General features: G+C 72.2%; 51 protein-coding genes and 1 tRNA gene (1 of these 52 cut by a window edge). 23 read left to right on the top strand and 29 right to left on the bottom strand.

What is annotated here, in order from left to right; genetic code table 11:
- Nucleotides 1–856 carry the 3' portion of a glucosyl-3-phosphoglycerate synthase gene (locus ACGFRB_RS00700; protein WP_393238170.1) on the top strand. 89 nt of this gene lie to the left of the window's left edge, so 856 of the gene's 945 nt are visible here — the last part of the coding sequence; the start codon falls outside the window, past its left edge; the stop codon is at nucleotides 854–856.
- Between the two features lie 193 nt (nucleotides 857–1049).
- Complete coding sequence (locus tag ACGFRB_RS00695; RefSeq protein WP_393237186.1) at nucleotides 1050–2459, top strand: trehalose-6-phosphate synthase; 1410 nt, start codon at nucleotides 1050–1052, stop codon at nucleotides 2457–2459.
- Here the strand turns inward: ACGFRB_RS00695 and otsB are convergent.
- The gene (gene otsB, locus ACGFRB_RS00690) at nucleotides 2456–3313 is read right to left on the bottom strand and encodes a trehalose-phosphatase (protein WP_393237183.1); all 858 of its coding nucleotides are present in this window, start codon (nucleotides 3311–3313) and stop codon (nucleotides 2456–2458) included. The two genes, ACGFRB_RS00695 and otsB, sit on opposite strands and share 4 nt — an antisense overlap.
- A gap of 178 nt (nucleotides 3314–3491) precedes the next feature.
- Nucleotides 3492–3740, bottom strand: a complete 249-nt coding sequence (locus ACGFRB_RS00685) for a DUF3263 domain-containing protein (RefSeq protein ID WP_363002046.1) — start codon at nucleotides 3738–3740, stop codon at nucleotides 3492–3494.
- A 152-nt stretch (nucleotides 3741–3892) separates the two neighbouring features.
- Between ACGFRB_RS00685 and ACGFRB_RS00680 the strand changes: the two genes are divergently transcribed.
- From ACGFRB_RS00680 to ACGFRB_RS00660, 5 genes are all read left to right on the top strand, one after another.
- Nucleotides 3893–4804, top strand: a complete 912-nt coding sequence (locus ACGFRB_RS00680; RefSeq protein WP_393237179.1) for an SIS domain-containing protein — start codon at nucleotides 3893–3895, stop codon at nucleotides 4802–4804.
- Between the two features lie 276 nt (nucleotides 4805–5080).
- On the top strand, nucleotides 5081–6124 hold the full coding sequence (locus ACGFRB_RS00675) for an ROK family protein (protein WP_393237176.1): 1044 nt from the start codon (nucleotides 5081–5083) through the stop codon (nucleotides 6122–6124).
- A complete protein-coding gene (gene nagA / locus ACGFRB_RS00670) occupies nucleotides 6124–7275 on the top strand; it encodes an N-acetylglucosamine-6-phosphate deacetylase (protein WP_393237173.1) in 1152 nt (383 codons plus the stop codon). The genes ACGFRB_RS00675 and nagA overlap by 1 nt, the downstream gene beginning before the upstream one ends.
- A 353-nt stretch (nucleotides 7276–7628) precedes the next feature.
- Entirely contained in the window at nucleotides 7629–8573 is a 945-nt protein-coding gene (locus tag ACGFRB_RS00665) for a 1-phosphofructokinase family hexose kinase (RefSeq protein ID WP_393238167.1), read from the top strand.
- 88 nt (nucleotides 8574–8661) lie between these two features.
- Entirely contained in the window at nucleotides 8662–9507 is an 846-nt protein-coding gene (locus ACGFRB_RS00660) for a ketose-bisphosphate aldolase (RefSeq protein WP_393237170.1), read from the top strand.
- Nucleotides 9508–9605: 98 nt separating this feature from the next.
- Here the strand turns inward: ACGFRB_RS00660 and ACGFRB_RS00655 are convergent, their stop codons facing one another.
- The 3 genes from ACGFRB_RS00655 to cdgB all read right to left on the bottom strand — a co-directional run bounded on the left by ACGFRB_RS00655 (nucleotide 9606) and on the right by cdgB (nucleotide 13054).
- Nucleotides 9606–9956 (bottom strand): hypothetical protein, encoded by a 351-nt coding sequence (locus tag ACGFRB_RS00655; RefSeq protein WP_393237168.1) that lies wholly within the window; start codon nucleotides 9954–9956, stop codon nucleotides 9606–9608.
- A 184-nt stretch (nucleotides 9957–10140) separates the two neighbouring features.
- Nucleotides 10141–11145 (bottom strand): CBM35 domain-containing protein, encoded by a 1005-nt coding sequence (locus tag ACGFRB_RS00650; RefSeq protein WP_393237165.1) that lies wholly within the window; start codon nucleotides 11143–11145, stop codon nucleotides 10141–10143.
- 109 nt (nucleotides 11146–11254) lie between these two features.
- Nucleotides 11255–13054, bottom strand: coding sequence for a diguanylate cyclase CdgB (gene cdgB / locus ACGFRB_RS00645; protein ID WP_393237162.1), 1800 nt, complete (start codon nucleotides 13052–13054; stop codon nucleotides 11255–11257).
- A 429-nt stretch (nucleotides 13055–13483) separates the two neighbouring features.
- On the opposite strand from cdgB, the gene ACGFRB_RS00640 reads away from it, so the two are divergent.
- Nucleotides 13484–14002: a flavin reductase family protein gene (locus ACGFRB_RS00640; protein WP_393238164.1), complete on the top strand. Its 519-nt coding sequence runs from the start codon at nucleotides 13484–13486 to the stop codon at nucleotides 14000–14002.
- 249 nt (nucleotides 14003–14251) lie between these two features.
- Here ACGFRB_RS00640 and arfB read toward each other — a convergent pair whose 3' ends face one another.
- Nucleotides 14252–14680, bottom strand: a complete 429-nt coding sequence (arfB, locus tag ACGFRB_RS00635; protein WP_361232018.1) for an alternative ribosome rescue aminoacyl-tRNA hydrolase ArfB — start codon at nucleotides 14678–14680, stop codon at nucleotides 14252–14254.
- A 248-nt stretch (nucleotides 14681–14928) separates the two neighbouring features.
- Here arfB and ACGFRB_RS00630 point away from each other — a divergent pair, with 248 nt between their 5' ends.
- Entirely contained in the window at nucleotides 14929–15504 is a 576-nt protein-coding gene (locus ACGFRB_RS00630) for a TerD family protein (RefSeq protein ID WP_393237159.1), read from the top strand.
- Between the two features lie 216 nt (nucleotides 15505–15720).
- Here ACGFRB_RS00630 and ACGFRB_RS00625 read toward each other — a convergent pair whose 3' ends face one another.
- The gene (locus ACGFRB_RS00625) at nucleotides 15721–17136 is read right to left on the bottom strand and encodes a M1 family metallopeptidase (protein WP_393237156.1); all 1416 of its coding nucleotides are present in this window, start codon (nucleotides 17134–17136) and stop codon (nucleotides 15721–15723) included.
- A 310-nt stretch (nucleotides 17137–17446) separates the two neighbouring features.
- On the opposite strand from ACGFRB_RS00625, the gene ACGFRB_RS00620 reads away from it, so the two are divergent.
- Nucleotides 17447–18676: an FAD-dependent monooxygenase gene (locus ACGFRB_RS00620; RefSeq protein ID WP_393237153.1), complete on the top strand. Its 1230-nt coding sequence runs from the start codon at nucleotides 17447–17449 to the stop codon at nucleotides 18674–18676.
- 255 nt (nucleotides 18677–18931) lie between these two features.
- Nucleotides 18932–19432 (top strand): hypothetical protein, encoded by a 501-nt coding sequence (locus ACGFRB_RS00615; protein ID WP_363002024.1) that lies wholly within the window; start codon nucleotides 18932–18934, stop codon nucleotides 19430–19432.
- A gap of 28 nt (nucleotides 19433–19460) precedes the next feature.
- On the opposite strand, the gene ACGFRB_RS00610 is transcribed toward ACGFRB_RS00615, so the two are convergent.
- On the bottom strand, nucleotides 19461–20171 hold the full coding sequence (locus tag ACGFRB_RS00610; RefSeq protein WP_393238161.1) for a pentapeptide repeat-containing protein: 711 nt from the start codon (nucleotides 20169–20171) through the stop codon (nucleotides 19461–19463).
- Between the two features lie 152 nt (nucleotides 20172–20323).
- On the opposite strand from ACGFRB_RS00610, the gene ACGFRB_RS00605 reads away from it, so the two are divergent.
- Nucleotides 20324–21520, top strand: a complete 1197-nt coding sequence (locus tag ACGFRB_RS00605; RefSeq protein ID WP_393237150.1) for an FAD-dependent oxidoreductase — start codon at nucleotides 20324–20326, stop codon at nucleotides 21518–21520.
- A 77-nt stretch (nucleotides 21521–21597) separates the two neighbouring features.
- Here the strand turns inward: ACGFRB_RS00605 and ACGFRB_RS00600 are convergent, their stop codons facing one another.
- From ACGFRB_RS00600 to ACGFRB_RS00590, 3 genes are all read right to left on the bottom strand, one after another.
- Nucleotides 21598–21933: a hypothetical protein gene (locus ACGFRB_RS00600; protein ID WP_361232006.1), complete on the bottom strand. Its 336-nt coding sequence runs from the start codon at nucleotides 21931–21933 to the stop codon at nucleotides 21598–21600.
- A 9-nt stretch (nucleotides 21934–21942) separates the two neighbouring features.
- Nucleotides 21943–22671 carry a DUF6193 family natural product biosynthesis protein gene (locus ACGFRB_RS00595; protein ID WP_393237146.1) on the bottom strand — a complete coding sequence of 243 codons (729 nt, stop codon included), beginning with the start codon at nucleotides 22669–22671 and terminating at the stop codon, nucleotides 21943–21945.
- A gap of 110 nt (nucleotides 22672–22781) precedes the next feature.
- A complete protein-coding gene (locus ACGFRB_RS00590) occupies nucleotides 22782–23147 on the bottom strand; it encodes an SDR family NAD(P)-dependent oxidoreductase (protein ID WP_393237143.1) in 366 nt (121 codons plus the stop codon).
- Here ACGFRB_RS00590 and ACGFRB_RS00585 point away from each other — a divergent pair.
- The gene (locus ACGFRB_RS00585) at nucleotides 23146–23340 is read left to right on the top strand and encodes a hypothetical protein (protein ID WP_393237140.1); all 195 of its coding nucleotides are present in this window, start codon (nucleotides 23146–23148) and stop codon (nucleotides 23338–23340) included. The genes ACGFRB_RS00590 and ACGFRB_RS00585 overlap by 2 nt on opposite strands.
- Before the next feature lie 126 nt (nucleotides 23341–23466).
- Here the strand turns inward: ACGFRB_RS00585 and ACGFRB_RS00580 are convergent, their stop codons facing one another.
- The gene (locus ACGFRB_RS00580; RefSeq protein ID WP_393237137.1) at nucleotides 23467–23967 is read right to left on the bottom strand and encodes a GNAT family N-acetyltransferase; all 501 of its coding nucleotides are present in this window, start codon (nucleotides 23965–23967) and stop codon (nucleotides 23467–23469) included.
- A 19-nt stretch (nucleotides 23968–23986) separates the two neighbouring features.
- Entirely contained in the window at nucleotides 23987–24931 is a 945-nt protein-coding gene (locus ACGFRB_RS00575; protein ID WP_393237134.1) for an aminoglycoside phosphotransferase family protein, read from the bottom strand.
- Nucleotides 24932–25205: 274 nt separating this feature from the next.
- On the opposite strand from ACGFRB_RS00575, the gene ACGFRB_RS00570 reads away from it, so the two are divergent.
- On the top strand, nucleotides 25206–26603 hold the full coding sequence (locus tag ACGFRB_RS00570; RefSeq protein ID WP_393237131.1) for an NAD(P)/FAD-dependent oxidoreductase: 1398 nt from the start codon (nucleotides 25206–25208) through the stop codon (nucleotides 26601–26603).
- A gap of 37 nt (nucleotides 26604–26640) precedes the next feature.
- Here the strand turns inward: ACGFRB_RS00570 and ACGFRB_RS00565 are convergent, their stop codons facing one another.
- On the bottom strand, nucleotides 26641–26904 hold the full coding sequence (locus tag ACGFRB_RS00565) for a hypothetical protein (protein WP_393237128.1): 264 nt from the start codon (nucleotides 26902–26904) through the stop codon (nucleotides 26641–26643).
- A gap of 47 nt (nucleotides 26905–26951) precedes the next feature.
- The gene (locus ACGFRB_RS00560) at nucleotides 26952–27158 is read right to left on the bottom strand and encodes a hypothetical protein (protein WP_393237125.1); all 207 of its coding nucleotides are present in this window, start codon (nucleotides 27156–27158) and stop codon (nucleotides 26952–26954) included.
- A gap of 302 nt (nucleotides 27159–27460) precedes the next feature.
- Between ACGFRB_RS00560 and ACGFRB_RS00555 the strand changes: the two genes are divergently transcribed.
- Entirely contained in the window at nucleotides 27461–28933 is a 1473-nt protein-coding gene (locus ACGFRB_RS00555; RefSeq protein WP_393237122.1) for an FG-GAP and VCBS repeat-containing protein, read from the top strand.
- A gap of 230 nt (nucleotides 28934–29163) precedes the next feature.
- Nucleotides 29164–30726 carry an FG-GAP and VCBS repeat-containing protein gene (locus ACGFRB_RS00550; protein ID WP_393237119.1) on the top strand — a complete coding sequence of 521 codons (1563 nt, stop codon included), beginning with the start codon at nucleotides 29164–29166 and terminating at the stop codon, nucleotides 30724–30726.
- 97 nt (nucleotides 30727–30823) lie between these two features.
- On the opposite strand, the gene ACGFRB_RS00545 is transcribed toward ACGFRB_RS00550, so the two are convergent.
- On the bottom strand, nucleotides 30824–31294 hold the full coding sequence (locus ACGFRB_RS00545) for a hypothetical protein (RefSeq protein ID WP_393237116.1): 471 nt from the start codon (nucleotides 31292–31294) through the stop codon (nucleotides 30824–30826).
- A 365-nt stretch (nucleotides 31295–31659) separates the two neighbouring features.
- Here ACGFRB_RS00545 and ACGFRB_RS00540 point away from each other — a divergent pair, with 365 nt between their 5' ends.
- Together ACGFRB_RS00540 and ACGFRB_RS00535 are read left to right on the top strand one after the other, a co-directional pair.
- A complete protein-coding gene (locus ACGFRB_RS00540) occupies nucleotides 31660–33144 on the top strand; it encodes a peptidoglycan D,D-transpeptidase FtsI family protein (protein WP_393237113.1) in 1485 nt (494 codons plus the stop codon).
- 538 nt (nucleotides 33145–33682) lie between these two features.
- Nucleotides 33683–35875 (top strand): serine hydrolase, encoded by a 2193-nt coding sequence (locus tag ACGFRB_RS00535; protein WP_393237110.1) that lies wholly within the window; start codon nucleotides 33683–33685, stop codon nucleotides 35873–35875.
- 79 nt (nucleotides 35876–35954) lie between these two features.
- On the opposite strand, the gene bla is transcribed toward ACGFRB_RS00535, so the two are convergent.
- The 5 genes from bla to ACGFRB_RS00510 form a co-directional block, all read right to left on the bottom strand.
- Nucleotides 35955–36869: a class A beta-lactamase gene (bla, locus tag ACGFRB_RS00530; protein ID WP_393238158.1), complete on the bottom strand. Its 915-nt coding sequence runs from the start codon at nucleotides 36867–36869 to the stop codon at nucleotides 35955–35957.
- Between the two features lie 441 nt (nucleotides 36870–37310).
- On the bottom strand, nucleotides 37311–38432 hold the full coding sequence (locus ACGFRB_RS00525) for a homoserine O-acetyltransferase (RefSeq protein ID WP_393237107.1): 1122 nt from the start codon (nucleotides 38430–38432) through the stop codon (nucleotides 37311–37313).
- Nucleotides 38433–38632: 200 nt separating this feature from the next.
- Complete coding sequence (locus ACGFRB_RS00520; RefSeq protein ID WP_393237104.1) at nucleotides 38633–39652, bottom strand: 2OG-Fe(II) oxygenase family protein; 1020 nt, start codon at nucleotides 39650–39652, stop codon at nucleotides 38633–38635.
- Nucleotides 39653–39673: 21 nt separating this feature from the next.
- Entirely contained in the window at nucleotides 39674–40627 is a 954-nt protein-coding gene (locus ACGFRB_RS00515) for a CmcJ/NvfI family oxidoreductase (RefSeq protein ID WP_393237101.1), read from the bottom strand.
- A gap of 35 nt (nucleotides 40628–40662) precedes the next feature.
- Complete coding sequence (locus ACGFRB_RS00510) at nucleotides 40663–41376, bottom strand: CmcI family methyltransferase (RefSeq protein ID WP_363001990.1); 714 nt, start codon at nucleotides 41374–41376, stop codon at nucleotides 40663–40665.
- A gap of 562 nt (nucleotides 41377–41938) precedes the next feature.
- On the opposite strand from ACGFRB_RS00510, the gene ACGFRB_RS00505 reads away from it, so the two are divergent.
- Nucleotides 41939–42874, top strand: a complete 936-nt coding sequence (locus tag ACGFRB_RS00505; RefSeq protein WP_393237097.1) for a 2OG-Fe(II) oxygenase family protein — start codon at nucleotides 41939–41941, stop codon at nucleotides 42872–42874.
- Between the two features lie 151 nt (nucleotides 42875–43025).
- Here the strand turns inward: ACGFRB_RS00505 and ACGFRB_RS00500 are convergent, their stop codons facing one another.
- Together ACGFRB_RS00500 and ACGFRB_RS00495 are read right to left on the bottom strand one after the other, a co-directional pair.
- Nucleotides 43026–44183: an SGNH/GDSL hydrolase family protein gene (locus tag ACGFRB_RS00500; protein ID WP_393237094.1), complete on the bottom strand. Its 1158-nt coding sequence runs from the start codon at nucleotides 44181–44183 to the stop codon at nucleotides 43026–43028.
- A gap of 254 nt (nucleotides 44184–44437) precedes the next feature.
- Nucleotides 44438–44511, bottom strand: a tRNA-Thr gene (locus tag ACGFRB_RS00495).
- A gap of 182 nt (nucleotides 44512–44693) precedes the next feature.
- Here ACGFRB_RS00495 and ACGFRB_RS00490 point away from each other — a divergent pair.
- The 3 genes from ACGFRB_RS00490 to ACGFRB_RS00480 all read left to right on the top strand — a co-directional run bounded on the left by ACGFRB_RS00490 (nucleotide 44694) and on the right by ACGFRB_RS00480 (nucleotide 47314).
- The gene (locus ACGFRB_RS00490) at nucleotides 44694–45791 is read left to right on the top strand and encodes a sn-glycerol-3-phosphate ABC transporter ATP-binding protein UgpC (RefSeq protein ID WP_363001984.1); all 1098 of its coding nucleotides are present in this window, start codon (nucleotides 44694–44696) and stop codon (nucleotides 45789–45791) included.
- Between the two features lie 319 nt (nucleotides 45792–46110).
- Entirely contained in the window at nucleotides 46111–46569 is a 459-nt protein-coding gene (locus tag ACGFRB_RS00485) for a hypothetical protein (protein WP_393237090.1), read from the top strand.
- A gap of 31 nt (nucleotides 46570–46600) precedes the next feature.
- Complete coding sequence (locus tag ACGFRB_RS00480) at nucleotides 46601–47314, top strand: nucleotidyltransferase family protein (protein ID WP_361231964.1); 714 nt, start codon at nucleotides 46601–46603, stop codon at nucleotides 47312–47314.
- 318 nt (nucleotides 47315–47632) lie between these two features.
- On the opposite strand, the gene ACGFRB_RS00475 is transcribed toward ACGFRB_RS00480, so the two are convergent.
- The 6 genes from ACGFRB_RS00475 to ACGFRB_RS00450 all read right to left on the bottom strand — a co-directional run bounded on the left by ACGFRB_RS00475 (nucleotide 47633) and on the right by ACGFRB_RS00450 (nucleotide 54822).
- On the bottom strand, nucleotides 47633–49312 hold the full coding sequence (locus ACGFRB_RS00475; protein WP_393237087.1) for a DoxX family protein: 1680 nt from the start codon (nucleotides 49310–49312) through the stop codon (nucleotides 47633–47635).
- A gap of 349 nt (nucleotides 49313–49661) precedes the next feature.
- On the bottom strand, nucleotides 49662–50618 hold the full coding sequence (rlmB, locus tag ACGFRB_RS00470; RefSeq protein WP_393237084.1) for a 23S rRNA (guanosine(2251)-2'-O)-methyltransferase RlmB: 957 nt from the start codon (nucleotides 50616–50618) through the stop codon (nucleotides 49662–49664).
- Between the two features lie 142 nt (nucleotides 50619–50760).
- Entirely contained in the window at nucleotides 50761–52164 is a 1404-nt protein-coding gene (cysS, locus tag ACGFRB_RS00465; protein ID WP_393237081.1) for a cysteine--tRNA ligase, read from the bottom strand.
- A gap of 293 nt (nucleotides 52165–52457) precedes the next feature.
- Nucleotides 52458–53018: a 2-C-methyl-D-erythritol 2,4-cyclodiphosphate synthase gene (ispF, locus tag ACGFRB_RS00460; protein ID WP_363001973.1), complete on the bottom strand. Its 561-nt coding sequence runs from the start codon at nucleotides 53016–53018 to the stop codon at nucleotides 52458–52460.
- On the bottom strand, nucleotides 53008–53757 hold the full coding sequence (ispD, locus tag ACGFRB_RS00455) for a 2-C-methyl-D-erythritol 4-phosphate cytidylyltransferase (RefSeq protein WP_393237077.1): 750 nt from the start codon (nucleotides 53755–53757) through the stop codon (nucleotides 53008–53010). Before ispD ends, ispF begins: the two co-directional genes overlap by 11 nt.
- Nucleotides 53758–54339: 582 nt before the next feature.
- Nucleotides 54340–54822 (bottom strand): CarD family transcriptional regulator, encoded by a 483-nt coding sequence (locus ACGFRB_RS00450; RefSeq protein ID WP_003953493.1) that lies wholly within the window; start codon nucleotides 54820–54822, stop codon nucleotides 54340–54342.
- 909 nt (nucleotides 54823–55731) lie between these two features.
- Between ACGFRB_RS00450 and ACGFRB_RS00445 the strand changes: the two genes are divergently transcribed.
- A complete protein-coding gene (locus ACGFRB_RS00445) occupies nucleotides 55732–56346 on the top strand; it encodes a DUF461 domain-containing protein (protein ID WP_363001969.1) in 615 nt (204 codons plus the stop codon).
- Nucleotides 56347–56784 lie beyond the last annotated feature (438 nt).

The following is a 56784-nucleotide window of genomic DNA, read 5'->3' as shown; positions in this document are numbered from 1 at the left end:
CACGAAGGTCAGTGTCGTGCTGCCCGCGCTCAACGAGGAGGCGACGGTCGGCACGATCGTCTCGGTGATCCGCCGCGAGCTGATGACGGAGGCGGTGCCGCTGGTGGACGAACTGGTGGTGATCGACTCCGGTTCCACCGACCGAACGGCGGAGGTGGCCGCGGCGGCCGGCGCCCGGGTGGTGGCGCGCGACGCGATACTGCCGCGCATACCGGCCCTGCCCGGCAAGGGCGAGGTCCTGTGGCGGTCACTGATGGTGACGAGCGGGGACGTGGTCTGCTTCGTCGACGCGGACCTCAGGGACTTCTCGGCGGACTTCGTCTCCGGGATCGTGGGGCCGCTGCTCACCGACCCCGACGTGGCGTTCGTGAAGGCGATGTACGACCGGCCGCTCGGCGACACGCCCGGCCAGGGCGGCCGGGTGACGGAGCTGGTGGCACGCCCGCTGCTGAATCTGCACTGGCCGCGGCTGGCCGGGGTCGTGCAGCCGCTGGGCGGCGAGTACGCGGCCCGCCGCTCGCTGCTCGAACGGCTGCCGTTCCCGGTCGGTTACGGAGTGGAACTGGGCCTGCTGGTGGACGCGTTGCACACGGCCGGCCTGGACGCGCTCGCCCAGGTCGACGTCGGCGTCCGCAAGCACCGCCACCAGGACGGGCGGGCGCTCGGCCGGATGGCGGCGACGATCTACCGGACGGCCCAAGTGCGGCTGTCCCGGGGCCACTTGGTACGGCCGCGGCTCACCCAGTTCGAGCGCGGCGAGAACGGGTTCGCCCCGCGGACCTACGCCGTGGACACGGAGGAGCGGCCGCCGATGATCGAGATCGAGGAGTACGCGCGGCGGCGCGACGTGGCGTGAGGCGGGGCGACGTGGCGTGAGGCGGGGCGACGTGGCGTGAGGCGGGACGCGTGCGCGACGTACGAGCGGCAGACGCACAGCCGGCGGGCGAACGGCGGGCAGGCGGCGCGACCAGGAAGAGGTGACCGGCCGTGACGACGCACCCCTCTTATCCGTACGTTTGAGCGGTTACCGGACGGGCTAGGTTCGCCATATGGCTTCCGTACTCGTGGCTTCGAACCGCGGACCGGTCTCGTACACCGTGCGAGAGGACGGATCACTGGCCGCCCGGCGGGGTGGCGGGGGGCTCGTGTCGGGGCTCGCCGCGCTGTCGTCCGGGCGGTCCGCCGGGCAGACCGAGAACGCCGCCGGGGAGAGCCTGTGGGTGTGCGCGGCGCTCGGTGACGGCGACCGCGAGGCGGTACGGCGCGGGATCGCCGAGCCGGGCGTACGGATGCTCGCCATCGACCCGGACGTGTACGACGACGCGTACAACGGCATCGCGAACTCGGTGCTGTGGTTCCTCCACCACCATCTCTACGACATCCCGCGCGAGCCCGTCTTCGACGCCGCCTTCCGCCGCCGCTGGGCGTCGTACCGCACCTACAACCGGGCCTTCGCGAAGGCCCTGGCCGAGGCGGCGGACCACGGCGCGGCGGTACTCGTCCAGGACTACCATCTGGCGCTGGTCCCGGGGCAGTTGAGGGCACTGCGGCCCGACTTGAGGATCGGGCACTTCACGCACACGCCGTGGGCGGCGCCGGAGTATCTGCGGATGCTGCCGGAGGACGTCCACGAGGAGTTGGTGGAGGGGCTGCTCGGCGCCGACGAGGTCGGCTTCCACACCCGGGCGTGGGCCGCCGCGTTCCTCGGCGACCCGCTCGTGGAGCGCACGATCGGCGAGACCCGGGTACAGGCGCATCCGCTGGGTGTGGACGGCGACGAGCTGCGCACGCTCGCGCACCGCCCGGAGGTCGACGAACGGCTCGCCCGGCTGCGCGAGGAGGCCGGCGTGGACCGGGACGGCGGCCGGAAGACGATCGTCCGGGTCGACCGCACCGAACTCTCCAAGAACATCCCGCGCGGCCTGCTGGCCTACCGCGAACTGCTGACCGCCCACCCCGAATGGCGCGGCCGGGTGGTCCATCTCGCCTCCGCGTACCCCTCCCGCCAGGACCTGGCGGTCTACCGCGCGTACACCACCTCCGTGACCGAACTCGCGGACCGGATCAATGAGGAGTTCGGCACCCCGGACTGGCGGCCGGTCCTGGTCGGCGTCGAGGACGACTTCGTCCGCTCACTCGCCGCCTACCGCCTCGCCGACGTGGCCCTGGTGAACCCGGTGCGCGACGGCATGAACCTGGTCGCCAAGGAGATCCCGGTGGTCTCCGACGCGGGCTGCGCGCTGGTCCTGTCCACGGAGGCGGGCGCCTACGAGGAGCTGCGGGCCGACGCCCTGACCGTCAACCCGTACGACGTGACGGCGACCGCCGAGGCGCTGCACGAGGCCCTCTCGATGCCCGACCCGGAACGCGCCGACCGCACCAAACACCTCGCCGAGGCCGCCACGGCCCACCCGCCACAGCGCTGGTTCCGGGACCAACTGGACGCGCTGCGGGGTTAGTCGCCGGGCTTCTCCAGGGCGGCAGCCAGCGCGTTCAGGAAGTCGACCAGGGCCGCCGGGCCCGCGACGGTGAGGTCCGCGCGGGCGGCCAGGTCGGGGACGGCGGCGGATTCGGCGGCGGAGCAGACGAGGAGGCCGGGGACGCCTTCGGCGTCGCGGAGCCGCTCGACGGCGGCGTACGCGGGGATGTCGCCCAGGTCGTCGCCCGCGTAGAGGACGCAGCCCGCGCCGGTCTCGTGCAGGTACTCGGCGAGCGCGATGCCCTTGTCCATGCCCGGGGGGCGCAGTTCCAGGACCAGCCGGCCCGGTTCGAGGACGAGGCCGTGGGCGGCGGCGAGGTCGGCGAGCGGGCCCTTCAGGGCCTCGAACGCGCCCTCGGGGTCCTCGGCGCGGCGGGTGTGGACGGCGAGCGCGCGGCCCTTCTCCTCGATCCAGGTGCCGGGCCACGCGCCGGTGCGGTCGAGGAAGCCGGGCAGGGCGGCGCGGGCGGTGGCGACGCCCGGGTGCGGGGCGGCGGCCTGGACGGTGCCGGAGACGGCGTCCCAGCGCTCGGCGCCGTAATGGCCGAGGACGACGAGGTGTTCCAGACCGGGGACCCCGGCGAAGCCGCCGTAGCGCACCGCCACGCCCGCGGGCCGGCCGGTGACGACCGCGACGGAGGCGACGTGCGGGGCGAGGGCGGCGAGCGCGGGGACGGCGCCCGGGTGGGCGCGGGCCTGCTCGGGGTCGGGGACGATCTCGGCGAGGGTGCCGTCGAAGTCGAGGGCGACGACGGCCTTCTCGGGCCGGGCGAGGAGCGCGGCGAGTCCGTCGCGGCCGGCGGGGGTGGTCGGATGCGGAAGGCTGCTGACCATGCCCACGACCCTACCGAGCCGCGGCCGTCCCGTCAGCGGCGCGGGCGGGTCGGACGGCCCGGACGGCTCGGGCGGGTCGTGACCGGCGGGCAGGCGGCGTAGGGCCGGATGCCACCCGGATGTCACGCGGAGGGGGCCCGGGTCCGGGCACGGATGGCGGGTCCGGACGCGGGAAGCGTCACCTACGGGCTTGCTTGGCCGCGCGGACCCGGCGCAGCCGGTTGACGGTGACCGGGTCGTGGGCGAGGGCGCGCGGGTCGTCGAGGAGGGCGTTGAGCAGCTGGTAGTAGCGGGTGGCGGAGAGGCCGAGCTGTTCGCGTACGGCTCGTTCCTTGGCGCCGGGGCCCGGCCAGGAGCGCCGTTCCAGGGCGAGGACGGCCCGCTCGCGCTCGCCCAGCTCGCCCGGCCCGCCGAATTCGGTGGTCATACAGACCAATTTATTGCGCGTTCGCGAACCGTCCGACCCGCCCGTCACCGCCGTGGCCCATTGATCCATCCCACGGGGCGCTGCTACGCATGGGGTTCCGCAGCAGTTCGCAGTGGTTCGCAGCAGGCCAGGACCTTGAGGAGACACCCCGCATGTCCCGTACCCCCGCCGCACGCACGTCCGCCGAGATAGCCACCCAGCCCGCCTCCTGGCGCCGCGCCGCCGAGGCGGCGGCCGGCTTCGAGGGGCTGCCCCAGCCCGGTGAGCGGGTCGCCGTCACCGGCTGCGGCACCTCCTGGTTCATGGCGCTGGCCTACGCCGCGCTGCGCGAGGCCGCCGGCCAGGGCGAGACGGACGCCTTCGCCTCCTCCGAGTTCCCGGCCGCCCGCACGTACGACCGGGTGGTGGCGATCACCCGCTCCGGCACCACCACCGAGGTGCTCGACCTGCTCGACCGGCTGCGCGGCCGGGTGCCGACGACGGTGCTCACCGCCGACCCGAAGACCCCGGTCATGGCCTCGGCCGACGCGGTCGCGGTGCTGGACTGGGCGGACGAGGAGTCGGTGGTGCAGACCCGGTTCGCCACCACGGCGCTCGCCTTCCTGCGCGCCGGGCTCGGCCCGGTCGCCGGTCTGAAGCCGGTCGAGGAGGCCGCCGTCGACGCCGAGCTGGCGCTCACCGAGCCGCTTCCGGAGGCGGCCCTCGCCGCCGAGCAGTGGACGTTCCTGGGGCGCGGCTGGACGTACGGGCTCGCGCTCGAAGCCGCGCTGAAGATGCGCGAGGCGGCCGGGGCGTGGACCGAGGCGTACCCGGCGATGGAGTACCGGCACGGCCCCATCGCCATCACCGGCCCCGGCCGGGTGACCTGGGTCTTCGGCGAGCTGCCGGAGGGGCTGGCCGGCGATGTCGCCCGGGTCGGCGGCACCCTGGTCTCCCGGCCCGGTACCGATCCGCTGGCCGACCTGGTGCGGGCCCAGCGGCTCGCGGTCGCGCTCGCCGAGGCCCGCGGCCTGGACCCGGACCGGCCCCGGAACCTGACGCGGAGCGTGATCCTCACCCCGTGACGGGTGGGGTGGCCACGGTGGTGGCGGCTGTGACACCGGGGCGGTGAGGCGCGCGGAGCGTGCGGGTAGCGCGCGGTGGTGGGGCCGGGTGGGGCGTGACGCGATCGCCGTATCGCCCACGTACCCGACCCCACCACCTGTCCAGCGCCCGCCCGCCGAGGGCCCCGCCACCAGCCCTTCCCCAGCTCCGCCACGCGGAATCGAATTTGTATACGTCCGTAACAATCCTCCGAAGTGGACTAGACCTTTCTGGTCATCGCGGCGAGACTGTTCTCCGTGAAACACGTCATCGCCCTCGATGTGGGCGGCACCGGGATGAAGGCCGCCCTCGTCGGGGCGGACGGCACACTGCTCCACGAGGCGCGCCGCGCCACCGCGCGCGAGCGCGGGCCCGAGGCCGTCATCGAGACGATCCTCGGTTTCGCCGCCGATCTGCGGGCGCTCGGCAGCGAGCGGTACGGCGAGCCCGCCTCGGCCGCCGGAGTCGCCGTCCCCGGCATCGTCGACGCCGCGGACGGCATCGCCGTCTACGCCGCCAACCTCGGCTGGCGTGACGTCCCGTTGCGCGCCCTGCTCAGCGAGCGCCTCGACGGCATCCCGGTCGCCCTCGGCCACGACGTGCGCACCGGCGGCCTCGCCGAGGGCCGGATCGGCGCCGGCCACGGTGCCGATCGCTTCCTCTTCGTCCCGCTCGGCACCGGCATCGCGGGCGCCATCGGCATCGGCGGCGTGATCGAGGCGGGCGCCCACGGCTACGCCGGCGAGATCGGCCATATCGTCGTCCGCCCCGGCGGTACGGAGTGCGGCTGCGGCCAGCACGGCTGCCTGGAGCGGTACGCCTCCGCCTCCGCCGTCTCGCTCGCCTGGGCCCGGGTCTCGGGCGACCCGGACGCCGACGCCGCCGACTGCGCCAAGGCCGTCGAGTCCGGCGACCCCGCCGCCGTACGGATCTGGCAGGACGCCGTCGACGCGCTCGCCGACGGCCTGGTCACCGCCCTCACCCTGCTGGACCCGCGCACGCTCATCATCGGTGGCGGTCTGGCGGAGGCCGGGGAAACGTTGTTCACGCCCCTCAGGGCCGCGGTCGAGCGGCGCGTCACCTTCCAGAAGCTGCCCGCCATCGTCCCGGCGGCCCTCGGGGACACCGCCGGGTGCCTGGGCGCGGGCCTGCTCGCCTGGGACCTGCTCGCCGAGGGCCCGGCCGACCACGGACCGACCGCCTCACCCGTCCCGACCGCCTCACCCGTCCCGACCGTCCCACCCGTCCCGACCACCTCGCCCGTCCCCCCGCAGCCCGTCGACCCGGAGGTATCCGCCTGATGGCCGTTTCCACAGTTCTCGCCGGGGCCCGCGTGGTGCTGCCGACCGGGATCGTCGAGAACGGGCGTGTGATCGTCGAGAACGGCCGCATCGCGGGCAGCGCCCCCGAGGGCACGCCGGCGCCCACGCTCGACCTGTCCGGCCACTGGCTCGTGCCCGGCTTCGTCGACATGCACAACCACGGCGGCGGCGGCGCCTCCTTCACCTCCGGCACCACCGACGAGATCCTCACCGGCGTCCACACCCACCGGCTGCACGGCACGACCACCGTCGTCGCCTCCTTCGTCACCGGCGACATGGACTTCCTCGGCCGGCGCGCGGGCCTGCTCTCCGAACTCGCCGAGCAGGGCGAGATCGCCGGCATCCACTTCGAGGGCCCGTTCATCTCCCCGTGCCGCAAGGGCGCCCACGACGAGACCCTGCTGCGCGACCCCGACCCTGCCGAGGTGCGCAAGCTGATCGAGGCGGCGCGCGGCCAGGCCCGGATGGTCACCCTCGCCACCGAACTGCCCGGCGGCATCGACTCCGTACGGCTGCTCGCCGAGCACGGCGTGATCGCCGCGATCGGCCACACCGACGCCACGTACGAGCAGACCACGGCCGCCATCGACGCGGGCGCCACCGTCGCCACCCACCTCTACAACGCGATGCCCGGCCTCGGCCACCGCGCGCCCGGCCCGATCGCCGCGCTCCTGGAGGACGAGCGGGTGACCGTAGAGCTCATCAACGACGGCACCCATCTGCACCCGGCCGCACTGGAGTTGGCGTTCCACCACGCCGGTCCGGAGCGGGTCGCCTTCATCACCGACGCCATGGACGCGGCCGGTTTCGGCGACGGCCGCTACATGCTCGGCACGCTGGAGGTCGAGGTGAAGGACAGCGTGGCGCGGCTCGTCGAGGGCGGTTCGATCGCGGGCTCGACGCTGACGCTGGACCGGGCGTTCAAGCGGGCCGCGACCATCGACAGGCTGCCGGTCGAGTCGATCGTCCAGGCCATCTCCGCCAACCCGGCCAAGCTGCTCGGCATCGACGACCGGGTGGGCTCCCTGGAGCCGGGCAAGGACGCGGACATCGTCGTGCTCGACGCGGACTTCGAGCTCAAGGGCGTGATGCGCAAGGGCGCGTGGCTGGTCGAGCCCCGACTCGGCTGACCCCCGCCCTGCCGGTTCCGTACGGACCCCGCCCCCTCCCCGGGCCCCGGGACACCGCTCCCCCAGCCCCCACACCCCGGACCCGTACGGGAACCTACCTACCCCTCGTACGGGTCCGGCCCCACCCTCAGGTGCCCTCGGGGGTCCTCGGAGGCCCTCGGCTCACCGGATCCGGCGGGTGGGGCCACCCGGCCCCGCCCACCGGTCCGACCGGCCCCATCTACGCCGTTTTCGCCCGGACTTGACCCCTCTCGTCCCGCGGCGGACGGACGGGGGTCTGGGCCGACAGCCGTCTCTTTGGCATGATCGGGGCAGCCATAAGCCGGGGGCGGACGACGACGGGGGTGGCCCAGGTGATCCTCACGGTCACCCTCAACACCGCGCTGGACCTCACCTACCGCGTCCCCGCGCTCGTACCGCACGCCTCGCACCGCGTCGAGACGGTCCTCGAACGCCCCGGCGGCAAGGGCCTCAACGTCGCCCGCGTCCTCGGCGCCCTCGGCCATGACACCGTCGTCACCGGCTTCGCCGGCGGCCCCACCGGCGCGCTGCTGCGCGAGCTGCTCGCCACGAGCACGGACGGGTCGCCCGGCACGGTCCACGACGCACTCGTCCCGACCGCCGGCGCCACCCGCCGTACGGTCGCCGTCGTCGACGCCACGAGCGGCGACACCACCCAGCTGAACGAGCCGGGCCCCACGATCGCCCCGGCCGAATGGGCCGCGTTCACCGCCCGATTCACCGAACTGCTCGACGGGGCCCGGGCCGTGGCGCTGTGCGGCAGCCTGCCGCCGGGCATCCACGTCGGCGCGTACGCGGACCTCGTCCGACTGTCCCGCGCCGCCGGCGTCCCCGTACTCCTCGACACCAGCGGCGAACCGCTGCGGCGCGGCATCGCCGCCCGCCCCGACGTCGTCAAGCCCAACACCGAGGAACTGGCCGGGATCACCGGCACCCGCGACCCGCTCCGCGCCACCCTCGACGCCCGCCGCCGGGGCGCCCACGCGGTCGTCACCTCCCTCGGCCCCGAGGGCCTGCTCGCCGCGACCCCGGACGGCGTCTGGCAGGCCGCTCCGCCGTCTCCCGCACGGGGAAACCCCAGCGGCGCGGGCGACTCGGCGGTCGCCGCCCTCCTCGCGGGCCTGGTCGACGGCGCCGACTGGCCCACCCGCCTGTCCCACGCCGCCGCGCTCTCGGCGGCGACGGTACTCGCCCCGGTGGCGGGCGAGTTCGACGCGGACGCCTACGCGTCCCTGCTCCCCCGCATCACCGTCCACGAGCCCAAGCCGACCCCGTAGCCGCCCTTCCCCACCAAAACGCGGGCTTCCCACCACCCACCCCACGCCACGCCACGCCAAGCCGCCACCGCATTCCCAAGGACCTCACATGCCCCTTGTCCGCACCGGCGACCTCGTCACCGAAGCCCGCTCCGCCGCCCGCGGCCTCGCCGCCTTCAACGTCATCACCCTGGAGCACGCCGAGGCCATCGCCGCCGGCGCCGAGCAGGCCGGCGCCCCCGCGATCCTCCAAGTCTCCGAGAACGCCGTGAAGTTCCACGGCGGCCGGCTCTCCGCGATCGCCGCCGCGGCCACCGCCGTCGCCCGCGCCTCTGCCGCCCCGCTCGCGCTCCACCTCGACCATGTCGAGTCCGTGGACCTGCTCCACCAGGCGCACGCGGAGGGCTTCGGCAGCGTCATGTTCGACGCCTCACGGCTCGACTACGGCGACAACGTCAAGGCCACGGCGGAGGCGGTCCGTTGGGGGCGTGAGCGCGGCATCTGGATCGAGGCCGAGCTGGGCCGGGTCGGCGGCAAGGCGGGCGAGCCGCCGACGGACGCGCACGCACCCGGGGTGCGCACCGACCCGGCGGAGGCCGCCGCGTACGTCGCCGACACGGGGGTGGACGCGCTCGCCGTCGCCGTCGGCTCCTCCCACGCCATGACGGAACGCACCGCCACCCTCGACCACGACCTGATCCGCGCGCTGCGCGACGCCGTACCGGTGCCGCTGGTGCTGCACGGCTCGTCCGGGGTGCCGGACGACCAGATCCGGGCGGCGGTGGCGGCCGGCATGGTCAAGATCAATGTGGGTACGGCGCTGAACACCGCGTTCACCGGGGCCGTCCGCGCGCATTTGGCCGCTCATCCGAAGGGCGTCGACCCGCGCGCGTATCTGCGCCCGGCACGCGAGGCGATGGCCAAGACGGTGGCGTCGTTCCTGCGCCTGCTTTAGCAGGAGACGGCCCCGGCCCGGGCGAACAGGGCCGGGGCCAGGGCCGGTTGATCAGGGACGGGAGATCAAGCCGGCCGATCGGGGCCAGGCGGCCGGGCTCAGGCGATCCGCCCCAAGGTCACGCACTGGTCGGCGACCCAGCCCTTCTTGCCGTTGTAGAGCAGCGGCGTCCAGGTGTTGTAAGTCCCGCCACCGGTACTGCACTTGTAGGAGTCGCCGGTCTTCTGGCCACGACACTGGGGGTCGTGGCAAGCCACGGAGTCGGGCGTCCCCTTCCCCAGAGCGTGCACCCGGACGATGACCCGCGCGGTCGTCGAGGCCGAGGCGCGCAGGTTCCAGTCGGTGCTCCCGTAGGCACCGGCGACGTCCGCTTGGGCGGTGGGCACCACCGCCGTGAACAGGCTCGCCGTCAGCACCCCGACGGCGGCGATCCTTCCGAAGGTACTCATGCTTCGAGGCTGCCCGCCACGCCGGACCTGCCGACGCGACGTCAGCCGGAGAAGCCCCATTTCACCGGAAGGCGTGAAGGAGCGACCAGATGACCGAGCGACAGGCCGGCGACCGGCTGGCCGGTGGTCGGTGGTCGGCGGTCGGCGGTCGGCGGTCGGCGGCCGGTGACCTGTCGCTCCGTCGCTACGGCTGCGGCACCGTGACTTCGAGCCAGTCGAGCAGCACATCGCACTGGTTGCCGTCCTCGCACGAGATCTTGATCTCGTTCTCGCCCTTCTGGAGGGTGACCGGCGCCCAGGTGGTCTGCCAGTTCTTCTCCAGGTTCGGGTCCGAGGACTTGACGAAGTTCTTCAGGCCTATCGGCGAGGAGTTCGCCTTGCCGTTGACCGTCAGAGTGGCGTTCGCGTCGACGGCCGGGATCGTGTAGCGGACGGTCAGGTGGTACTGGCCGCCCTTCGGCATGTTCGCCTTCCAGGTCACCGAGGCGCCGGGCTGGTTGAAGCCGGCCACGTACGCGCCGCCGTCGCCCTGGGCACCCTGGACGTCCTTGGCGAGGACCGCGCTGCCGGCCAGCTTCAGGGTGGCCGCGTCCTGCTTGGGGAGTTCGGTCTCGGCCGTGGTGTCGGTGCTGGGAACGCTCGTCGGGGCCTCGGTGGCCTCAGTGGGGGCGCTGGTCGGGGCGGTGGTGGTGTCCCCGCCGCCCGCCGTGTCGTTCTCATTGCCCCGGTTGGAGATGACGGCGGCGGCGATGCCGAGCACGACGACCGCGACCACGGCCACCGCGCCGATGAGCAGACCACGGGTGTTGGGGCCGCGCCCCGAACCGCCGCCGTCGTACCCGCCGGGCTGGTGCTGCTGCGGGATGCCGGGGCGCTGCCCGCCGGGGCCGCCGGCGTACGTCTCGGGAGCCGCGTACTGCGGATGCGGCTGGCCGTACCCCTGCCCCTGCGGCTGTCCCTGCTGCTGCGGCATGGGCGGCTGCTGCGCGTGGGCGCCGTACTGGCGCTCGCCGACCGTGCGGACCTGGTTGTACGAGGTGCGCGGGACGCCTGGCTGCGACATCGGACCCGGGTAGCCGTAACCGCCGCCCTGGGGCGGCTGCGCCCCGGCGGCCTGTCCGTCCGCGTACAGATAGCCGAACGGATCGTCGTCCTCGGGCGTCTTCGCGCCGTCGTTGCCGGCAGCCATCCGGTCTCACTCCCTTTGCCTGCTCCGTCGGCCGTCGCCGACCGGCCGAGCCTACCTCGAACGGCCTTGCGCCGGTTTGAGGCCATGGGGGCAGGGTGTGAACGATCGGCTAACCCGCTCGGCGGTGCACCTTCGCCCGCGACCGCTTCTCGATGTACATCCGCTGGTCCGCGCTGTTCAGGACTTCCTCGACGGTCATCCCGCACTCGGCCCAGCCGATGCCGAAACTGGCCCCGACCCGCACGGCCCGCCCGTCCACCCGGATCGGCGGGATGATCGCGTTGCGCAGCCGTACGGCGAGATCGGCGGCGTCGGCCGCGCCGAGGCCGTCGGCGAGGACGACGAACTCGTCGCCGCCGAGCCGGGCGACGGTGTCCCCGTCGCGGACGCCGGTGGTGAGGCGGCGGGCGACCTCGATGAGCACGGCGTCACCGGTGTGGTGACCGAAGCGGTCGTTGATCGACTTGAAGCCGTCGAGGTCGCAGAAGAGGACGGCCAGGCCCTTGGTGCCGTCGTCGACCTCGCCGCCGGAGGGGGCGACGAGATGGACGTGGTGGTCGTACGCGCCGGCGGCGGCGCCCGCCGGCGAGAACCCGAAGCCGTGCTCGTGGTCGTAGTCGTATCCATCCACCGCGTACTCCACCGCGTACTCCGACGGGTGCTCGGGCGGGTACGCGGAGACGGATGCGGCCCCGTATTCGGATCCGTACGGCGACGGGGACGGGGACGGGGACGGGGACTGCTGGTGCGGCTGAGACTGCGGCTGCTGGTACCCGGACGACTGCGCCGGTATGTGTCCCGGAGCGCCGGCACCGGTACCGGCAGCGGGGCGGGAGCAGATCCGGGCCGAGAGCCGGGAGCGGAGTTCGGCGCTGTTGGGGAGGCCGGTGAGGGCGTCGTGCGAGGCGCGGTGGGCGAGCTGGAGCTCGTGGCGCTTGCGCTCCTCGATGTCCTCGACATGGGTGAGGAGGAAGCGGGGGCCGTCGGCGGTGTCGGCGACGACGGAGTTGCGCAGGCTGACCCAGACGTACGTGCCGTCGCGGCGGCCGAGGCGCAGTTCGGCCCGGCCGCCCTCGGCGGAGGTGCGCAGCAGGGTGCCGATGTCCTCGGGGTGGACGAGGTCGGCGAAGGAGTAGCGGCGCATGACGGAGGCGGGGCGGCCGAGCAGCCGGCACAGGGCGTCGTTGGTACGCAGCAGGCGGCCGTGCTGGTCGCCGCCCATCTCGGCGATGGCCATGCCGGAGGGCGCGTACTCGAAGGCCTGCCGGAAGGATTCCTCGCTGGCGCGCAGCGCCTGCTGCTCACGCTCAAGCCGGACCAGGGCACGCTGCATGTTGGACCGGAGCCGGGCGTTGCTGATCGCAATGGCGGCCTGCGAGGCGTACATCTGGAGGGCCTCCCGGCCCCAGGGGCCGGGGTGGCGTCCGTTGCGCGGGCGGTCGACGGAGATGACGCCGAGGAGTTCACGGGAGGAGCCGGAGGCGTACATGGGGGCGTAGAGCCGGTCGTGCGAGTGCCACTCGTCCTCGAAGCGCGGGGCGGGGCCCTCGGTGTGCCACTGCGGGACGTCGTCCTCGATCAGCACCCAGCCCTCGGTGTGCGGGATGAACCGCAGGTCGCCCCAGGACTCGCCCATGGAGAGCCGGCGCTCCCAGGAGGCGCGGGAGCCGACCCGGCCGGTGATCAGCGCCTCGGCGGCGGGGCTGCCGGCGAAGGCGGCGACGACCAGGTCTCCGTCGGGCCGGACGAGATTGACGGCGGCCAGCTCATAGTTGAGGCCGGTGACGATGCCGTCGGCGACGGCCTGCAGAGTGTCCGCAAGGCTGCGGGCGGTGTTGAGGTCCGTCACGACCCGGTGAAGCTGCCGCAGGGTCGCAAGACGGACGTACGGCTCCGACTCGGTCTCCATCGCTCGCTCTCCCCGAGACCTCGACAGCTGACTCCAGGATTCTCATCGGTTACGGCTACGGCTTTGGCTACGTAATGCACTGTCCCCGCCACTGAATCACAGCGCGCTGCGCACTCGGTACACAGGGTCAACAATTACCCGTCTCTGTGACTCAAGTCACAACAACCCCGGAATGGCATATTCCGTCCGGGGTCCTAGGACCCACGAGGGAATCGCCGCTGGTCCCCGGGCCCGATGCGGCGCGGGAGGGAAGCGGACTAGCGTGCGAGGGTGCTCCAGAAGACCCCCCTGACCTCCCCCGTACCGCCCGCCGTCCACGACCTCGCGATCCCCTCGGCCGCCGCGTTCCCCGGACTCCCCGCGTCCCCGGCGTCCCCCGGGACCCCGCCGGGCCCCGCGCTCGCGGCGGCCGGCCCCGGGGCTGCCGCGATCCCTCATGCTGAGGGGGTGAGCGACGACGAGTTCCGCGCGGCCATGTCCCGTCTGGCGGCGGGCGTGGTGCTGGTGACGGCGCACGACCCGGAGGACGGTCCGCGCGGCGAGGACATCGGCATGACGGCCACCGCCTTCCTCTCCGTCTCACTGGACCCGCCCCTGGTCCTGGTCAGCCTGCGCAATGACTCCCGGATGGACGACGTGCTGGCGGAGGTGCCGGTCTGGGCCGTGTCGCTGCTCGCCGAGAACCAGCGGCAGATCGCGGGCCGCTTCGCGATGCGCAACCGGGTCAGCGACCGGCTGCTCTTCGCCGACCTCCCGTACCGGCGCGGCGAACACAGCGACGCGCCCCTGATCGGCGGCGCGCTCGCCACCCTCGAATGCCGTACGGAGAGCAGGGTGGTGGCGGGGGACCACACCCTGGTGATCGGCCGCGTCCTCGCGACGGAGCTGCCGCGGGCGGAGGGCGGCCCGCTGACGTACTTCCGGGGGAACTACCGCACGCTGGGCTGAGCGGGGCGGCTCGGCTGTCCGGGCCCGCGCCCTCGCGAATGACGGCGGCTCGGCTCGCCCCGTACGGGATCGACTCGTACGGGATCGACTCGTACGGGATCGCCCCGTACGGGTTCCGCACCGCCCCGTACGGCCCGCCACGCCCCGACCCCTACGGGGGGCGGCGAAGCCCGGCCCTACGCGCGCGGGGAAACCGCAGGACGACCCGCGAGACTCCATACCGTCTGCGGCAACCGTCAGTGCCAGTCGTCAGTGCCAGTCGCGGCCCTGCCGGCCGCGCTTGGTGTCCGCGCGCTGTTTCTTCTCCCGCAGCCGTCGTTCGTTGATCCCTCGGGGGATCTTCGTCGGGCGGCGCGGCTTCGGCGGCGGTGCGCTCGCCTCGGCGAGCAGGGCGGCCAGACGTACGGCCGCGGTCTCGCGGTTGCGCCACTGGGAGCGGTGCTCCGAGGCGCGGACGACCAGGACGCCGCCCACCAGACGGCCCGCGAGCCGTTCGAGGGCGCGTGCCTTCCACACCTCGGGCAGGGCCTCGGTGGCCGCCAGGTCGAAGCGCAGCTCCACCTGGGAGTCGCTGGTGTTGACGTGCTGGCCGCCCGGCCCGGACGACCGCGAGAAACGCCAGATCAGCTCGGCCTCGGGAAGCGAGACGGAGCCGCGGATCGGATAGGGACCGGACATGTGTCCATGTTCCCCGCCCGCGCGACCGCACGTCACGCTCTTTTCCTCCGGGACTCCGGCGGAAGGCCGCCCGCACGGGAGGCGAGCACGGAAGCGGGTACTGGAATCAGCCATTCCGGAAACAGTGCCGGGTGCTGGAACCGACAGGCACCATCGCGCGTTATCGCTTTCGACGACCCGTCAGCACCTGGTGCCGCACCCCGTGCCGCACCCCGTGCCGCACTTCGTACCGCAGAAAGGGACTTCCCATGGCTGTAAGCCTGTCCAAGGGCGGCAACGTCTCCCTGACCAAGGAGGCCCCCGGCCTCGCCGCCGTCACCGTGGGCCTGGGCTGGGACGTCCGTACGACCACGGGCACGGAATTCGACCTCGACGCGTCCGCCATCGGCGTCGACGCCATGGGCAAGGTCGTCTCCGACGGTCACTTCGTCTTCTTCAACAACAAGTCGACGCCGGACCAGACCATCGTCCACACCGGTGACAACCGCACCGGCGAGGGCAGCGGCGACGACGAGCAGATCAGCGTCAACCTGGCGGGCCTCGCCCCCGGCGTCGACAAGATCGTCTTCCCGGTCTCCATCTACGACGCGGTCACCCGCTCGCAGAACTTCGGCCAGGTCCGCAACGCGTACATCCGCATCGTGAACCAGGCCGGCGGCGAGGAGCTCGCCCGCTACGACCTGTCGGAGGACGCCGCCGTCGAGACCGCCATGGTCTTCGGCGAGCTGTACCGCAACGGCGCCGAGTGGAAGTTCCGCGCCGTCGGCCAGGGCTACGCCTCCGGCCTGGAGGGCATCGCCCGCGACTTCGGCGTCAACCTCTGATCCAACGGCTGCCCGTCCGGCATCCGCACGCGGCCCGTCACCCTCACGAGGGGGTGGCGGGCCGCGTGGCGTCGGCGGTCATGTCCCGGCATATGCCAGGGCACGGGTCGCGGGCTGGGCATATGCCGGAACCGACCTCCGCGCCCCAGGCCCCAGACCCGGCCCCAGACCAGGATCAGGGCCAGGCCCAGGCCCAGGCCCAGGCCCCGGACCCTCTCAGGGTTTGGCGGGCTTCTTGTCCCCGTACAGCCAGACGCCCCACAGACCGGACAGGTCCTTGTCCGTCATCGACTCGGCGTAGTCCGTGAAGTCCCGGGTGCTCGCGGTGCCGTGCCGGTACTTCGCCGGCCAGCCCTTGAGAATCTCGAAGAAGGTCGCGTCCCCGACCCGCTGCCGCAGCTTGTGCAGCACCATCGCGCCCCGCTGGTACACGGGCGGCGAGAACAGGTCCTCCGAGGTCGGCGGCTCGGCCGGCGGGAAGTCCCAGACGGCGTCGTTGACGAAGGCGTGGTCGAAGGACTTCTGCGCCGGGAGGTGCGCGGTCCGCTCCTCGTACAGCCACTCCCCGTAGGTCGCGAACCCCTCGTTCAGCCAGATGTCCTTCCAGCTCGCGGGCGAGACGGAGTTCCCGAACCACTGGTGCGCCAGCTCGTGCGCGAGCGTGGGCGAGTTGAAGGAAGAGACGGGCAGGATCGGCCGGGTCTGGGTCTCCAGGGCGTAGCCGAGGTCGCCCTCGCGCTCGACGATCACGCCGGCGGACGAGAACGGGTACGGCCCGAAGAGCCGCTCCTGCTCCGCGAGGATGCCGGGAACCTTGGCGAGCAGCCCGGCGCTCTTGGCGGCGGCGGTCGGATCGACGGCGTTGAGCACCGGCACCCGGCCGCCGAGGGCGGTCGTGGTCGAGGTGTCGAAACGGCCGATCGCGAGCACCGCGAGATAGCTCGCCATCGGCTCGGCCGAATGCCAGACGGAGGTGACGCCGCGCCCGTCGGCGGTCTTCCGCTCGGCTGTGCGCACCCCGTTGGACAGCGCCTTCAGCCCGGCGGGGACGGTGACGGTGACGTCGTAGGTGGCCTTGTCGGAGGGGTGGTGGTTGCCGGGGAACCAGGCCATCGAGCCGGTCGGCTCGCCGACCGCGAGCGCCCCGTCGGAGGTCGGGACCCAGCCCTCCTCGTCGCCGTCCGTGTCGGTGATCGTCTTCGGGACGCCTTCGTAGGTGACGACCGCGACGAACCGCGCCCCCTTGTCGATGTCGCGGCGCGGGCGCAGCGTCAGCTCGTTGCCGGCCCGGTTGACGGCGGCGGGCGCGCCGTCGACGCTCGCGGAGCGCACGGGGGGACCGCTGAAGTCGAGGTTGAAGGCGCTCAGGTCCTGGGTGGCGGTCGCGGTGATCTCGGCCTTGCCGGTGAGGCGGCGGGTGGAGGGCTCGTACGACAGGGTGAGGCCGTAGTGGCCGACGTCGTAGCCGCCGTTGCCGAGCTTCGGGAAGTACGGGTCGCGCAGCCCGGCCGCGCCGGGGGTGCCATGGACCACGCCGCCGTCCCGACCCGCTCCGGCGGCGCAGCCGGCGGCCAGGAGGGCGAGGGCGACGGCCACGGCTCCAGCCCGGATTCGGGTACGCGTCGAGTTCACGAACCGATCCTAAACAGACGTACGAACCCAGGCGCCTGAAACGGGACCGATGGGACCGGCGCGCCGGAGCGGGGACCTCGGGTGCCCACACGACCCGGGCGGCCCGCACGCCCGCACGCCCGCACGACCCGCAGGGGCGGGTCCCGGCGGGTCCGGGTGGGCGCCGGATAACCGAAGAGGCTTCCGTAGGGGTCGTCCCTCCGGGCGGTCCTGGCCCGCCTCCCTCACCCGCCCACCCTCCCCCTGCTACTGTCCGTTGCTTTCCGGACGCACCGTGTCATATGCCCGATGAGGATCCGTGGGAGCGCACATGAAGATCTCCGTCGTCGGGGGCGGCCCCGGCGGGCTGTACTTCGCCATCCTGATGAAACGCCAGGACCCCTGCCACGAGATCACCGTCTACGAACGGAACCCGGCCGGTTCCACCTACGGGTGGGGTGTCACCTACTGGGCGGGGCTCCTCGACAAGCTGCGCGCGGGCGACCCCGAGTCCGCCGAGGCGATCGCCGCCGCGTCCGTCACCTGGACCGACGGCACGGCGATCGTCCGCGACGAGCGCACCACCCACCACGGCGACGCGGGCTTCGGCATCGGCCGCCGCCGCATGCTCGCCCTGCTCGCCGACCGGGCCCGGGAACTCGGCGTCCACCTCGCGTACGAGCACCCGGTCGACGGCCCCGGCGCGCCCGAGCTGGCCGGCGCCGACCTGGTCGTGGCCGCCGACGGGGTCCACAGCGTGCTGCGCGAGGCGCACGCCGACCACTTCGGCGCCGAGATCACCAGCGGCCGCAACCGCTATGTCTGGCTCGGCACGACGAAGGTCTTCGACTCCTTCAACTTCGCCTTCAAGGAGACCGAGCACGGCTGGGTCTGGTGCTACGCGTACGGCTTCAGCGGCGAGCAGTCGACCTGCGTGGTCGAGTGCGCGCCGGCCACCTGGACCGGCCTCGGGCTCGACCGGGCGAGCGAGGCGGACAGCCTGCGCCTCCTGGAGAAGCTCTTCGCCGACCTGCTCGACGGCGAGCCGCTGATCGGCCGCCACCACGAGGACGGCGACCCGGCGGCGCCCGCCCAGTGGCTCACGTTCCGCACCCTCAGCAACCGCGTCTGGCACCGCGGCCACACCGTCCTGCTCGGCGACGCCGCCCACACCACCCACTACTCGATCGGCGCCGGCACCACCCTCGCCCTGGAGGACGCCCTGGTGCTCGCCGCCGCCCTGCGCCGGTGCGGCCCCGACGGCTTCGGCTCGCTGGACCGGGCGCTGACCGCGTACGGGCGGCGGCGGCGCGCCGAACTCGTCCCGGCGCAGAGCGCGGCCCGGCACAGCGCGCGGTGGTACGAGAACCTGCCCCGCTATATGCGCCTGCCGCCGGACCGCATGTTCGCCCTGCTCGGCCAGCGCCACTCGCCGCTGCTGCCCTACGTACCGCCGCAGCTCTACTACCGCCTCGACCGCGCCGCCGACCGGCTGGAACCGCTACGCCGCCTCAAGCGCTGGCTCGGCCCGCGCCTGGCCCGCGCCGTCCACCGGACCTGAGCCGGGGCTCGGGCGCGAAAGCCCGCACAGGGCAAAGGGGGCGGGCGCGTGAGGACCGCACGCGGGCGGGGCGGACGTACGGGAGGCAGGGCGTACGAGGGAGCCGGGCGCCCCGCCCCGCGCGTACGCCCGCCCGCCCCGACCCGGCCCCACCCCCGGACCCGGACGCCCGCCCAGGCCCCGGCCCCCACGCCCACGTACTTCCGCGCGCCGCCCCCGCGCCGTACCGCCCTCCGGACGTGACACCATCGAGGCGTGCTCGACATCGGCTACTCGCTCTCCCGCCGCTTCCCCGACCCTCCGCAGACGGACTACCGCACGGCGGACGTCCACGCGCTGCGCCACGACCTGTTCTGCGGTGATGTGTACCTCGCGGACACCGACAAGGACGAGGAAGTATCCACAGCCTGGGGATGGGTGCCGGTGCTCGACTTCGCCTGGGCGCTGTGCGACATCGTCGAGCGGCTCGACCGCGACCCGCGCGGCAGCCGCGCGGCCCAGCCGCAGTACGCCGAACTCGACTTCACCGAGTCCTCCGACCGCATGCTGTTCGAGCGCCGTTTCGGCTGGGTGGACGTCGAGGCCGACTGGATGCCCGGCGACCAGCCGCCCCTCACCTTCAGCCACGCGGCGCTGCGCCGCGAGGCCCGCGACTTCCTGCACGACCTGATCGCCGACCTCACCGACATGCACGAGGACCTCGCCGGCAACCCCGCGATCTGGGACCTCCAGGCCCGCTTCCCCCGCGTGTCCTGACCCGGCCCTCCGCCCCTCCCCCGGGGGCCTAGTCGGCCACACGCAGCCCCAAGTGCGCGGCGAACACCGGTGCCAGATCGAGCAGTTGAGACGGCGAGATCACCGCACCGGCCAGCGCGTCCACACCGCGGGCGATCTCCAGGCGCCGTACCGTCCGCAGATCGACGTCCTTCATCCGCACCCCACTGAAGTCCGCGCCGATCAGCACACAGTCCCGGAACTCGACGCGTTCGAGGGTGGCGCGCGCGAAGTCCGGCTCGTTCAGCACGCAGCCGTCGAAGACCACGTCCTTCAGCCGCGCCGCCCGCAGATTCGGGAAGTCCGCCTTCCCGCCCCGGATCCACACCCGTTCCAGAACCGCCCCGTGCAGCTGCGCACCGCCGAGGCGCGCCTCCACGACCTCCACATCGCGCAACTGCGCCCCCGCCAGGTCGGTGCCCACGCCCCGCACCCCGTCCAGCACCGAGTCGAGGAAACGCGCCGCCGTCAGCCGGGCGCCGTCGAGCACACAGCCGCGCAGCGCGCTGTCCAGGAAACGGGCGCCCGCGCCGTCCTGCCCGGTCAGGTCGGCGCCCGTGAGCTCCACACCGTCGTAGTCCCCGTCCGGCTCCAGGGGCCCGCCGTGCGGGGCGAGCGGGGGCAGCCGGACCTCCGGCAGCCGCGCCGCCGCCACCGGCTTCGGCTTCACGCCCCGCGTGCCGACCCCGCGCCTGCCATCCCCGCCGTCCCCACCGTCCATGTATCTCACGCTCTCCATCGTGACGTACGCCACTGACAATCACCGGCCCGCGATGTCACGGACCCGGCCCCGTGACCCGTCCCTCGCATGACACCTCACGCCAGGCCACACCAGGCCACACCAGGCCACACCAGGAACAGAGAGCCGGAGACATGCCGAACAGCCGGAGCGTCCGGAACATCACCATCGTCGGCGGCGGATTCGCCGGACTCACGGCGGCCGTCACCGCCGCGGAGGCGGGCGCCGACGTCGTCCTGTACGAGGCCCATCGCGCCCTCGGCGGCCGGGCCCGCACCGCCGAGGGCCCGTATCTCACCAACGAGGGCCCGCACGCGATCTACAGCGGCGGCCCGCACTGGACCTGGCTGAAGCAGCGCGGACTGCTCGGCCCGCTCGCGCCGCTGCGCGCCCCCGACGCGGCCAGACTCCGCTTCCACCACCGGGGTGCGCTTCGGCGCGTGCCGCCGTTCGGCTTCCTCCGCCAGAGTTTCCGCAAGGCGGAGGCGGCCCCGGTCGACGTCGACTTCCGTACCTGGGCGACCGGGCTCGCCGGGCCGACGGCGGCCGAGGCGGCCGCCGCGTACAGCGCAGTCGCGGTCTACCACCACGACCCCGGGGCGCTGTCGGCGCGCTTCGTGCAGGAACGGCTGTACCGGGGCTCGTCGGTCCCGGCGGAGGCGCACTTCGTCCAGGGCGGCTGGGGGCGGCTCGTCGACCGCATGGCGGCCCGGGCCCGGGAGCTGGGGGTACGGATCGAGACCTCGGCCCGGGTCGACGCCCTGCCCACCGGGCCCGGCACCGGGCCCGTGATCGTGGCCACCGCCCTGCCCGCCGCCGCCCGGCTGCTCGGGGACCCGGCCCTGACCTGGGAGTCGGGCCGCACCGTCCTGTTCGACCTGGCGCTGCGGACCCGTAAGGGGGATCCGTTCGCGATCTCCGACCTCGACGCGCCGGGCTGGCTGGAACGCTTCACCACCCAGGACCCGACCCTCGCCCCCGCCGGCGAGCAGCTGATCCAGGCCCAGTTGCCGATCGGCCCCGACGAGGGCAGGGCCGACGGCGTCGCCCACGCCGAACGCCTTCTCGACCTGGGCTTCCCCGGCTGGCGCGAGCGCGCGGTATGGCGGCGCGAGGCGGTCTCCTCCGGCCGTACGGGGGCGGTCGACCGCCCCGGCACCACCTGGCGCGACCGGCCCGCGATCGACCGGGGCGACGGCGTGTACCTGGTGGGCGACCAGGTCGCGGCCCCGGGCGTACTCGCGGAGGTGTCCTTCACCAGCGCGGTGGAGGCGGTGTCCCTGGCGCTGCGCACGCGCCTGCCCGCGTACGCGCGTCATCGGGCGGCTTGATCCCTGCCCCCCGAGACCCCGGGCTTCCGGCCCCCGGCAACGGGCGCCGTTGCCGGGAGGCCGGAGGGCCGGGGGGATCAGATCCCCAGGACGTCCCAGGAGTGGCCCTTGAACTCCTTCAGGAAGTCGGGGTGGTCCTCCCACATCCGGGCGATGGAGCGCAGCACGTCCCAGTTGTGCTCCAGCGCCTGGTCCACGACCTGCCGCAGTTCCGGCGCCGAGTCCCGCTTCTCCAGCAGCCCGTTCACCGCCGACGCGGCCTGCACGGTGTACCGCAGCGCGCGCAGCGAGCGCGAGGTGTCGTCCATCCCGAACCCGTGGTCGCTGCCGTTCTCGGGGTCGAACAGCGGCGTGAGCCGCGCCTCGATGAATGCGGTGATGCGCTCGAACCGCTGCTGAATGTCCTTGTCCATGCTCTCTTCCTACACCCCGGAGGTCACCGGCCCGATGCCGGGAGGCATATGCCGAACGGCAGCCGCCACGGCTTCCGCGGCCGTGTCCGTCTCGGCGAGGGAGCTGCCCATGTACACCGCCATGAGCATGAACCGACCACCGCTGTACGCGCTCAGACACGGCCCCACGAGGGACAGCCTCGGCCGGGTGGTGGACGAGAAACGCAGCGTCCCGTGGCTGGTGAACGGGTAGAGCCCCCGCAACACCGGTTCGGCATATGCCGCTTCGATCAGCTCCCGATAGCGGGGACTCGTCGGCTTGCTCGCCGCCTCGAACCTCAGGTGCCGCCACTCGGACTCGGCCAGGAGCACGGGATCACCGTCGGGCACCTCGAAACGCCCCGTCGGCTCCACGAACGGTGCCGCCCGGCACACACCGTCCAGCTCCACCCCGTCCCGCCAGGCCCGCACGACCCGCGCGACCTGCGCCAGGTCCCGGCTTCTGCCCTCGACAAGGGCCAGGTCCTGGACCGATTCCTCACCGCGAATGGACCATCTGCGCTCGATGGCCCAGCCGCTGACGGCCAGGCTCCCCCGGTGGGGTACGACGCTCCCGAACGAGGCGCGGAGAAGCGACGCTTCGCCCGTCTCGCGCAGGGAGAAACCTTCCGCCTCCGCGGCGGCCCGGAGCGCCGCTCCGAGACTGCCGTGCGCGGCGATGTCGGGGTACAGCAGGGCGGGATCGGTGCGTTCGGTCATGAAAGGAGTGTGCCCGCGGCTCCCCCGCCGTGGACATGGGAGTCGCGACCCACGACCGGGGGCAGGGGGTCCCGCCCCGCACGGGCGGACCACCCCGCCTCCCGCCGACCTCAGTTGGTGACGCGCCCGCCGGCGACGTCGACCGTGAGGCCGGTGAGCCAGGAGGCCGCGTCGGAGGCGAGGAACAGGGCGGTGCCGGCGATGTCGTCCGGCGTGCCCATGCGGCTCAGCGGATGCAGGGCGGCGGCCTTGTCCCGTACGGCGGCGGGCATCCGGGCCTCCGTCGTCTCGGTCAGGATCGCCGAGGGCGCGACGCAGTTGACGCGGACGCCGTACGGGCCGACCTCGGTGGCCAGATGGCGGGTCAGCATCACCACTCCGGCGTTGGCGACACCGTAGGCGAGGTTGGCCTGGCTGGGCCGGCGCCCGGCGGCCGAGGACATCGTGACGACCGAGCCCCGGCCCCGTTCGACCATGCCCGGCAGGAAGGCCCGGACGGTGAGGGCGGGAGCGGCGCACGAGCAGCAGGTGTGCGAGGGTCTCTCCCCCGACGAACACGGGCAGTTGACCACCCTGCCCGGCCGGCTGACCGCGCGGCAGGGGCTCACCCCGGGTGCGCACCCCGGCTTCCGTTCGGTACGCGCCGACCGCCCGGCACGGGGGCGGTAGCCCGTACCCGGCGCACCAGGCACACCCCGGACATGCGAAAGGAGCTCGTTCACAGACCTGCGAACGAACTCCTTTGGACTACCGGCGGCCGGGGGCGGGCCCCCGACCTCCACCACGATCAGCCGATCACGCGCCCGAGCCCGAGCCCGAACCCGCGCCCGTCCCCAGCCGCTTCAGCGCGTCGTCCGTCAGCCGGTACACCGTCCACTCGTCCTGCGCCCCGGCGTCCAGGGACTCGTAGAAGGCGATCGACGGCGCGTTCCAGTTCAGGACGGACCACTCCAGGCGCTCGTAGCCGCGCTCCACGCAGATCCGCGCCAGCTCCGCGAGCAGCGCCTTGCCGTGCCCGCCGCCCCGCAGCTCGGGGCGGACGTACAGGTCCTCCAGGTAGATGCCGTGAACCCCGCGCCACGTCGAGAAGTTGAGGAACCACAGCGCGAAGCCGGCGACCTCGCCCGTGTCGGTCTCGGCGATGTGCGCGAAGGCGGCCGGGTGTTCGCCGAAGAGCGCCTCGCGCAGGTGCTCGGGCGTGGCACGGACCTCGTGCAAAGCCTTCTCGTACTCGGCGAGATCGCGGATCATCTCGTGGACGACGGGGATGTCGGCAGGTGTGGCGGTACGGATCATGGGCCCAGCCTGCACCCGCTCACCCCGCCCTGGCCAGCAGGTTCCGCGCAATGGACACCTGTGCCGGGTCGAGCGCGACGGCGCCGTCCTCGACGCTCCACAGACCGTTCTGGAGCACCCGGCCGAGCGTCCAGGCGCGCGCCCTCGCCCGGTCCAGGCCGAGCCGTTCGGTCAGCAGGTCGAAGCGCCACCGGGTCTCGACCGGATCCGACAGGGGGCCCGGGCCCCAGGGGCTCGTCAGCGCCGGCAGCAGTTCGAAGCCCGGGTCGCCGGCCAGCGGCTTGGGGTCGATGGCCAGCCAGGGTTCGCGCGCGGACGCCAGGATGTTGTCGGCGTGCAGATCCCAGTGGAGCAGCCGGTCGCCCGGTTCGCCCGCGACTTCCCGTACCGCCGCCGCGCAGTCCCGGAGCAGCGCGGCGTCGGCCGGATCCGCCAGGGCGGCGACGGCCGCCGGGGTGCGGGCGAGCATGCGGGGCGCGATGTCGCCGAGGCGGCGCAGGCCGGCCGGGGCGGGCACTGCGACCAGCCGGGCGAGGACGTCCGCCAGGATCCGTACCGCCTCGCGCGCGTCCGGGTGCGAGGACAAGTGACGGTTCTCGTCGGCCCGTTCCAGCAGCATGGTGCCGGTCGTTCCGTCATATGCCAGCAGTCGCACCGCCCCGTTCCCGCCCCACGCGCGCAGGGCGGACGCCTCGCCCTCGCTCTCCTCGTCGAGCAGCTGGAACTTGAGCGCCGCCGGGGTCCCGTCCGCCCGTACGGCCACCGGCAGCACCAGCGACGCGACCCCGTGCATCGAGGGCCCCGTCACCCGCAGTCCCCACCGCTCGGTGAACTCCGCCGCCAGACCCGGCAGCGAGGCGACGAACGCCCGCCCCGCCGCGCCGTTGCACTTCTCCTGGGACGCCACCAGCGCCGCCGGAATCACGACCGGACGGCCCGCCGGGCCACCCGCCGCACCACCCACCGGCTCTCCGCTTTCCCTTCCTCCCCCACCCGCTCCCCCGCGCGAATCTCCGACCGGACCCCTTACGGGCCCCTCCTCCGACGCACCCATCCTGTCAACTCCCCTTCCTCACCCAGCCGATGAAACAGCCCGGCCCACACCCACCGGGAACAACGAAATCCGCAGCCCGAAGGCTCCCCTGGAGACCACCCAAAGCTCCCCTCGAATCAGCCGTATCCACAGGCCCCGGGCCACCGGTAACCTCCCGCCCACGCACCCGGAAGAGGGATGGGACATGAGCACGAGCAGCACGGTCAACGGCGGCATATCGTTCTGGTACGCGCAGGAGGGCGCCCCCGCGCCCCGCGAGCCGCTGCCCGGCGACACGACCGCCGACGTCTGCGTCGTCGGCGGCGGCTACACCGGGCTGTGGACGGCCTACTACCTCAAGAAGGCCGCCCCCTTCCTCGACATCACCGTCCTCGAAGCCTCCTTCTGCGGCTACGGCGCCTCCGGCCGCAACGGCGGCTGGCTCTACAACGGCATCGCGGGCCGCGACCGCTACGCCCGGCTGCACGGCCACGACGCCGCCGTCCGCCTCCAGCAGGCCATGAACGACACCGTCACCGAGGTCGTCGACGTGTGCGCCGCCGAAGGCATCGACGCCGACCTCCACCGCGGCGGCGTCCTCGAAGTCGCCCTCTCCCCCGCTCAACTCGGCCGCCTCAAGGAGTTCCACGCCGCCGAGGTCGCCTTCGGCGAGAAGGACCGCGAGCTGTACGGCGCCCGCGAGACCGCCGAACGGGTCCGCGTCACCGGGGCCGTCGGCTCCACCTGGACCCCGCACGGCGCCCGGCTGCACCCGGTCAAGCTGGTCAAGGGCCTCGCCGACGCCGTCGAGGCGCTCGGCGTCACGATCCACGAGTCGACCCCCGTCACCGAGATCCGCCCGAAGCACGCCGTCACCCCGTACGGGACCGTCCGCGCGCCGTACGTCCTGCGCTGCACCGAGGGCTTCACGGCCTCCCTGAGCGGCCAGCGGCGCACCTGGCTCCCCATGAACTCGTCCATGATCGCCACCGAGCCCCTCACCGACGCCCAGTGGGAGTCGATCGGCTGGGACGGCCTGGAGACCCTCGGCGACATGGCCCACGCCTACATGTACGCCCAGCGCACCGCCGACGGCCGGATCGCGCTCGGCGGCCGGGGCGTCCCGTACCGCTACGGCTCGCGCACCGACAACGACGGCCGCACCCAGCCGCAGACCGTCGACGCGCTGCGCGAGATCCTGGTCCGCTTCTTCCCGCAGCTCGCGGGCGTCGGCATCGCGCACGCCTGGTCCGGTGTCCTCGGCGTGCCGCGCGACTGGTGCGCCACCGTCACCCTGGACCGGTCCACCGGTCTGGGCTGGGCGGGCGGGTACGTCGGCTCCGGTGTCGCCACCACCAACCTCGCCGCCCGCACCCTGCGCGACCTCATCCAGCAGGACTCGGGCCAGGCCGGCCCCACCGAACTGACCGCCCTGCCCTGGGTGAACCACCGCGTCCGCAAGTGGGAGCCGGAGCCGTTGCGCTGGCTCGGGGTGCAGACCATGTACGCGGCCTTCCGCGCGGCCGACCGGCGCGAGGCCGCCTCCCGTACGGCCGCGACGGACCGTATCGCGACCGTGGCGAACCGGCTCTCGGGGCGCTGAGCCGGGCACGGGCCTCTCCCCGCTCCGGCGGGGCGCGTCACCTCGCCGTGAACCGCGCCTCACCGGAGCCGGACCCGGCGTCCACCCGGAACGCCTCCGCCAGCTCCCTGAGCGGCCGCTTCTCGAATCCGTCAGGGACCACGAGTTCGACCACTCCCGCCCCGCCCGCTCCCTCACGCCGCTCGTCCCCGGGACCCACGCCCGGAGGCAGCGGCACACACGTGACACGCTCGCCGTCCTCGACGATCTCGGACAGGGCCATGATGCGCCCGTCCGCGTCGTACGCCGCATACACACGCATACGATCACTCCTCCTCGTCTCGCCTCATCACCCGCCTCCGCTCCGCGTCACGTCACGGTGATCAAACAGATGTCGAAGCTGGAGGCGTGGAACGCGCGAATGCGGACCCAGCGCGTCTGCGGTATCCCCTGGCTGTTGTCCCAGGAGATGGCCTCTTCCGTGTAGTACAGAGCCGCGGTCGCGTCGCTCAGCGGATTCTGACTGATGCACGGGCGCACCCAGAACCCCGCGCTCTGGTCATTGGGCCATCTCACGCTCCACCAATTGTCGGCGCCATCCGCCATGAAGAGCGCACCACTCGCTACCCGATAGACGTCCGAAGGCATGACACACGCTCCTGTCGCCTGGCCGACCCCTCATCCCAGAATGCCCCCATTCGGGTGCATCGCAAACGGAATCCAGTACTCCGCATATACGGCGCGACATAAGCCCGGACCGACTGATCGGCCGGCCGGCCGTACAACCACTGGGTGTACAACCATTGGGCGTACATACGAGTCACACGGGGCGACCGGCACGGCCTCCCCCTCCGTGTCACGACTTCCTGGAGTACGTCTTGCGCCCCACTCGCACCGCCACCGCCGTGGCGGCCGTCCTCGCGGCGGTGGCCGCGGGCCCCCTCGCGACCGCCCAGCCGGCGGCCGCGGCCCCGGCCCCCGCCAAGCTGTCCGACGACTTCAACGGCGACGGCTACCGCGACCTCGTCCTGCTCGGCGGCACGTACCAGAAGGACTACCGGGTCGACGTCGTCTACGGAACCGCGAACGGCCCCGGCGCCCGGGTACAGACGATCCACCAGAGCCAGGCCGCCATCCCCGGCACCACCGAGGAGGGGGACTTCTTCGGTCAGTCCGCCACCAGCGCGGATCTCGACCGCGACGGGTACGCCGATCTGATCCTGGCGTCCCCGGGCGAGGCGGTCGGCACCGCCACCCGACGCGGCGGGCTCACCGTCGTCTGGGGCGGTTCCGGCGGCCTCGGCTCCGGCACCGTGTTCCATTCCCCCGTGCCCGTCGCGGACACGGACCAGAAGCAGGGCGACGCCTTCGGCCGGGAGGTCTTGGCAGGCGACTTCGACGGCGACGGCGACCAGGACCTGGCGGCCGTCAGCGAGAGCCGGAGCGGTGGCGTCGTGCTGCTCAAAGGCCCGTTCACCCGGGCCGGCAAGACCTCCGGACACGCGCTGCTCGGCGGGAACTACGGCCTTCTCCAGGTCGACAGGCTGGTGGCCGGGCGGGTCACCGCCGACAGCGCCACCGACCTGTACATCCTCGGCCAGGACCTCACCCGATCCGACAGTGAAGTGCAGGCCTACTTCCACCGCGGCGGAAGCGGCTTCGCCACCCTGGCCTCGTCGGTGCGGCTCCCGGACTCCGACCCCACGGACGGGCAGCTCAGCCGCGGGCCCTTCGGCATCGCGCTCGGCGACTTCGACAAGGACGGCTACGGCGACCTGGCCGTCGGCCGCAGCGCCGAACCGTTCGGCAAGGAAAGCGGCTACGTCGTCGTGCAGTACGGCGGTGCCACCGGCCCGAACACCACCCGCAAGCCGGTGAAGCTCTCCCAGGACACGGCGGGCGTGCCGGGGACGTCCGAGGACGGCGACCTCTTCGGCTACTCCCTCGCGGCGGGCGACGTGAACGGCGACGGCTACGCGGACCTGGCCGTCGGTGCCCCCGGCGAGGACCTGGGGTCCTCGCGCGACGCCGGCGCGGTCACCGTCCTGCTCGGCCGCGCCGGAGGACTGTCCGGCACCGGCTCGAAGGCGTACGACCAGAACAAGCCCGGCATCGGCGGAAACGTCGAGCGTGACGACAACTTCGGCAACGAACTCCGGATGGCCGACTACAACCGCGACGGACGCGCCGACCTGATGGTCGGGACCGACGACTGGGTCGGGAACAAGCTCGGCATGGTCCACCTGCTCAAGGGGTCGGCCTCCGGCATCACCGGTACCGGCTCGAAGGACTACACCGCGAGCTCGCTGAAGCTCTCGTACAACACCTTCGGCGGCTGGTTCGCCCGCTGACCCGACGGACACCACCCGCCAAAACGGCGAAGGCCCCCGACCACGACCGGTCGGGGGCCTTCGCCGTGAGCCGGCCCGGCCCGGCGCAAGAGGTCAGGTGGCCCGCGCATCGGCCCCCGCGCCCGACCCCGTTCACCCGCTCCCCCACCCGTACAACCATCGGGCGTGGACATGAGTCAAACCCGCCAACTCAGCTTGCCCTCAAGCGCCTTGACTCCTTGGAGCATCCCTTGCGCCCCACTCGCCCCGCCGTCGTGACGGCCGTCCTGGCGGCGCTGGCCGCAGGCCTTTTCGCGGCCGCCCAGCCGTCGGTCGCGGCCTCTTCGGCGGCCTCGCCCCCGCCACCGCCCCTGCCCGCGTCCGAATCCGCGTCCCTGTCCGCCTCCGCCTCCGCGCCTCTGTCCGCGTCCGCGGCCCCCGCCAGGCTGTCCGACGACTTCAACGGCGACGGTCACCGCGACCTCGTCCTGCTCCACGGGACGTACCAGCAGGACCACCGGGTCGACGTCGTCTACGGAACGGCGAGCGGCCCCGGCACCCGCGTACAGACCATCTACCAGGACCTCCCCAACATCCCTGGTATCACTGAGCAGTTCGAAGGCTTCGGCCAGGCCGCCACCAGCGCGGACCTCGACCGCGACGGGTACGCCGACCTGGTGGTGGCGACCCCGCACGAGAAGGTCGGCACGGTCAGCGACCGAGGCGGGCTCACCGTCGTCTGGGGCGGACCGCGCGGCCTCGGCTACGGCACCGTGTTCCACTCCCCCGTGCCCCTCGAAGGCAAGGACAAGAACTGGGGCGACTCGTTCGGCAGCCTCGTCACGGCAGGCGACTTCGACGGTGACGGCGACCAGGACCTGGTGGCCCGCAGCGACTCCAAAGCCGGCGTCCTGGTCCTCCTCAAAGGCCCCTTCACGCGGACCGGCAAGACCGCCGGACACGAGTTCCTCGGCAAGAACTTCCCTCGCCCCGTGCGCGTCGACGGGCTGATCGCCGGACGCGTCGACGGCGACCGCGCCACCGACCTCTACATCCTCGGCTGGAGCGTCGGCGAAGGCGACGAGGACGAGCGCGTCTACTTCCACCGCGGCGGTGCCGGCTTCGCCACCCGGGCCGCCACCTTCCGTGTCCCGGACCCCACCATCACCACCATGGGATCCAGCCAGGCATTCGCCCTCGCACTCGGCGACTTCGACAAGGACGGCCACGGCGACCTGGCCATCGGCCGAGGCACCGAGCCGGTGGACAAGGGGCGTGGCTACGTCATCGTGCAGTACGGCGGTCCGGCCGGCCCGGACACCGCTCGCCCCATGGCGAGGTTCACCCAGGACACGCCGGGCGTGCCGGGGGACCCCGAGGACGGCGACTACTTCGGCATGGCCCTCGCGGCGGGCGATGTGAACGGCGACGGCTACGCGGACCTGGCGGTAGCCGCCCCCGGGGAGAACCTGGGGCCCTCGGGCCGTAACGCCGGCATGGTCACCGTCCTGTACGGCCGCGCTGGGGGACTGACCGGGGCCGGCGCCCGGGTGTACGACCAGAACAAGCCCGGCATCCTCGGAGTCATCGAGCGCAACGACTACTTCGGCAGGGAACTCCGGATGGCCGACTACACCCGCGACGGGCGCGCCGACCTGATGGTGCAGACCCGCGACGAGGTGGGGAAGACGTTCGGCATGATCCACCTGCTCAAGGGATCCCCGTCCGGCATCACCGGCACCGGCTCCAAGGTCTACAACGTGCCTTCGCTGAAGCTCCCTTACGACAACATCGGCGCCGCGTTCGCCGGCTGAGCCGATTCCGGCAGCCGGGCCCCAGGACCTCGACCGGTCCCCGACTCCACCTCGGCCCCCACGGCCGCGGGCGCCCCGGCAACTCGGCGTCGGCGGCCTACAGCGTCGAAGTCCCGCTGACAGCACCTGCCTTGCCGCCCACACTCTCCCGCCGGCGTCTGTTGACCGACGCCTTCACCGCTCCGGCCGCGCAGACCAGGAGCAGCAACGCCACCGTGACAAGAGTGGGATTGACGAAGGAGGGGACCATGTCGGCGTCCGCGTTGCACCGGTTGTGCAGGGGAAACCAGCGCCCGGGCTCACGCCAGTGCTCCGCACGGTAGGCGTCGTCGTAGACGGCACCGTGCTCCGCGCAGGTCTCCCGGATGTCCAGGCCGCCGGCTGTGATCCCGCTGAACCACGCGCCGCAGCCCAGGACAACGAGCAAGGTCGCCGGGAAGACCCACCATCCCGGCCGCGCCCAGCCGCGGGTGCGCACTCCTCGCGCGGTCTTCCAGAGGCTCACCACCAGGAGAGCCGGAAGCAGTACGAGACCCATGACGAGGGCCGGCTCCAGGATGGCGTTCACGTTCCGGCTCACTCTCCTTGCCCGGAGCACTGCCCGGCGGCGGGTCACGCGGGTCACGCGGGTCACGGCACACGATGCCGTGGACACGAAAGCGTAACCACCGGGCCCCAGGACCGGGCCCCAGGCCCGGAAAGTCCTCCCGGCCCGGAAGTCCGGGTGAAAGTAGGTTTCTTGCCACCGGCGCCATCGCGCCAAGGAGAAAGCGCGTCTTCAGCACGCGAAAATCGCGGCGGACACGGGTGTTCTATGGTTGCGGCCATGGCGATCGCGACGCATACCCCGCTCACTCTGATACCGCTGTTACGAGGAAAGCCGGCCGTGACGGTCCCACCGGCCGGGCCCACGACCTTCGAGAGCGGTGCCGCGTGAACAAGCCGCTGCGCCATACGGCCGTCTTCTGCGGGCTGTTGATGCTCGCCCTGCTGCTGCGGGCCAACTGGATCCAGTACGCCGAGGCCGACAAGCTCGCCAACGACCCCAACAACCGCCGTGTCCTGATCAGCCGTTACGCGATGCCCCGGGGCGACATCATCGTCGGCGACCGCGCGATCACCGGGTCGGTCCGTACGGACGGCGCGGAGTTCACGTACAAGCGCACGTACAAGAACGGCCCCATGTACGCGCCCGTCACCGGCTACGCCTCCCAGTCCATGGGCGCGACCCTGCTGGAGAGCACGTACGACAGCATCCTCAGCGGCACCGACGACCGGCTCGCGTTCGACCGGTTCACCCAGGTGCTCACCGGCAAGGAACGGCGCGGCGGGGATGTCGTCACCACTATCAACGCCAAGGCCCAGGAAGCCGGTTACAAGGGTCTGACCAAGCTCGGGGCGCGCGGATCGGTGGTGGCGCTCCAACCGAAGACGGGCAAGGTGCTCGCGCTGGTCTCGGCCCCGACCGCGGATCCCTCGCTCTTCGCGGGCAACTCCCTCAAGGAAGGCGAGCGGTTCACGAAGCTGAACGACGACAAGAGCAAGCCGCTGGCCAACCGGGCGCTTCGGGAGACCTTCCCGCCCGGCTCCACCTTCAAGATCCTCACCGCGGCGGCGGCCTTGGAGAACGGTGTGGTGACGGACGTCGACGCCCGTACCGACGCGGTGTCCCCGTACCCGCTGCCGCTGTCCACCAACAAGATCGGCAGCGAGGCCGGGGACGCCGTGTGCGACCGGGCCTCGCTGAAGACCGCCATGCAGCACTCCTGCAACAACGTCTTCCTCGACGCCGCCGTGAAGGTGGGCGCGGACAAGATGCGGGAAACGGCCGAGAAGTTCGGGTACAACGAGGACGTCTACTCCTCCGACCTCGGTGACCTGCGCGCCGTCAAGAGCCTCTACCCCGCCGGCCTCGACAAGCCGGGCACGGCGCTGACGGGCATGGGCCAGGGCAGTCTCACCAGTACCCCGATGCAGATGGCCATGGTGACCGCCGCCCTGGTCAACGACGGCAAGGTGATGCAGCCGTACATCGTCGACACGCTGCGCGCCCCCAGCCTCGACATCCTGGAGAAGCACGAGCCCAAGGTGATGAGCCAGGCCGTCTCCTCCCAAACGGCGGCCAAGGTACGGGAGATGATGGAGTTCACCGCCAAGGAGGGCAGCGCGCGGCGCGCGTTGATCGACGGCATCACCGTCGGCGGCAAGACCGGCACCGCCCAGCGCGGCGTGAACGTGCGCGACCAGGTCCCGTACGGCTGGTTCGTCTCCTACGGCGTCAAGCCGAACGGCGAGTCGGTCGCCGTGGCCGTCTTCATCGACCCGACCGCGATGGACATCTCCCGTGAGGACATCTCCGGTGGCTCGCTGGCCGCGCCGATCGCGCGCAAGGTGATGCAGGCGGTCCTCCAGGACTGACCCCGCCGCCCGGGACCGGCCCCGCCGCCGGCCCGCGCTCCGGCCGCCCGGGTGCTCCGGTGGTCCGCAGACGGCAGGCGGGGCGGCGGGCGGCCGGTTCGGATCGATCGAATTCGGCCGGTTCGCCCTGAAGGGCGCCCGGGTACGGGCGGGGGAAGCCCGGGCACGCCGACGGCTTCCCCCGCGCCGCCGACCCGCTTCCCCGGGGATTTCCGCACCGGGAAACACCAGGTCGGACAGGCACGACCAGCGGAAGTTCCCCCACCACCCCGAGCAGGTCCGGGAACGGGTTCGGCGAAGCGAAAACGGCCCCTTTGGTTCCACATTGATTTTCGGCCATTCGGGAGCGTTGTACTCCGCTATCCATGCAAAATGATCGGTTACGCTGACTGCGCCGCCGCGTGATGATCACCAGCCATCCCTCCAGGGCCACAGGTCGCCCGGCGAGAACCACCCGCACTCGCCTACAGGACGTGTGACGCGCCAGGTCCCCCGTCCTGCAGGACGTATGTGCCGCGACCGCACGAAGGAGACAGCGATGGCGGACCCGACTCCCGACGCCGGGGCCCACGGTCAGGACGACCCCCGGACGGAGCCCTCCGGGAAAGCGGCCTTGGAGACGAAGAACGACGCCGTCACCAGGCCGTCGGACGGCATGGCCGGCACGGAAGACATGGCCGGCACGGATGACACAGGCGCCCCCGGCGGCTCGGACACCCCTGACGGCACAGACCGGCCGAACGGGCCGAACGGGCCGTCCGGCACGACAGCACCGGCCGGGCCGGACGAGGACCGTCCGGTCGAGGACGCTCCGGACGCCTCGCGCGGCCGCACCCTGACCCTGGGCACCGGGCCGATAGTCGCCGAACTCTCGAAGACCGACGGCGGCTTCGACGCGAGGGACACGCGCCCCAAGCCGCCGACCACCGAGGACGACACCGAGGCCGACGGCGACGGCGCCACGGCCGCGAAGCCCTCCGAGACCCCCGCCCCCGTCCCGGCCCCCGCCAGGACGCCCGCATCCGCGCCCGCATCCGGCCGCGCGGCCGGCACCGGCACCGGCACCGGTACAGACACCGGCGCCGGCTCCGACGCCGGTTCGGTCTCCGCCGAGGGCTCCGGCCGGACCGCCGGGAGCGGGCCCGGTGCGCGTGCCGCCGCCGAGTCGTCCGAGACCACGCGAGCGATCCCGTCCTGGGCACTCGCGGACGAGGCCGCCGTCGAGTCCGGCAGAACGATGGCGCTCAGGGTCACCGACCTCCCCGGCGCCGGACCGGTCACCCCTCCCGGCACCACCGCCCCCGGCACCGAAGCTCCCTCCACCAAGTGGGCCGACGACCCGTTCTTCTCCGCCGACCCCTCCGCCGCCCCCGGCACCGACCGGGGCTCCGACCGGGACACCGACCGGGGCACCGACGGCGCGCAGCCGCCCGCCGCGCCGCTCACCCTGCTCGCCCAACTCACCAACACGCCCCCGCCGCCGCCCCGGCCGGCCCGCACCCTGCTACGCCGGCTCAAGATCTGGACGCCGATCGTGGGGCTCCTCGCCCTCGGTGTCGTCGGCGCCCAGCTGCTGCGCCCGCTGCCCGCGCCCGCGGTCGTGGTCGAGTCGTCCTCGGCCACGGTCGGCCAGGGCACATTCGACATGCCGTGGCCCGCGAAGGGACAGGCGGCGGTCATGGTCGCGGGCTCGGGCACCATCGGAACGTTCGGCGAGCAGAAGCCCGTCCCGACGGCGAGCGTCGCCAAGATCATGACGGCCTATGTCCTCCTGCGCGATTACCCGATCAAGCGGGACGAGCAGGGCCCCAGCATCACCATCGACGCCCGCACCGTCGAAGAGGGCAAGGCCAAGGACGAGTCGCGCATCGAGGGTCTCGAGGTCGGCCAGACCTTCGCGCTCCAGGACATGCTGAAGATGCTGATGATCCCGTCGGGCAACAACGTGGCGCGGATGCTGGCCCGTTGGAACACGAAGTCCGACGACGAGACCGCGTTCGTCCAGAAGATGAACGAGGCGGCCGCCTCGCTCGGCATGACGAACACCACGTACACCGACCCCAGCGGGCTCGACAAGGGAACCGTCAGCACGGCCGTCGACCAGCTCAAACTCGCCGACGCCGTCATGAAGTTCGAGACGTTCCGCGCGGTGGTCGCCATGCCCGACGCCGACATCCCCGGCGTCGGCCGCATCTACAACAACAACCAGCTGACCTCGGCCGGGCTGAGCGTCCGGGGCATCAAGACCGGCTCCAACACCCCTGCCGGAGGCACCCTTTCCTGGGCCTCCTACAAGACGGTGGACGGCGTGGACCGGCTGATCCTGGGCACGATGATGGACCAGCACGCCCCGGGACCCGACCTCAACGGCGCCGACAGCCTCGCGCTGGTGCTGAAGAACAGCAAGAAGGTCATCGAGGCGGTACGGGGCGCCCTCACCACCTCGACAGTGGTGCGCTCGGGCCAGGTCCTCGGCTACGTCGACGACGGCCTGGGCGGCCGTACGCCGGTGATGGCGACCAAGGACATGAAGGTGGTCGGGGTCCCCGGGCAGGAACTGACCCTCGCCTTCCGCGACAAGGAGATCGACCTCGGCGCGGAGAGGAAGGCCGCGACCGTCGTCGGCGAGCTTGTCGTGGGCAGCGGCAAGGAGGCGCAGCGTGTCCCCGTGGCACTCCGGTCCGAGCGCCCGGAGCCGTCCTACTGGACGCGGCTGACCCGACTCGGCTGACCGGGACGGGCGCCAGGCCCCTGGCCCCCGGCCTCCAAGCCCTCGGGCCGGGAGCCGGGGGCCGGCCGGGGCACACGGCTCAGACCAGCGCGGTCACGACGTGCCGGGTGGCCTCGGCGATCAGGGACTCGACGGGGTCGGCCTTGAAGTCGGAACGCTCGGACATGACGGCCAGGACCAGGGGCGCCGAGCGCGGCGGCCACACCACGGCGACGTCGTTGGCCCGTCCGTAGTCCCCGGTCCCGGTCTTGTCGGCGACCCGCCAGCCGCCGGGAACGCCGGCCCGGATGCGCTTGCCGCCGGTGGTGTTGCGCTCCAGGAGATCGTTGAGGAACGCGCGCCGGTCCTCGGACAGCGCGTTGCCCAGGACGAGTCGCCGGTAGTCGGCGGCGATGGCCTCGGGTGTGGTGGTGTCGGCCGGGTCCCCCGGGCGCATCGCGTTCAGCTCGGGCTCGTAGTGGTCGAGACGGCTGACGTGGTCGCCGAGCCCGCGCAGGTAGGCGTTCAGCCGCTCGGTACCGCCGAGGTCGTGGAGCAGCAGATTGGCGGCCGTGCCGTCGCTGAACCGGATGGCCGCGTCGCAGAGTTCGCGGATCGTCATGCCGTGCGCGACATGTTCGCGAGTGACGGGCGAGATGGAGTTGATGTCGCCCCACCCGTAACTGATGTGCTTGTCCAGGTGGCCGAGCGAGTTGCCGTGCAGGACGGCGGCGACGGCGAGCGTCTTGAACGTGGAGCAGAACGCGAAGCGTTCGGCCGCCCGGTGCGTGACCGTGGCGCCCGTTCCGGTATGCAGGGCGTACACCCCGATCCGGGCGTCGTGCTTGTCTTCGAGCGCGGCGAGCGCCGGGAGCTCCAGGGGCTTCGCGGCGGAGGGCGAGCCCGCCGGTGGGGCCGGCGCCCGCTTCGCCAAGGCGGCCGAGTCGTCCCGTCCACCGCCGCATCCCGCCAGGGACAGCAGGGCCGCCGCGGTGACGAAGCCGCGACGCGTCAGCCGGGTTCGCTCTAAGAGCGAGGGCGAGGTCGAGAACGAAGCGGAAGACAAGGACGGAGACGCGGACGAGGCCGGGGACGAAGGCGACGACAGGGGCGAGGACATGGCGCGGTACCTGCTTTCAACCAGCCGGGCCGCATCCGCCGCGCCCGGCGCGGGAACGGTGACTCGCCGCTGTTCTATGCCCCAGGGACAGAACGGTTCAACTCGGCTCATCCGATCGCGCGCTCTACTCGCGCAGACCTCCGAATGCCCGTACGTCCATGGCTCGCCAGTCCTGCCAACGCGCGTATATCCAGCGTCCGTCAGCCCTGGGAGAGTACGGTCCGCGCCTCACCCGCCAGGGCGCCGGCCGGCCGCTCGCCGGCCCGTATGCGGGTCAGCAGTACCAGGGGTGGGCATGAACGCGCCCACGAGCGGCACGGCGAGCCCGGGCCGGCTCTATCCCATGGTCAACCGCAGATACGGCTCGACCAGGTGGGGCGCCAGCATGAAGCCGTAATGGCCGAGGTCCGTCTCCAGTATGTGTGCCGTGGCGCCCTTGATGCCGGCGGCGAGTTCGCGCTGCGCGGCGGGCGGATAGGCGCGGTCGGTGGTGAAGCCGACGACGTGCGTACGGGCGGTCACCTGCGCAAGCGCGTCATCGACGCTCGCCCTCCCCCGGCCCACGGTGGCCCGCAGGGCCGTCTCGGAGAGGACCAGATTGCTGTTGGCGTCGAACCGTTCCCACAGCTTGTCGCCCTGCGCCAGCACATACGCGCGGAAGCGGTCGTGAGCGCCGTCCGGGTCCTGGTTCCATGCCTCGCCGCCGAAGCGGTCCTGCCAGTAACTCTCCGTGCCGTAGCGCATGTGGGAGAAGCTGCGGGCGAGTGCGCTGCCGGTGCGGGGGCCGCAGCCCTCGGGCAGGTGGTAGAACTCGCCGCCGTGGAAGTGCGGGTCGCGCTGGATCAGTTCCAACTCGATGTGTAACTGCCCGGCTTGCTCGATCCAGGTCCTCGCGGCGGCGGCGACGAGCAGCAGCCGGTCCACCCGGTCCGGCCGGGAGACCGCCCACTCCAGGGCCCGCGCCCCGCCGATGGACATGCCGACGACGGCGTGCCAGCGCTCGATGCCCAGCGCGTCGGCCAGCGCGGCCTCGGCGTCGACCTGGTCGCGTATCTCGAGGGCCGGGAAGCGCGAGGCCCAGGGCCGGCCCTCCGCGTCGAGGCTCGCGGGCCCGGTGCTGCCGTCGCAGCCTCCGAGGTTGTTGATGACGACGGCGTGGAAGCGGTTGGTGTCGACCGCCTTTCCGGGCCCGATCAGGGAGTTCCACCAGCCTTCGGCGCGATGCCCCGGCCCGGCGGGCCCGGCGGCGTGGCTGTTCATGGTGAGCGGCGGCAGGATGAGGACCGCGTTGCTCCGGTCCGGGGCGAGCGCGCCCCAGCTCTCGTACGCCATGGTCACCGGCCCCAGGTTCCGCCCGCAGCGCAGCGGCAGCGGGGCCTCGGCGGGGTGGGTGGTGATGAACCGGCGGTTGCCCGGCGGATCGCCGGGTTGCCAGGCACCGGTGTTGTTCAGTCGCATGCGCACTCCTTCTGCCGCCGGGGCGGGGGCCGGGGGCCTCCGCCGCCGGACCGGGGGGACGCGGTCGCCGCCGGACCGGGGCCTGGGTGATCGCTGCCGCGCGGCCCGGAGACGGGTGGATCGCCGTCGCCGGGCCGGTGTCGGTGTCGGTGTCGGTGTCGGTGTCGGTGTCGGGTGAGGCCGCCGGAAGAGGGGGCGGATCAGGACGCGGGAGCCGCGTGCATCGTGACGTAATTGGTCCCGATCCAGTCGCCGAAGGTCGCGGTCTCGCCGTCGAGGGTGTCGACTTCGAGGCCGTACTCACGGGCCTTGGGGACCGAGAAGCCGAATTCCGTCGAGGGGCGCAGGAAGAACACGCTCGACGTGCGGGCGCTGCCTTCGCGCAGTCCGGACTCCGGGGAGCGGACATGGTGCCGGGGCGCGGGCACGGCGCCCCGGGTGACCAGCGGCGCGACGGCCCCGCACAGCACGACCACGGCGTCCGGGACGTGCGGCAGGTCGACCATGCGCCCGTCCATCTCGGCTTGGAGGCTGACGAAGCCGTTGGCGCACGGGGTCTGGTGGATCAGGGTGACGAGGGACAGGTCGTAGTGCGGGGCCATGCGCCGCGGCTCGTGCTCGGCGACCCGGTGCTCGGGCACCTCGGGGAAGTACCGCAGGCGCAGCACGGGGGCGGTGTCCAGCAGTACGTCGCCGTCCCGGCGGCCGGCCCCTCCGTGCGTACCGCCGCCGGGCGCGTCCCCCGAGCCCTCGCCCGTCCCCCGACCCGGGCCGTCGTACGTCCCGGCCGCCTCCATGACGATCCGGGCGGCGTCCAGGGCAGCGGTGTGCAGGCCGGTGAAGTAGTCCGTCCAGACCTTCTCGAAGCGGTCCGAGGGGAAGAGATTGTCGTCGATCCCCATCGAGAACGACATGGAGTAGTCCGTGTAGGTGCCCGTCTTGGTCACCTGGGCCGTGCTCTCGGCTTCGAGCGCGGAGAAGCCGCGGCGCATGGTGGGATTCTTCGCCCGCATGGCCTGCTTCTCCTCAGGCGTGCCCTGTGCGAAGAACTCCATCGCCGTGTCGGTGGCGAGCCGGTGGTCCTGTTCCCGGACACCACAGTCGGTGAGGTAGAAGAACCCGGCCTTGGTCACCCAGGCCCGGAATTCCTCTCTTCCCTCGCCCTTCTTCAGCTCAGGGAGGCTGAACGTGGGTACGCGGAGCCCTGACGTGTCCGTCATGGTGGACCATTCCTTCCCGGATCAGTCGTAGAAAAGTACGGCGCGTATTTCGAGCGAGGTCCGCAGATGCCCTTCGGCGGGCCCGTTGTCGTCGTAGAACGCCGTGTGCGGGCACAGTCCCGCCACGTCGGCCGCCGCCCCGGGCGTCCCGGGCGGCTCGGCTCCCCCGTAGCCGGCACCGGCATCACCGGCGCCGGCACCGGCATCACCGGCGGCGAGTGCCAGCGAACGGCTCGCGCTGTCATAGCACTTGAAGAGGAGCACCTCGTCCGGCGACAGCGACCGCCAGTAGTGCCAGCGGTGCCGTGCGCTGTGCTTCACCGAGTAGCTCTCGCGGTCCTTGAGCCAGTCGGGGAAGTCCAGCCGGGTCGCCACCAGATCCGCGCGGACGTCCAGCGACCGGTAGTCGCACAGGGCGAGCGGATAGTTGCGGACGGGTTCCAGCAGGGGCCGCCAGACGTTCACGATCTGGAACCGGCCGTAGCGGCGCTCTTCCCCGCCGCGCAGGACGGCGCGCGCCCGGGCGCTGGACGGGGTCTGGTCGACATGGACCCGCAGGTGCGGCGTCTGGTTGGGGGCCGCCCCGGAGGGGGTGGCGTCCTGCCGCCTGAGGGTGGCGTCGAAGAGTTCGACGCGGGCGGCGCCCGTGACCGAGGTCAGCAGCTCGATGGTCTCCCGCCGGTACCGGTCGAGGGCGGGCCCGGATTGGCCGGCCAGGGCCCGCTGGTCGACCCGGGTCGGGGCGATCACCTTCTCGAACCCCATCGTGTCGAGGGTGGGCCGCACCTCGCTGTCCCGCAGATCCATGACGACCGTCTCATGCGGCACCATGCGGAAGTTGAAGATCACCTCGGGGGGCCGGGACAGGGCGTCGATGCACCAGGGCTCGTCCGGGGCGCCCGACGTCAGCGGGGCGGCGTAGTGCAGGACGGTCGACACGGCGGACGCCGGATGCACAGCGGGGCCGGCGGGCACGTCGGGTACCTCGGAGGCGGCGGGCACGGCGCCGGTCAGCCCTTCGCCGCGGTACGCCGGAAGACGCCCCGGTCCAGCTGGGGGCCGGCGTTGGCGTACACCATGTCCATGGTCAGCACGTCCTTGAAGGACGCCAGGTACTTCTCCAGCAGCGTGGGGCTGTACCGGTGCCAGTACGGGATCATGTCCTCGATGACGAAGTAGTCACCCTCGTGCAGCAGTCGGTCGACCGCCCACCGCATGACGTTGAACGTGTCGGCGTGCGCGTCGTCGATGAACAGCAGCGGGTGGGCGACGTCACCGAGGATCTTCTCCAGCGCCCCGAGGTCCGTGCAGTCGGCCTCGTGGAGCGAGATGCCCGCCATCTCGGCTTCCGGGATACGGCAGTTGGAGAGGTTCTTCTCGACGCCGATCACCTGGCAGTCGATGCCCATGAGCTTGGCCAGGTCGCGGAACCAGAGCAGGGAACCACCGCTGTACACGCCCAGTTCGACGATGGTGCGGGGGCGGAACTCCCAGAGCAGGTCGTGCAGGGCCGCCTGGGCCTCCGGGTCCTTGAGCAGCCGCAGCCCCCGCCACTGGTACCGGGAGAAGTCCGAGTAGCCCAGATCGCGCGGCGCCTGCGCCCATCGGTCGAGCGGCCAGTCACGCGGGCGGTCCGTCAGCACCGGCGGCCGGTGAAGCGGGTCCTCACCCAGCCCCCGGAATTTATTCAGGTCCACGAATTCTTCGCGAGAATAGTCGTTCAATGGATTCTCGACCTCTCCCTGTATTTCGCATCGCATTTCTCGTGTATCACGCTAACCCGCACCCCTCTTGACCTCCTCTCGCCACCCTCTCGGGTATCTCTCCAGTGAATTTTGGCGCATTCCAGGGGGTTTACCTTTTCCCGGATCCGGGGTTGCTGTTATCGTCCGATGCGTCGCTCGAATTCCGCCGGACCCGATATTCGTCCGTGTACCCGGGAGAGCACGCCACGGCCCTGGCCGGCCGGGACGGCACCCGCGGCCGCACACCGTCCACCCCCATCGGGGCCCGGGTCCCGCTTCTCGGCCCGAGATGGACGAACCGCCTCGAACCGGCATGGGCGGACCGCCCGTTCCGGACCCTGTCGAGACGGCCGCGACCGAGGGCAGAGGCGGCCCTCGCTGCGGATACCGATGAACTTCCGCACCACCGAGGCGGAGATCGAGCATCTGGCGGACGCATCACGGAAACCGCCCGCCGGCCGAGTCCCGGCCCCACGCCCGCGCCGGCTCCCCCTGCCCGCCGACGTCAACCACCCGGTCGTTCAAGGAGCACTGAGTACCGATGGACACAGTCGTCCCCGTTTTCAGCCTGCCGTCCCTCCAGTCCGGTCTCCACCAGGAGGAATTCCGTCGCTGCCTGGCCGAGAAAGGTGTGTTCTTCCTGTCGGACAGCGGCCTGACCGAGGCCGATCACAAGTCGTCCCGGGACATCGCCATCGACTTCTTCGAGCACGGCACCGAGGAACAGAAACAGGCCGTCACCGCCGCGGATCCGACGATCCGGCGCGGATTCACGGGACTTGAGTCGGAAAGCACCGCAAAGGTCACCGACAACGGTTCGTACACCGATTACTCCATGTGCTACTCCATGGGGACATCGGGCAATCTCTTCCCCACCGCGGAATTCAAGGACATCTGGACCGGTTACTTCGACCGCATGTACGAGGTCTCCCGGGAGGTGGCCCGCCAGGTCCTCAAGACGACCGGTTCCCGGCCGGACGGAGGCGTCGAGGCCTTCGTCGACTGCGAACCCGTCCTCAGGTTCCGGCACTTCCCGGAGGTCCCCGAGCACCGCAGCGCCGAGGAGGAGCCGCTGCGGATGGCCCCGCACTACGACCTGTCGACGGTGACGCTCATCCAACAGACCCCGTGCGCCAACGGGTTCGTGAGCCTTCAGGTCGAGATCGACGGCGCCTTCGTGGACCTGCCGGCCCGGCCGGACCTGGTGCTGGTCTTCTGCGGAGCCGTCGCGACCCTCGCGACGGGCGGCCAGGTGAAGGCTCCCCGGCACCATGTCGCCGCGCCGGGAAGGGACATGCTGTCGGGCAGCGGCCGGACGTCCAGCGTCTTCTTCCTGCGCCCCAACCCGGACTTCACCTTCTCGGTCCCGCTGGCCAGGAAGTGCGGCTTCGACATCTCGCTGGACGGTGCCACCGCCACGTTCCAGGACTGGATCGCGGGCAACTACGTGAACCTCCGCACGAAGACCACGGCGTGAGCCGCCGGGGGGGCATGACGTCGGGCGCATGACTCCGCCCCGGGACGCGGACCCCGCCGGCCACCGGTGACCCGCCGAGCCCCTCCCCGGCACCGAACGAAGGCCCAGGCCGGAACCATCCGGCCTGGGCCTCCCCGTCCTTCCGCCGCGCCTACACGGATCCCCGCGTCAGACCCGCGTGCCGGAACGCCGCGTGCATCTGGTCGGCCTGGTTCGCCGCGCCGCGGACGTTCGGGTGGACGAGGGTGCACGCCTCACCCTTGGGCACACCGGCCGGCAGCTCGTCGCGCTGCGGGCACTGGTACTCGGCCGGATCGGCCGGCTTGGTCTCGCCTGGCGGGATCACCAGGTCGTCGAACACCCCGTACATCCACTGCTCCTCGCCCCTGGCGCACACGCCATGCCCCTGGCTGGACCGGTAGGTGTCGACATAGGTCGCCCACTGCGGGTTCTTCTGCGCCTGCCGCTCGATCACCTCGTTGAGCCGCTGTTCAAGCCCGATGACGAAGTCGCCGTCCACGCCGAGGCGGAGAGTGCCGAGGCGCTTGAAGTTGCCCCAGTAGCAGGTGAGTTGATTGAACGGCTTGGACACGACCGTCGGGTAGCCCAGCAGGAACACCTTCGCGTGCGGAGCGTCCTTGTGGATCCGCCCCATCATGGTGGTGTACTCGCGGGTCAGGGTGGCGAACTTGGCCTCCAGCCACTCCTTGCCCGCCCCGCGCTCGTAGTGGTCGCTGCACCCCGGGCCCAGGCTGGGAGGAGTCCCCTGCTTCACCCCCATCTCCAGGCAGGTGGCCAGGACTTCGGCGAATCCGAGGGTGTTGCCGCCGATCCCGACGGTGACGACGTCCTCGTCGCCCTTGAGCGCGTCGATCTGCGCGGGCTTGGCCGGCCAGCCGCATTTACCCCGGTTGAACGGCGGCCCCAGGAGCAGTTCACAGGGCTGCTTGTCCAGCACACCCTGGTCGATCGCGGCGGCACCGCAACTGACGTCAGTGAGCCGGACCCCACGGGAGCCCTCGGCATCCAGCCGCCGGGCCAGCTGCCGCTCCCAGTTGTGGTTCGACCGGCCGCAGCCGTCACTGGGATCCCAGCGGGGAATGAGGGCCCCGGCACTGTACGAGTCGCCGAGCGCGGTCCACTTCAGCGGCGCGGCAGCCCGCTGCCGGGCCGCCGGGGCGGATGCCGCCACCTCCGTGTCCACGCTCCGGCCCGCGGCCGGAACGGAGTGGGCGGCGGGACCGGTCAGCAGACTCGCGGCGATGCCGGCGGCGAGGGTGACGCTCAGAGCGAGGGAAGGTAGACGCATCCCACTCCTTCATTGACCACGGAGAGCACTCGACCGCTTACCCATAGCACGCACCCCGCACCCCCGCGCCGCCGACGCCGACCCCGGGGCAGCACTTCACCCGACCTGTCCAAGACCTCCACGCCGCCCCGCCCTACCGCGGGCCCGACCCGCACCCGCACGCCCACCCACGCAAAACGGCCCCGGACGAAACGTCCGAGGCCGATCAGGGCGTCCGCCCCGGGGAGAAACCCCAGGTCAGAAATTCGCACCAGGGCCCCCTGTCGGGTTCGAACCGACGACCCCCGCTTTACAAGAGCGGTGCTCTGGCCAGCTGAGCTAAGGAGGCAACGGATGCAGTGTAACGAACGCCCGCGCGCCGGATGCGGGAAATCTCAGGGTCCCCCGGCTGCTGACAGATCGGACGGGGCCAGGTAGCGTCACACGCGGTTCACCCAGGTGGACTAGACCTCCATCCTTCCTTTACTCGGATCGTCCGGCACGTTCCTGCCGGTGAAGGGACGCATCACCATGGCTTCCGTCACGTACGACAAGGCGACGCTGGTCTACCCCGGCGCCGAAAAGCCCTCCGTCAACCAGCTCGACATCGAGATCGCGGACGGCGAGTTCCTCGTTCTCGTCGGCCCCTCCGGCTGTGGCAAGTCCACGTCGCTGCGCATGCTGGCCGGCCTGGAGGACGTCAGCTCCGGCGCCATCCGGATCGGCGACCGCGACGTCACGCACCTGCCGCCGAAGGACCGGGACATCGCGATGGTGTTCCAGAACTACGCGCTCTACCCGCACATGACCGTCGCCGACAACATGGGCTTCGCCCTGAAAATCGCCGGCGTCAACAAGAGCGAGATCCGTTCCAAGGTCGAGGAAGCCGCCCGGATCCTCGACCTCACCGAGTACCTGGACCGCAAGCCGAAGGCGCTGTCCGGCGGTCAGCGCCAGCGTGTCGCCATGGGCCGCGCCATCGTCCGCGAGCCGCAGGTCTTCCTCATGGACGAGCCGCTGTCGAACCTCGACGCCAAGCTCCGTGTCTCGACCCGTACGCAGATCGCCTCGCTGCAGCGCCGGCTCGGCATCACCACCGTGTACGTGACGCACGACCAGACCGAGGCCCTGACCATGGGCGACCGCGTCGCGGTCCTCAAGGACGGTCTGCTCCAGCAGGTCGACACTCCGCGCAACATGTACGACCGCCCCGCGAACCTCTTCGTCGCCGGCTTCATCGGCTCCCCCGCCATGAACCTGATCGAGGTCCCGATCACCGACGGCGGCGTGAAGTTCGGCGCGAGCGTCGTCCCGGTCTCCCGTGAGGCGATCGCCGCCGCGTCCGCCAAGGGCGACACCACGGTGACGGTCGGCGTGCGCCCCGAGCACTTCGACATCGCCGGCGCCACCAGCAAGGACGGCCTGGCCGTGCACGTCAACGTGGTCGAGGAGCTGGGCTCCGACGGCTTCGTGTACGGCACGACCCGGGTCGGCGGCGAGGAGAAGGAGATCGTGGTCCGCGTCGGCGGCCGCGAGGTCCCGGCGAAGGGCTCGACCCTCCAGGTCACCCCGCGCGCGGCCGAGCTGCACGTCTTCTCGACCACGACCGGCGAGCGCCTCTCCAACTGACCCGGCGGGCCCCGGCGGCCCCCACCGGCCCCAGTCGGCCCCCAGCGCCCCGGCGGCCCCAACCGACCGGCCCGCCCGGCCCGTTGACCGCCACAGCCGCACACGGCCCCGCCCCGACCACGGGGGCGGGGCCGTCGCCGTACGGCGCCACGCCATCCGGCATGAAATGCCGAACGGCCGAAAACCGTGGCGGAACTGGCCCTTCGCCCCCGCGCCGACTCCCGGGCGTCAACACGGAATTCGAACTACCCAAGAGAATCATCCCCCGCAAGGGTGACTAAATGACGTCGGGTCATTACCGACCGCTACGCTCGGCTCCGTGAACCATTCTGCCCGCCGTATCGGCCGCTCTCTCGCCCTCGTCCTCCCCGTCGTGCTGGTGCTCTCCGGAACGCTCGCGGTGTCCGCCGTTCCGTGGGCGGGCCAGGACGGGACCCAGCTGCTGACCGCGTCGACTGCCTCGTCGGCGATGAACGCGTCGGCGACGAACGCCACTTCCGCCTCCGACACCACCGGCGCCCGAGCCGTCTCCCGCGCCCCGCAGGACGTCCTGCGCGACCGGCTCCTCGCCGAACTCCAGGAGAAGGACCCCGGCACCGCCCTCACCCACCTCCAGCGCGAGGTGGAGAACCGCCCGTCGCTCGCCAAGCACTGCATGTCGATCGCCCGGTCCCTCGGCGCCGCCGCCGTCCGGCACTACGGCCCCACGCGCGCGCAGTCCTTCTCCCGCCCCGTCTGCGACACCTCCTTCGCGCTCGGCGTCATGCGCGCGAGCTGAGGCGCCGCCGGACCCGCATATCGTTCCCGGTATGCATACCTTCCCGACGCAGGCCGTGATCCTCGCGGGCGGCCAGGGTTCGCGGCTGCGCCCGTACACCGACGACCGCCCCAAGCCGATGGTCGAGATCCCGGGCACCGGGACCCCGATCATCGGCCATCAGCTGTCCTGGCTCGCCGCCGAGGGAGTCACGGACGCCGTCGTCTCCTGCGGCCATCTCGCCGAGGTGCTCCAGGAGTGGCTGGAGAGCGCCGATCTGCCGCTGCGCGTGACGACGGTCGTGGAGTCCGAGCCGCTGGGCCGCGGCGGCGGGCTCAAGTACGCGGCCGCGCACCTGCCCGAGCCGGGCCGGCCCTGGTACGCCACCAACGGCGACATCTGGACCCGTTTCTCGCTGCGCGAGATGGCCGAGTTCCACGCCGAGCGCGACGCCACCGCGACCCTCGCCCTCGCCCGGCCGCGCATCCCCTGGGGCGCCGTCGAGACCGACGCCTTCGGCCACATCACCGACTTCATCGAGTCGCCGCCGTCCCCGTATCTCATCAACGCGGGCGTGTACGTCTTCTCCGCGGCCTTCACCGGCCTGCTGCCGGACCTCGGCGACCACGAGCGCACCACCTTCCCCCGGCTGGCACGCGAGCGCCGTCTCGCGGGCTTCCCGCTGCCCCAGGGCGCGTACTGGCGGGCCATCGACACCGCCAAGGACCTCACGGAAGCGGCCCGGGAGCTGGCCACCCAGCGCTGACGCCGACGGTACGGCGCCCCCGCACGGCCACGGCAGCGCTCGCATACGTACGACGGGACTCCCGCGCGCCACGGCACCCCCGTGACTCCGTCTGCCGTACGTACGGCCGCAGCCCCCGCCCCCAGCCCGCCCTCGCAGGGCAGCCCCGCCCGGGCAGCCGTACGGAACTCCGCACCGCCGGCGCGCGCCCGCGCCTCCTCTCCCCCACGTACAGCCGCCGGAGCCACGCCACCCACGCGAAGGGGCCCCGGGTGTCTCCTGACACCCGGGGCCCCTTCCTTGCCCATTGCCCCCCTGCGCACGGGGCGGGACGGTGGTTCAGCCCAGCAGGCCGCCGATCGGGTTGTGCGCCCCGCCGGAGGACGAGCCGCCGTCCGAGGAACCGCCACCGCTGCCGCCGTCGCTCGCGCCGCCCGGGGCACCGCTCGTACCGCCGGCGCCCGTCGAGCCGCCCGCGCCGCCGGCGGGGGCACCGGTCGTCGAGGAGACGGGCGGCGGGACGACCGTCCCGCCGCCGGGCCGGCCGGGGGTGCCGGTGCCCTGCGTCGCGGTCGGGCTCTGCGAGGTGCTCTGCTGGGGCTCGCGCGCCGCCTCGGTCGGCTTGGCCTCCTGCGCGCTCTTCTCCTGCGTCCCGGCGGTCCCGCTCGCGCCGCTGGTCGCGGCCGGCTTCGGCGGGACCGTGGTCGTACGGGTCGTGTCGACGGCTCCGGGCTCGTGCGGGAGCGGCCGCCCCGGCAGGTGGTTGACCGGGTCGTCGTTCGGTCCGGGCACGGTGACCATCTCGGTGGAGCGCACCGCGCCGCCGAGCACCGAGCCGACGAGGAGGGTGACGCCGATGACGACCGCGGTGATGATCGTGCCGCGGCGCAGCACCCGGCGGCGCAGCTCCCAGATCTCGGAACGCGGTCCGAGGGTGCGCCAGGCCTCGCCGGCGAGCCGGCCGTCGAGTGAGTAGACGGGGGCGCCCGCGATGATCAGCGGCGACCAGGCGGCCAGATAGATGATGTCCGGCGTCTCGTAGGCGGGGACGGACTTCCAGCTGAGCGTCAGGATCAGCGCGGCCGACAGCACCGCGCCGACGGCCGCGGCGATCCGCTGCCACAGGCCGAGGGCGGTGAGGACGCCGACGATGATCTGGAGGAACGCGACGGTGAGTCCGGAGCCGACGGGGTGCTGGAGCGCGAAGTCCCGCAGCGGCTCGGCCGGCGGCCAGGGGTGCAGGGCGTGCAGGGTCTTGACCAGGGAGCCGCGCTCGCCGCCGTCGAAGTAGACGGGGTCGCAGAGCTTGCCCATGCCCGCGTAGACGGAGATGCAGCCGAGGAACACCCGCAGCGGCAGCAGCACCACCCCGAGGTTCATCCGGCGGCCGGGGTAGTAGGCGTGCCGGACCGGGTCGACGCCGTGCCGCTGGGCGGCGCGGGCGCGCGGATCGGCCCCGTCGTACTCAGCGTGCCCGCCGTGGCCGCCGTGCGCTCCGTCGTAGGAGTCGTAGCCCTCGTCGTCGTACGAGTCCTCGTCGTACGGATCGCCGGGGGCGGCGGCGTACAGGTTGTCGTACGCCCCCTCGGCGCGCCGCATCGGCGGCAGCAGCGGGGTGGTGGGCGGCGACGGCACCACGGGGTTCGGCATGGTGTCGTCGAAGCGCGGGAAGGCGCGGGTGCCGGGGTCCAGGGTGGTGACCCCGCCTCCGGCACCGGCGCCGGGGGCGCGCGGGGTGACGGTGTCGCGGACGGCCTGGAGCAGACCGGCGGCGGCCGGCGAGGACTTCCCGGTCCATACGACGGGCCTGCGCCGGGTGCCGACGGTGAGCCCGGCGGCTCCGGCGAGCTGGGCGATACGGGGACTCGCGGGGAACTTCGGCTGGTGGGCCGGCGCGAGGCGCACACGGAAGCTGGCGTGGTTCACGATCACCTGGGCGGGATCGCAATCCACCTTGAGCATGCTCAGCGCGGGCTGATCGTCGAACCCCGGCCGGGGCGTTCTGGTGTCCACACTCATCTAACCGAGTGACGCGCGGTTAGGACACTGCCTTGACGGCGCGGGAATGTCCGAGGCCCGTCAAGATCGGGGGCGGGGCGGACGCTGCCGAGGTCAGCGGGGGTGGGCGCGTCCGCGCCGGGCGTGCGCCGGGCGCGAACCCGCGCGTGTCGCGGGCTCGCGGAATCGGCCGGAGACGGGCGGGAGCGCGGGCGGAGACGGGCGGGAGCGCGGGCGGGGGCAGGCCCGGGTGTGGAACAGGAGACGGAACGGCCCGGCTGCGGGGTGGCATATGCCACCCCGCAGCCGGGCCGTACGTCTTCTCGGGTATCCGTTGGCCGGGATCCCGGACAACGGATACCTCTGGGCGTCAGCCCCTGCGGCGGCGGGCCGCCTCGTACAGCACGACACCCGCCGCGACACCGGCGTTCAGCGACTCGGCGCCGCCCGGCATCGGGATGCGGACGAGGAAGTCGCAGGTCTCGCCGACGAGCCGGGACAGGCCCTTGCCCTCGGAGCCGACCACGATGACGACCGGGCCGGACAGCGCGTCCAGCTCGTGCACCTCGGTCTCGCCGTCGGCGGACAGACCGACGACCGTCAGACCGGCCTTCTGGTACTGCTCCAGGCAGCGGGTGAGGTTGGTGGCGCGGGCCACCGGCGTACGGGCGGCGGTACCGGCGGAGGTCTTCCACGCGCCCGCCGTCATGCCGGCGGCGCGGCGCTCGGGCACGACGACACCGTGACCGCCGAAGGCGGAGACGGAGCGGACGACGGCGCCGAGGTTGCGCGGGTCGGTGACGCCGTCGAGGGCGACGATCAGCGGGTCGTCGTGGTCGTCGTAGGCGGCCTCGGCGAGGTCCTCGGGGTGCGCGTACTCGTACGGCGGGACCTGCAGGACGAGACCCTGGTGGTTCAGGCCGTTCGTCATCCGGTCCAGCTCGGGGCGCGGCGCCTCCATGATGTTGATGTTGCCGCGGCCGGTGGCGAGGTTCAGGGCCTCGCGCACGCGCTCGTCGTTGTCGATGAACTGCTGGACGTAGAGCGTGGTGGCGGGCACGCCGTCGCGCAGCGCCTCGAAGACCGGGTTACGGCCGACGACCATCTCGGACTGGCCCTTGCCGCCGCGGCGGGCGACGGGCTTGCGCTTGGCCGCGTTCCGGGCCATCGCGTTGGAGACGCGGTACGCCTTGTGGCCCTTGCGGTCCTCCGCCTTGGGCGTCGGGCCCTTGCCTTCCAGGCCGCGGCGCCGGTTGCCACCACTGCCGACCGTCGCGCCCTTCTTGTTGGACGTGCGACGTCCCCTGCGCTGGCTGTTCCCGGCCATGAGTGCTACCTGTTTCCTCTACCTGCGTACCTGATGTACGCGCGCGTACATGCGTAAGTCTGTATGTGTCTGTAAGTGAAGTGTGCCGCCCGGAGACCCGGACGGCACACTCATCGGTACATCGGCGGCTCGGCGAAGCCGCTCAACGGCCGGAGCCGGCGATCGACCAGCGGGGGCCGTCGGGGCCGTCCTCGATGGCCAGACCGGACTGGTTCAGCTGGTCGCGGATGGCGTCCGCGCTGGCCCAGTCCTTGCGCTCGCGCGCCGACTCGCGCTGCTGGAGCACCAGGCGGACGAGGGTGTCGACGACGCCGTGCAGCTCCTCGCCGCGGTCGCTCTCCTCGGCCCAGTGCGGGTCGAGCGGGTCGAGACCGAGGACGCCGAGCATGGCGCGCACCTCGGCGAGCCGGGCGATCGCCGCTTCCTTGTCGTCGGCGGCGAGCGCGCTGTTGCCCTGGCGGACGGTGGTGTGGATGATCGCCAGCGCGCCCGGCACGCCCAGGTCGTCGTCCATGGCCTCGGCGAACGCCGGCGGCACCTCGTCGGCGGGGGCGACGGGCACCCCGGCCTTCTCGGTGGCGCGCTGGATGAAGCCCTCGATCCGGCCGAACGCGGCCTCGGCCTCGCGCAGGGACTCCTCGCTGTACTCGATCATCGAGCGGTAGTGCGGGGTGCCCAGGTAGTAGCGCAGGACGATGGGACGCCAGTTCTTCACCATCTCGGAGACGAGGACGCTGTTGCCCAGCGACTTCGACATCTTCTCGCCGCTCATGGTGACCCAGGCGTTGTGCACCCAGTAGTGGGCGAAGTCGTCGCCGAAGGCGCGGGCCTGGGCGATCTCGTTCTCGTGGTGCGGGAAGACCAGGTCGAGACCGCCGCCGTGGATGTCGAAGGCGGAGCCCAGGTACTTGTGCGCCATCGCCGAGCACTCCAGGTGCCAGCCGGGACGGCCGCGGCCCCACGGGGTCTCCCAGTCGGGCTCACCGGGCTTGGTCGCCTTCCACATGGCGAAGTCGCGCGGGTCGCGCTTGCCGGAGACGCCCTCGTCGGGCTGGCGCAGGTCGTCGATGTCCTGGTTGGACAGCGACAGATACTCCGGGAAGGAGCGCACGTCGAAGTAGACGCTGCCGTCGGAGACGTAGGCGTGGCCGCGCTCGATCAGGCCTCGCATCATCTCGACCATCTCGGTGACATGGCCGGTGGCGCGCGGCTCGTAGGTGGGCGGCAGGCAACCCAGGGACTCGTAGCCCGAGTTGAAGGCGCGCTCGTTCTCGTAGCCGATCGACCACCACGGACGGCCCTGTTCGGCACCCTTGGCGATGATCTTGTCGTCGATGTCGGTGACATTGCGGATGAACGTCACTTCGTAGCCGCGGTAGGCGAACCAGCGGCGCATGATGTCGAAGTTCAGCCCCGACCGGATGTGCCCGATGTGCGGTGCGGCCTGCACGGTCGCGCCACACAGGTAGATCGAGACGCAGCCCGGCTTGATCGGGGTGAAGTCACGGGTCTGCCGGGCGCTGGTGTCGTACAGGCGAATAGTCACCACACCAGAGTAGTGGGCGAGCGGCGATGCCCCGAGACCCGCCAGGGGATCACGGCGACTTTCCCGACTGCGGACACCCGCCGACGCGCCCGTGGACACGTTCCTTGGGCGATTCCCGCCCGGGGGCCGGTTGGTCCGGCGGCCCCCTGGTGGCTCTGGCGGCCTGACGGCCCTGACGGCCCTGACGTACTGCGGTAGGGAAGTACGAGTACGTCAGAGCCGACGGTGCCGGGGTTCCGGGATGCCTGGGTTCCGGAGTTTCGGGGTTCCGGGGTGGTACGCCCGGGGCCGGGTCAGCGCTGTACGGGGTAGACCAGCGCGGTCGCGAGCGCGGCCAGGCCCTCGGCGCGGCCGGTGAGGCCGAGTCCGTCGGTGGTGGTGCCGGAGACGGAGACGGGCGCGCCGGCCGCCTCGCTCAGCGCCTTCTGCGCCTCGGCGCGGCGCTTGCCGACCTTCGGGCGGACGCCGACGACCTGTACGGCGATGTTGCCGATCTCGTACCCCTCGGCGCGGACGATCCGGGCGGCCTCGGCGAGCAGGGTGACCCCGGAGGCGCCGGACCACTCGGGGCGGGAGGTGCCGAAGTGGGCGCCGAGGTCGCCGATGCCGGCGGCCGAGAAGAGCGCGTCACAGGCGGCGTGCGCGGCGACGTCGCCGTCGGAGTGCCCGGCGAGCCCGTACTCCTCGCCCTCCCAGAGAAGGCCGGCGCACCACAGCTCGCGGCCCTTCTCGAAGGCGTGGACGTCGGTGCCGATGCCGGTCCGGGGAAGGACCGGCGCCTGGGCGGCCGCCGGGGAGCCTGCGGCGCGGGCGGCCTCGGGAGTGGCCTCGGGGGCGGTGCTGTCAGAAGCCATCGTTGGCCCTCCTGCGGGCGAGTACGGCCTCGGCGAGGACGAGGTCGAGGGGACGGGTCACCTTGAACGCCTCTTCGTGGCCGGGCACCACGACGACGGGCGCGCCGAGCTTCTCGACCATGCCGGCGTCGTCGGTGGCTCCCTCGCCCGCGAGGGCGATGGTGGCGTGGGCGTTCACCAGGGTGTCGCGGTCGAAACCCTGAGGAGTCTGGACGGCGCGCAGCCGGGCCCGTACGGGTGTCGCGACGACCTGCTCGGGGTCGCCGGGCCGCTCGGCCGGTTCGACCTCCTTGACGGTGTCGGCGAGGGGCAGCGCGGGCACGACGGCCACGGCCCCGCCCCGTACCGCCTCGACGACGGTGTCGACGACCTCGGCGGGGACGAGCGGGCGGGCCGCGTCGTGGACGAGGACGGTGGTGACGTCGTCGGGCAGCGCCTTGAGTCCGAGGTGGACGGACTCCTGGCGGGTGTCGCCGCCGGGAACGACGACGTAGTCGGTCCGGTCGGGCAGGGTGTGGGCGCCGAGGAGGTTCTCGACCTCGGCCGCGCCGTCGGCGGGGGCGACCACGACGACGAGGGAGACGGCGCGGGAGGCGGCCATCGCCCGGACGGCGTGGATGAGGATGGGCGTGCCGTTCAGCGCGCGCAGCGCCTTGGGGGCGCCCGGGCCGAGGCGGACACCACGGCCGGCGGCGGGGATCACCACGGCGGTCCGGCTTTCACGCGCTTGGTCTGTCATCGGTTGCACTCCGGCAGGTTTGTTTCCGCGGGCGACGTGGGTATGGCGTCGATGAGCTTGACGGTGACGCCTTGACCGGGCCCCTTCCGGCCCCTTCCGTGAGTACGGTCGGGTGGCGCCGTGCAGAGCCGCGGGAGGAACCCGGTGATCCGGGTCCGGGGTGATCCCCGGAGGGTCCCCGGGTCGTCCCTGGATGATCCCGGAGGTCCGGCGGTCATCCGGGTCCGGTGCCGAGCCAGGCGTGGGATCAGCCGGGTACGGGACCGGGTGGGCGACCGGGATCGAGGATCGCTCAGGGTCGGTGGTCGGTATCGGGGATCGTCGTGATCAGGATCAGGGGATCCAGGATCAGGGGATCCAGGATCAGGGGATCAGGGTCGGGGTCAGGGGGGTCCGAGCAGGCCGAGCAGAGAGACGAACATGCCGCAGTGCCCGGCGACGGCACTGTGGAACCTTTCGGTGAACCACTTCTCAGTGGTCCACCGTGATTCACAGGACGTCTACGGGCACTGCGGCATCGTGCGTCGTGCTGATGACATGGCGGGTGTGCCAGGCGTCAGGCGGTCGGCTCGGGTGTCGGGGTCAGGACGCGAGGACCTCGTCGAGAAGTGCCTCGGCCTTGTCCTCGTTGGTGTTCTCCGCGAGGGCCAGCTCGCTCACCAGGATCTGGCGCGCCTTGGCGAGCATGCGCTTCTCACCGGCGGAGAGTCCGCGCTCGCGCTCACGACGCCACAGGTCACGCACCACTTCGGCGACCTTGATGACATCGCCGGAGGCGAGCTTTTCCAGATTTGCCTTGTAACGACGGGACCAGTTCGTCGGCTCTTCCGCGTACGGCGCGCGCAGCACCTCGAAGACCCGGTCCAGCCCATCCTGGCCGACCACGTCGCGAACACCGACAAACTCGGCGTTGTCCGCCGGCACGCGCACCGTCAGGTCACCCTGCGCGACCTTGAGCACCAAGTAGGTCTTGTCCACGCCTTTGATCTGGCGAGTTTCGATAGCCTCGATCAGCGCGGCCCCATGATGGGGATAGACCACGGTGTCGCCAACCTTGAACGTCATGTGACAGGTACCCCTTCCGTGGCTATCCAGGGTAACACGGATACAGCTTCTTCTGAATGGCGTTTTCGCAGGTCAGGGCATATCTCGGGGCTTGACAACAACGCGGCGGACGTGCTGCGGACGCCTTCCGGCATGCGGTATTCGCAGGTCGGAGCGGCTGCGCGGACGCAGAGAAACAGTGGCGTCACAGGTGCCGGGAGGGGGTCGTGGCGGGTGTGATGCCCTGGTTCGCCTGGTTCGGTGTGGCGCTCTTCACGTACTCCGTTCGAGCACCGGCGAGGTGATCGACCACCCGTCCGGACCGATTCCCGAATTGATCACCGGGCTTTCTCGAATGCCTCCGGAAGGACCCGGACGGAGGAATGTGCGCGCGGTGGCCGAATTGATCACGGCGGATATGTGAACGCCCGGTCAAACGAGGGGCAAACGGCGAGGCAATGAGTTGAGATCCGGCCATGTAGGCGCGTTATCGACGTTGAGGGAAGCGGCGGGTAGGGCGCGGGAGTGGGGCCCGGAGCCGGTGAGCCGGGTGGGGCGGACGGGGTGGACAGGGTGGACGGGGTGAATGGGGCGGCCGGAGCGAATGGGACCGGTGGGGCAGCCCGGCGACGGGCCCGCGGCGGCTCCGTGACGGCCCCACAGCGTCCCTGCGACGGCTCGTGGCGGCACGAAGGGGCTCGCGGCGATGTAGGGGCGGCCCCATGGCGGGGTGGGCGGCGGGGCAGGTCAGGGGTCCACCGTGGAGTCCGGCGAAGGGTGCGTGACGCGCCAGAGACGGGCAAGACACCCCCGGACAGTCCCAAGGGGGCGGGTCGGGTGCGGGGTGAGGAGAGCGGCTCGGTAACCTACCGCTGACACACCTTTAGCCCGTCCTTAGCCTGTCCGTTCGTCCTAGGAGTTGCCGCCGCCGTGAGCCGCAGCCTTCGACGCGGCGCCCTCGCCGCCACCGCCCTCGTGATCTCGGTCGCCTCTCTGTCCGCCTGTGCCGCGGGCAACAACGCACAGACGCTCGGCATCCGCCCGGACAACGCCGGTGTCTCGGTCGATGACGTCAAGATCCTCAACGTCCTGGTCATCACCCAGCCCGAGCACGGTGCGGAGGGCCCCGCGGTCGTGTCCGCCACCGTTTTCAACAACGGTGACAAGCAGCAGACCCTCGACTCGATCACCCTCCCGGGCACCTCGGCGACGGTGAAGCTCGCGCCCGCCAAGGGCAGCGGCCCGATCGTCGTTCCCGCCGGCGGCTACACGCTGCTCGGTGGCGCGGGCAACGCCTCCGCCACCATCGAGAACGGCCACGAGGCCGCGAAGAACGGCGACGCGCAGCCGGTCGTCTTCAAGCTGAGCAAGACCGGCGAGGCCAAGGTGAACGCCTTCGTCGTTCCGGCGACCAGCCACTTCTCGAAGTTCGGCCCGTCCTCCGTGCCGACCCCGCCGGCCGGCACCCCCACGCCGACCGCGCCGGCGACCCCCACGGGTACCGCCAGCCCGACGGGCGAGGCCACCCACGCGGCCGGTCACTGACCTCCGCGGGGTCACCGACTCCGTACGTACGTGAAGGGCGCCCCCTCCGGGAGGGGGCGCCCTTCACGCATGCGGTGCCCCGGCCACGTCCACGCGAATGGCCCGGTGCGGGCGGGCAGGGATGCGGCCTACGGCTCGAACCCCTGCCCCCACCGCGCCCCTCGCACCACTCGGCCCCAGGGGGCCTCACGGGCTTCGGAACACAGCGCCGGACTCCGTCCGGCCACAGGAAACAGACCGCCGGCCTACGGCTCGAACTTGTAACCCAGACCGCGCACCGTCACCAGGTAACGCGGCGCACCCGGGTCCGGCTCGAACCCCTGCCCCCACCGCGCCCCTCACACCACTCGGCCCCAGGGGGCCTCACGGGCTTCGGAACACAGCGCCGGACTCCGTCCGGCCACAGGAAACAGACCGCCGGCCTACGGCTCGAACTTG

Source organism: Streptomyces sp. NPDC048718, assembly GCF_043198875.1.
In the GTDB taxonomy this organism is placed as follows: domain Bacteria; phylum Actinomycetota; class Actinomycetes; order Streptomycetales; family Streptomycetaceae; genus Streptomyces.
Note: the sequence above shows the minus strand (reverse complement) of the source record. Positions and strands in the feature narration are given on the sequence as shown.

Coding starts and splice junctions, on each gene's coding strand:
- rlmB (WP_393237084.1), bottom strand. CDS start 50,618: ATGGCCGGGAACAGCCAGCGCAGGGGACGTCGCACGTCCAACAAGAAG.
- ACGFRB_RS00630 (WP_393237159.1), top strand. CDS start 14,929: ATGGCTGTAAGCCTGTCCAAGGGCGGCAACGTCTCCCTGACCAAGGAG.
- ACGFRB_RS00490 (WP_363001984.1), top strand. CDS start 44,694: ATGGCTTCCGTCACGTACGACAAGGCGACGCTGGTCTACCCCGGCGCC.
- ACGFRB_RS00480 (WP_361231964.1), top strand. CDS start 46,601: ATGCATACCTTCCCGACGCAGGCCGTGATCCTCGCGGGCGGCCAGGGT.
- ACGFRB_RS00580 (WP_393237137.1), bottom strand. CDS start 23,967: ATGATCCGTACCGCCACACCTGCCGACATCCCCGTCGTCCACGAGATG.
- ispF (WP_363001973.1), bottom strand. CDS start 53,018: ATGGCTTCTGACAGCACCGCCCCCGAGGCCACTCCCGAGGCCGCCCGC.
- ACGFRB_RS00685 (WP_363002046.1), bottom strand. CDS start 3,740: ATGACCACCGAATTCGGCGGGCCGGGCGAGCTGGGCGAGCGCGAGCGG.
- ACGFRB_RS00605 (WP_393237150.1), top strand. CDS start 20,324: ATGCCGAACAGCCGGAGCGTCCGGAACATCACCATCGTCGGCGGCGGA.
- ACGFRB_RS00620 (WP_393237153.1), top strand. CDS start 17,447: ATGAAGATCTCCGTCGTCGGGGGCGGCCCCGGCGGGCTGTACTTCGCC.
- ACGFRB_RS00610 (WP_393238161.1), bottom strand. CDS start 20,171: ATGGACGGTGGGGACGGCGGGGATGGCAGGCGCGGGGTCGGCACGCGG.
- ACGFRB_RS00695 (WP_393237186.1), top strand. CDS start 1,050: ATGGCTTCCGTACTCGTGGCTTCGAACCGCGGACCGGTCTCGTACACC.
- ACGFRB_RS00565 (WP_393237128.1), bottom strand. CDS start 26,904: ATGCGTGTGTATGCGGCGTACGACGCGGACGGGCGCATCATGGCCCTG.
- otsB (WP_393237183.1), bottom strand. CDS start 3,313: ATGGTCAGCAGCCTTCCGCATCCGACCACCCCCGCCGGCCGCGACGGA.
- ACGFRB_RS00520 (WP_393237104.1), bottom strand. CDS start 39,652: ATGACGGACACGTCAGGGCTCCGCGTACCCACGTTCAGCCTCCCTGAG.
- ACGFRB_RS00585 (WP_393237140.1), top strand. CDS start 23,146: ATGCCCGGCAGGAAGGCCCGGACGGTGAGGGCGGGAGCGGCGCACGAG.
- arfB (WP_361232018.1), bottom strand. CDS start 14,680: ATGTCCGGTCCCTATCCGATCCGCGGCTCCGTCTCGCTTCCCGAGGCC.
- ACGFRB_RS00535 (WP_393237110.1), top strand. CDS start 33,683: ATGGCGGACCCGACTCCCGACGCCGGGGCCCACGGTCAGGACGACCCC.
- ACGFRB_RS00505 (WP_393237097.1), top strand. CDS start 41,939: ATGGACACAGTCGTCCCCGTTTTCAGCCTGCCGTCCCTCCAGTCCGGT.
- ACGFRB_RS00500 (WP_393237094.1), bottom strand. CDS start 44,183: ATGCGTCTACCTTCCCTCGCTCTGAGCGTCACCCTCGCCGCCGGCATC.
- ispD (WP_393237077.1), bottom strand. CDS start 53,757: ATGACAGACCAAGCGCGTGAAAGCCGGACCGCCGTGGTGATCCCCGCC.
- ACGFRB_RS00650 (WP_393237165.1), bottom strand. CDS start 11,145: ATGGCTGCCGGCAACGACGGCGCGAAGACGCCCGAGGACGACGATCCG.
- ACGFRB_RS00680 (WP_393237179.1), top strand. CDS start 3,893: ATGTCCCGTACCCCCGCCGCACGCACGTCCGCCGAGATAGCCACCCAG.
- ACGFRB_RS00570 (WP_393237131.1), top strand. CDS start 25,206: ATGAGCACGAGCAGCACGGTCAACGGCGGCATATCGTTCTGGTACGCG.
- ACGFRB_RS00450 (WP_003953493.1), bottom strand. CDS start 54,822: ATGACGTTCAAGGTTGGCGACACCGTGGTCTATCCCCATCATGGGGCC.
- ACGFRB_RS00595 (WP_393237146.1), bottom strand. CDS start 22,671: ATGACCGAACGCACCGATCCCGCCCTGCTGTACCCCGACATCGCCGCG.
- cdgB (WP_393237162.1), bottom strand. CDS start 13,054: ATGGAGACCGAGTCGGAGCCGTACGTCCGTCTTGCGACCCTGCGGCAG.
- ACGFRB_RS00660 (WP_393237170.1), top strand. CDS start 8,662: ATGCCCCTTGTCCGCACCGGCGACCTCGTCACCGAAGCCCGCTCCGCC.
- ACGFRB_RS00590 (WP_393237143.1), bottom strand. CDS start 23,147: ATGGTCGAACGGGGCCGGGGCTCGGTCGTCACGATGTCCTCGGCCGCC.
- ACGFRB_RS00600 (WP_361232006.1), bottom strand. CDS start 21,933: ATGGACAAGGACATTCAGCAGCGGTTCGAGCGCATCACCGCATTCATC.
- ACGFRB_RS00525 (WP_393237107.1), bottom strand. CDS start 38,432: ATGCGACTGAACAACACCGGTGCCTGGCAACCCGGCGATCCGCCGGGC.
- nagA (WP_393237173.1), top strand. CDS start 6,124: ATGGCCGTTTCCACAGTTCTCGCCGGGGCCCGCGTGGTGCTGCCGACC.
- ACGFRB_RS00655 (WP_393237168.1), bottom strand. CDS start 9,956: ATGAGTACCTTCGGAAGGATCGCCGCCGTCGGGGTGCTGACGGCGAGC.
- ACGFRB_RS00475 (WP_393237087.1), bottom strand. CDS start 49,312: ATGAGTGTGGACACCAGAACGCCCCGGCCGGGGTTCGACGATCAGCCC.